58 protein-coding genes (2 of these 58 running past the window's edge) are annotated in these 55,139 nt (G+C 61.1%); 29 read left to right on the forward strand and 29 right to left on the reverse strand.

Annotated elements, in window-relative coordinates; translation table 11 throughout:
- The 14 genes from madL to pilG all read right to left on the reverse strand — a co-directional run.
- Window positions 1-41: the beginning of a malonate transporter subunit MadL gene (madL, locus tag ACA066_RS27155; RefSeq protein WP_497697320.1), read on the reverse strand. Its footprint begins 376 nt before the window's first position; only the first 41 of its 417 coding nucleotides appear in the window; its start codon is at window positions 39-41; the stop codon falls past the left edge of the window.
- Window positions 42-106: 65 nt separating this feature from the next.
- The gene (gene mdcH / locus ACA066_RS27160; RefSeq protein WP_497697321.1) at window positions 107-1,018 is read right to left on the reverse strand and encodes a malonate decarboxylase subunit epsilon; all 912 of its coding nucleotides are present in this window, start codon (window positions 1,016-1,018) and stop codon (window positions 107-109) included.
- Window positions 1,015-1,635, reverse strand: a complete 621-nt coding sequence (locus ACA066_RS27165) for a malonate decarboxylase holo-ACP synthase (RefSeq protein ID WP_497697322.1) — start codon at window positions 1,633-1,635, stop codon at window positions 1,015-1,017. The genes mdcH and ACA066_RS27165 overlap by 4 nt, the downstream gene beginning before the upstream one ends.
- Window positions 1,629-2,432: a biotin-independent malonate decarboxylase subunit gamma gene (gene mdcE, locus ACA066_RS27170; RefSeq protein WP_497697323.1), complete on the reverse strand. Its 804-nt coding sequence runs from the start codon at window positions 2,430-2,432 to the stop codon at window positions 1,629-1,631. The genes ACA066_RS27165 and mdcE overlap by 7 nt, the downstream gene beginning before the upstream one ends.
- Window positions 2,429-3,280, reverse strand: coding sequence for a biotin-independent malonate decarboxylase subunit beta (locus tag ACA066_RS27175; RefSeq protein WP_497697324.1), 852 nt, complete (start codon window positions 3,278-3,280; stop codon window positions 2,429-2,431). Before ACA066_RS27175 ends, mdcE begins: the two co-directional genes overlap by 4 nt.
- Window positions 3,273-3,572 carry a malonate decarboxylase subunit delta gene (locus ACA066_RS27180; RefSeq protein ID WP_154979540.1) on the reverse strand — a complete coding sequence of 100 codons (300 nt, stop codon included), beginning with the start codon at window positions 3,570-3,572 and terminating at the stop codon, window positions 3,273-3,275. The genes ACA066_RS27175 and ACA066_RS27180 overlap by 8 nt, the downstream gene beginning before the upstream one ends.
- Complete coding sequence (locus ACA066_RS27185) at window positions 3,572-4,447, reverse strand: triphosphoribosyl-dephospho-CoA synthase (protein WP_497697325.1); 876 nt, start codon at window positions 4,445-4,447, stop codon at window positions 3,572-3,574. Before ACA066_RS27185 ends, ACA066_RS27180 begins: the two co-directional genes overlap by 1 nt.
- Entirely contained in the window at window positions 4,447-6,117 is a 1,671-nt protein-coding gene (gene mdcA / locus ACA066_RS27190) for a malonate decarboxylase subunit alpha (protein WP_497697326.1), read from the reverse strand. The genes ACA066_RS27185 and mdcA overlap by 1 nt, the downstream gene beginning before the upstream one ends.
- Before the next feature lie 252 nt (window positions 6,118-6,369).
- Window positions 6,370-6,825 carry a chemotaxis protein CheW gene (locus ACA066_RS27195; protein WP_497697327.1) on the reverse strand — a complete coding sequence of 152 codons (456 nt, stop codon included), beginning with the start codon at window positions 6,823-6,825 and terminating at the stop codon, window positions 6,370-6,372.
- Window positions 6,818-12,823, reverse strand: a complete 6,006-nt coding sequence (locus ACA066_RS27200) for an Hpt domain-containing protein (protein WP_497697328.1) — start codon at window positions 12,821-12,823, stop codon at window positions 6,818-6,820. Before ACA066_RS27200 ends, ACA066_RS27195 begins: the two co-directional genes overlap by 8 nt.
- Window positions 12,824-12,860: 37 nt before the next feature.
- A complete protein-coding gene (locus ACA066_RS27205; protein ID WP_497697329.1) occupies window positions 12,861-14,918 on the reverse strand; it encodes a methyl-accepting chemotaxis protein in 2,058 nt (685 codons plus the stop codon).
- A 148-nt stretch (window positions 14,919-15,066) separates the two neighbouring features.
- Window positions 15,067-15,615, reverse strand: coding sequence for a chemotaxis protein CheW (locus ACA066_RS27210; RefSeq protein ID WP_497697330.1), 549 nt, complete (start codon window positions 15,613-15,615; stop codon window positions 15,067-15,069).
- A 10-nt stretch (window positions 15,616-15,625) separates the two neighbouring features.
- Window positions 15,626-15,991, reverse strand: coding sequence for a twitching motility response regulator PilH (gene pilH, locus ACA066_RS27215; protein WP_007987790.1), 366 nt, complete (start codon window positions 15,989-15,991; stop codon window positions 15,626-15,628).
- A 60-nt stretch (window positions 15,992-16,051) separates the two neighbouring features.
- Window positions 16,052-16,456 (reverse strand): twitching motility response regulator PilG, encoded by a 405-nt coding sequence (gene pilG / locus ACA066_RS27220; protein ID WP_027926573.1) that lies wholly within the window; start codon window positions 16,454-16,456, stop codon window positions 16,052-16,054.
- Between the two features lie 339 nt (window positions 16,457-16,795).
- Between pilG and gshB the strand changes: the two genes are divergently transcribed.
- From gshB to ACA066_RS27255, 7 genes are all read left to right on the forward strand, one after another.
- Window positions 16,796-17,767 (forward strand): glutathione synthase, encoded by a 972-nt coding sequence (gshB, locus tag ACA066_RS27225; RefSeq protein WP_497697331.1) that lies wholly within the window; start codon window positions 16,796-16,798, stop codon window positions 17,765-17,767.
- A 105-nt stretch (window positions 17,768-17,872) separates the two neighbouring features.
- A complete protein-coding gene (locus ACA066_RS27230; protein WP_497697332.1) occupies window positions 17,873-18,772 on the forward strand; it encodes an energy transducer TonB in 900 nt (299 codons plus the stop codon).
- A gap of 200 nt (window positions 18,773-18,972) precedes the next feature.
- On the forward strand, window positions 18,973-19,545 hold the full coding sequence (locus ACA066_RS27235; protein WP_497697333.1) for a YqgE/AlgH family protein: 573 nt from the start codon (window positions 18,973-18,975) through the stop codon (window positions 19,543-19,545).
- Entirely contained in the window at window positions 19,545-19,982 is a 438-nt protein-coding gene (gene ruvX, locus ACA066_RS27240) for a Holliday junction resolvase RuvX (protein ID WP_003195067.1), read from the forward strand. The genes ACA066_RS27235 and ruvX overlap by 1 nt, the downstream gene beginning before the upstream one ends.
- Before the next feature lie 82 nt (window positions 19,983-20,064).
- Window positions 20,065-20,568, forward strand: a complete 504-nt coding sequence (gene pyrR / locus ACA066_RS27245) for a bifunctional pyr operon transcriptional regulator/uracil phosphoribosyltransferase PyrR (protein WP_497697334.1) — start codon at window positions 20,065-20,067, stop codon at window positions 20,566-20,568.
- A gap of 27 nt (window positions 20,569-20,595) precedes the next feature.
- On the forward strand, window positions 20,596-21,600 hold the full coding sequence (locus tag ACA066_RS27250; RefSeq protein ID WP_007897943.1) for an aspartate carbamoyltransferase catalytic subunit: 1,005 nt from the start codon (window positions 20,596-20,598) through the stop codon (window positions 21,598-21,600).
- Window positions 21,597-22,868, forward strand: a complete 1,272-nt coding sequence (locus ACA066_RS27255; protein ID WP_497697335.1) for a dihydroorotase — start codon at window positions 21,597-21,599, stop codon at window positions 22,866-22,868. The genes ACA066_RS27250 and ACA066_RS27255 overlap by 4 nt, the downstream gene beginning before the upstream one ends.
- A gap of 93 nt (window positions 22,869-22,961) precedes the next feature.
- On the opposite strand, the gene ACA066_RS27260 is transcribed toward ACA066_RS27255, so the two are convergent.
- Window positions 22,962-23,393, reverse strand: a complete 432-nt coding sequence (locus tag ACA066_RS27260) for an NINE protein (protein WP_017341271.1) — start codon at window positions 23,391-23,393, stop codon at window positions 22,962-22,964.
- 249 nt (window positions 23,394-23,642) lie between these two features.
- Here ACA066_RS27260 and ACA066_RS27265 point away from each other — a divergent pair, with 249 nt between their 5' ends.
- Complete coding sequence (locus ACA066_RS27265) at window positions 23,643-24,260, forward strand: C40 family peptidase (protein WP_497697336.1); 618 nt, start codon at window positions 23,643-23,645, stop codon at window positions 24,258-24,260.
- A gap of 145 nt (window positions 24,261-24,405) precedes the next feature.
- On the opposite strand, the gene ACA066_RS27270 is transcribed toward ACA066_RS27265, so the two are convergent.
- Window positions 24,406-25,440: a type IV pilus twitching motility protein PilT gene (locus ACA066_RS27270; protein WP_497697337.1), complete on the reverse strand. Its 1,035-nt coding sequence runs from the start codon at window positions 25,438-25,440 to the stop codon at window positions 24,406-24,408.
- Window positions 25,441-25,496: 56 nt separating this feature from the next.
- Between ACA066_RS27270 and ACA066_RS27275 the strand changes: the two genes are divergently transcribed.
- The 9 genes from ACA066_RS27275 to ACA066_RS27315 all read left to right on the forward strand — a co-directional run bounded on the left by ACA066_RS27275 (window position 25,497) and on the right by ACA066_RS27315 (window position 32,203).
- Window positions 25,497-26,183: a YggS family pyridoxal phosphate-dependent enzyme gene (locus tag ACA066_RS27275; protein ID WP_497697338.1), complete on the forward strand. Its 687-nt coding sequence runs from the start codon at window positions 25,497-25,499 to the stop codon at window positions 26,181-26,183.
- Between the two features lie 35 nt (window positions 26,184-26,218).
- The gene (proC, locus tag ACA066_RS27280; RefSeq protein WP_497697339.1) at window positions 26,219-27,037 is read left to right on the forward strand and encodes a pyrroline-5-carboxylate reductase; all 819 of its coding nucleotides are present in this window, start codon (window positions 26,219-26,221) and stop codon (window positions 27,035-27,037) included.
- Window positions 27,038-27,047: 10 nt separating this feature from the next.
- On the forward strand, window positions 27,048-27,638 hold the full coding sequence (locus tag ACA066_RS27285) for a YggT family protein (protein WP_497697340.1): 591 nt from the start codon (window positions 27,048-27,050) through the stop codon (window positions 27,636-27,638).
- 195 nt (window positions 27,639-27,833) lie between these two features.
- Window positions 27,834-28,973, forward strand: coding sequence for a homoserine O-succinyltransferase MetX (metX, locus tag ACA066_RS27290; protein WP_497697341.1), 1,140 nt, complete (start codon window positions 27,834-27,836; stop codon window positions 28,971-28,973).
- 7 nt (window positions 28,974-28,980) lie between these two features.
- A complete protein-coding gene (gene metW, locus ACA066_RS27295) occupies window positions 28,981-29,601 on the forward strand; it encodes a methionine biosynthesis protein MetW (RefSeq protein WP_027926558.1) in 621 nt (206 codons plus the stop codon).
- A 26-nt stretch (window positions 29,602-29,627) separates the two neighbouring features.
- Window positions 29,628-30,062: a DUF4426 domain-containing protein gene (locus tag ACA066_RS27300; protein WP_497697342.1), complete on the forward strand. Its 435-nt coding sequence runs from the start codon at window positions 29,628-29,630 to the stop codon at window positions 30,060-30,062.
- Window positions 30,059-30,655, forward strand: a complete 597-nt coding sequence (gene rdgB / locus ACA066_RS27305; protein ID WP_497697343.1) for an RdgB/HAM1 family non-canonical purine NTP pyrophosphatase — start codon at window positions 30,059-30,061, stop codon at window positions 30,653-30,655. Before ACA066_RS27300 ends, rdgB begins: the two co-directional genes overlap by 4 nt.
- Window positions 30,652-31,857 (forward strand): radical SAM family heme chaperone HemW, encoded by a 1,206-nt coding sequence (hemW, locus tag ACA066_RS27310; protein ID WP_497697344.1) that lies wholly within the window; start codon window positions 30,652-30,654, stop codon window positions 31,855-31,857. Before rdgB ends, hemW begins: the two co-directional genes overlap by 4 nt.
- A 22-nt stretch (window positions 31,858-31,879) precedes the next feature.
- Window positions 31,880-32,203 carry a DUF3392 domain-containing protein gene (locus ACA066_RS27315; RefSeq protein WP_084322429.1) on the forward strand — a complete coding sequence of 108 codons (324 nt, stop codon included), beginning with the start codon at window positions 31,880-31,882 and terminating at the stop codon, window positions 32,201-32,203.
- Between the two features lie 130 nt (window positions 32,204-32,333).
- Here the strand turns inward: ACA066_RS27315 and trmB are convergent, their stop codons facing one another.
- From trmB to ACA066_RS27335, 4 genes are all read right to left on the reverse strand, one after another.
- The gene (gene trmB, locus ACA066_RS27320; RefSeq protein WP_497697345.1) at window positions 32,334-33,059 is read right to left on the reverse strand and encodes a tRNA (guanosine(46)-N7)-methyltransferase TrmB; all 726 of its coding nucleotides are present in this window, start codon (window positions 33,057-33,059) and stop codon (window positions 32,334-32,336) included.
- 9 nt (window positions 33,060-33,068) lie between these two features.
- On the reverse strand, window positions 33,069-33,863 hold the full coding sequence (locus ACA066_RS27325; protein ID WP_497697346.1) for a thiazole synthase: 795 nt from the start codon (window positions 33,861-33,863) through the stop codon (window positions 33,069-33,071).
- Window positions 33,864-33,923: 60 nt separating this feature from the next.
- A complete protein-coding gene (thiS, locus tag ACA066_RS27330) occupies window positions 33,924-34,124 on the reverse strand; it encodes a sulfur carrier protein ThiS (protein WP_178098568.1) in 201 nt (66 codons plus the stop codon).
- A gap of 201 nt (window positions 34,125-34,325) precedes the next feature.
- A complete protein-coding gene (locus ACA066_RS27335) occupies window positions 34,326-34,697 on the reverse strand; it encodes a DUF423 domain-containing protein (protein WP_497697347.1) in 372 nt (123 codons plus the stop codon).
- 74 nt (window positions 34,698-34,771) lie between these two features.
- On the opposite strand from ACA066_RS27335, the gene mtgA reads away from it, so the two are divergent.
- Complete coding sequence (gene mtgA / locus ACA066_RS27340) at window positions 34,772-35,494, forward strand: monofunctional biosynthetic peptidoglycan transglycosylase (RefSeq protein WP_497697348.1); 723 nt, start codon at window positions 34,772-34,774, stop codon at window positions 35,492-35,494.
- A gap of 204 nt (window positions 35,495-35,698) precedes the next feature.
- On the opposite strand, the gene rpoH is transcribed toward mtgA, so the two are convergent.
- From rpoH to ftsY, 4 genes are all read right to left on the reverse strand, one after another.
- Window positions 35,699-36,553, reverse strand: coding sequence for an RNA polymerase sigma factor RpoH (gene rpoH / locus ACA066_RS27345; RefSeq protein ID WP_007897890.1), 855 nt, complete (start codon window positions 36,551-36,553; stop codon window positions 35,699-35,701).
- 112 nt (window positions 36,554-36,665) lie between these two features.
- Window positions 36,666-37,688 (reverse strand): permease-like cell division protein FtsX, encoded by a 1,023-nt coding sequence (gene ftsX, locus ACA066_RS27350; protein ID WP_497697349.1) that lies wholly within the window; start codon window positions 37,686-37,688, stop codon window positions 36,666-36,668.
- The gene (gene ftsE, locus ACA066_RS27355) at window positions 37,685-38,356 is read right to left on the reverse strand and encodes a cell division ATP-binding protein FtsE (protein ID WP_401120340.1); all 672 of its coding nucleotides are present in this window, start codon (window positions 38,354-38,356) and stop codon (window positions 37,685-37,687) included. Before ftsE ends, ftsX begins: the two co-directional genes overlap by 4 nt.
- Entirely contained in the window at window positions 38,353-39,870 is a 1,518-nt protein-coding gene (gene ftsY, locus ACA066_RS27360; RefSeq protein WP_497697350.1) for a signal recognition particle-docking protein FtsY, read from the reverse strand. The genes ftsE and ftsY overlap by 4 nt, the downstream gene beginning before the upstream one ends.
- 344 nt (window positions 39,871-40,214) lie before the next feature.
- On the opposite strand from ftsY, the gene ACA066_RS27365 reads away from it, so the two are divergent.
- Genes ACA066_RS27365 through ACA066_RS27385 form a run of 5 tightly spaced genes read left to right on the forward strand, consistent with a single transcriptional unit; the run spans window position 40,215 to window position 45,550 of the window.
- A complete protein-coding gene (locus ACA066_RS27365; protein ID WP_497697351.1) occupies window positions 40,215-41,570 on the forward strand; it encodes a M16 family metallopeptidase in 1,356 nt (451 codons plus the stop codon).
- Window positions 41,563-43,053 carry a M16 family metallopeptidase gene (locus ACA066_RS27370; protein WP_497697352.1) on the forward strand — a complete coding sequence of 497 codons (1,491 nt, stop codon included), beginning with the start codon at window positions 41,563-41,565 and terminating at the stop codon, window positions 43,051-43,053. The genes ACA066_RS27365 and ACA066_RS27370 overlap by 8 nt, the downstream gene beginning before the upstream one ends.
- Window positions 43,053-43,664, forward strand: coding sequence for a 16S rRNA (guanine(966)-N(2))-methyltransferase RsmD (gene rsmD, locus ACA066_RS27375; RefSeq protein WP_497697353.1), 612 nt, complete (start codon window positions 43,053-43,055; stop codon window positions 43,662-43,664). Before ACA066_RS27370 ends, rsmD begins: the two co-directional genes overlap by 1 nt.
- 55 nt (window positions 43,665-43,719) lie before the next feature.
- Window positions 43,720-44,718 (forward strand): hydrolase, encoded by a 999-nt coding sequence (locus ACA066_RS27380; RefSeq protein ID WP_497697354.1) that lies wholly within the window; start codon window positions 43,720-43,722, stop codon window positions 44,716-44,718.
- A 4-nt stretch (window positions 44,719-44,722) separates the two neighbouring features.
- Window positions 44,723-45,550: an AraC family transcriptional regulator gene (locus ACA066_RS27385; protein ID WP_497697355.1), complete on the forward strand. Its 828-nt coding sequence runs from the start codon at window positions 44,723-44,725 to the stop codon at window positions 45,548-45,550.
- Window positions 45,551-45,644: 94 nt separating this feature from the next.
- Here the strand turns inward: ACA066_RS27385 and ACA066_RS27390 are convergent, their stop codons facing one another.
- Window positions 45,645-46,499, reverse strand: a complete 855-nt coding sequence (locus ACA066_RS27390) for a sulfurtransferase (RefSeq protein ID WP_497697356.1) — start codon at window positions 46,497-46,499, stop codon at window positions 45,645-45,647.
- 32 nt (window positions 46,500-46,531) lie between these two features.
- On the reverse strand, window positions 46,532-47,203 hold the full coding sequence (locus ACA066_RS27395) for a TetR/AcrR family transcriptional regulator (protein ID WP_497697357.1): 672 nt from the start codon (window positions 47,201-47,203) through the stop codon (window positions 46,532-46,534).
- A gap of 128 nt (window positions 47,204-47,331) precedes the next feature.
- Between ACA066_RS27395 and ACA066_RS27400 the strand changes: the two genes are divergently transcribed.
- The 5 genes from ACA066_RS27400 (at window position 47,332) to ACA066_RS27420 (ending at window position 52,155) form a co-directional block, all read left to right on the forward strand.
- The gene (locus ACA066_RS27400; RefSeq protein ID WP_497699969.1) at window positions 47,332-48,780 is read left to right on the forward strand and encodes a coniferyl aldehyde dehydrogenase; all 1,449 of its coding nucleotides are present in this window, start codon (window positions 47,332-47,334) and stop codon (window positions 48,778-48,780) included.
- A 28-nt stretch (window positions 48,781-48,808) separates the two neighbouring features.
- Entirely contained in the window at window positions 48,809-49,354 is a 546-nt protein-coding gene (locus ACA066_RS27405; protein WP_497697358.1) for a twin-arginine translocation pathway signal protein, read from the forward strand.
- Window positions 49,355-49,541: 187 nt separating this feature from the next.
- Window positions 49,542-51,137 (forward strand): GMC family oxidoreductase, encoded by a 1,596-nt coding sequence (locus ACA066_RS27410; protein ID WP_497697359.1) that lies wholly within the window; start codon window positions 49,542-49,544, stop codon window positions 51,135-51,137.
- 114 nt (window positions 51,138-51,251) lie between these two features.
- A complete protein-coding gene (gene coaD / locus ACA066_RS27415; RefSeq protein WP_007945531.1) occupies window positions 51,252-51,731 on the forward strand; it encodes a pantetheine-phosphate adenylyltransferase in 480 nt (159 codons plus the stop codon).
- Window positions 51,732-51,903: 172 nt separating this feature from the next.
- On the forward strand, window positions 51,904-52,155 hold the full coding sequence (locus tag ACA066_RS27420) for a YfhL family 4Fe-4S dicluster ferredoxin (RefSeq protein ID WP_008150569.1): 252 nt from the start codon (window positions 51,904-51,906) through the stop codon (window positions 52,153-52,155).
- 135 nt (window positions 52,156-52,290) lie between these two features.
- Here ACA066_RS27420 and ACA066_RS27425 read toward each other — a convergent pair whose 3' ends face one another.
- From ACA066_RS27425 to ACA066_RS27435, 3 genes are read right to left on the reverse strand one after another with little or no spacing between them, the layout of a single operon-like run.
- Complete coding sequence (locus tag ACA066_RS27425) at window positions 52,291-52,614, reverse strand: multidrug transporter (RefSeq protein WP_497697360.1); 324 nt, start codon at window positions 52,612-52,614, stop codon at window positions 52,291-52,293.
- A 49-nt stretch (window positions 52,615-52,663) separates the two neighbouring features.
- Entirely contained in the window at window positions 52,664-53,476 is an 813-nt protein-coding gene (gene mutM, locus ACA066_RS27430; protein WP_017341303.1) for a bifunctional DNA-formamidopyrimidine glycosylase/DNA-(apurinic or apyrimidinic site) lyase, read from the reverse strand.
- Window positions 53,477-53,505: 29 nt separating this feature from the next.
- Window positions 53,506-54,321: an HDOD domain-containing protein gene (locus tag ACA066_RS27435; protein WP_497699970.1), complete on the reverse strand. Its 816-nt coding sequence runs from the start codon at window positions 54,319-54,321 to the stop codon at window positions 53,506-53,508.
- A 339-nt stretch (window positions 54,322-54,660) separates the two neighbouring features.
- Between ACA066_RS27435 and ACA066_RS27440 the strand changes: the two genes are divergently transcribed.
- Window positions 54,661-55,139 carry the 5' end (the start) of a class I SAM-dependent rRNA methyltransferase gene (locus tag ACA066_RS27440; RefSeq protein WP_017341306.1) on the forward strand. 718 nt of this gene lie beyond the right edge of the window, so the window shows 479 of its 1,197 coding nt (coding positions 1-479); its start codon is at window positions 54,661-54,663; its stop codon lies beyond the right edge, outside the window.

Genomic DNA, 55,139 nt, shown 5'->3' on the forward strand with positions numbered 1-55,139 from the left:
AGCGTACAGATCGCCAACAGCGCCACACCGTAAATAATCATTGTTGTTGTCCTCAAAGTGCATCGTCGAATGTTGTTTTTGTTGTTCGAAGGCCTGAGTCGGCGGTCTAGGGTTGGCGGCTTCCCTCCTCACGCAACAGCGCCTGCAAGGTGTCGAGCCGCGCCCCGTCGAAGGCAATCACGGTGCCCTGCTCGAACACCCGGCGCGCCAGCCCGGTCAGCACCGCACCGGGCGGCAATTCGATCTGTAGACGTACGCCGCGCTCGTAGGCGCTTTGTACCGTGCCGCGCCAATCGACGACGCGGCACATGTTGAAGGCGAGGTCGTCGCGCAAGGCTTCGGTATTGATGATTGGCCGGGCGCGACTGCCGCTGAGGTAACCCAATGTCGGCGTTTTCAGCGGCACCTTGGCGAATGCATCGGCCAGCGTTTTAGCGGGCACATCCAGCAGCGGGCAATGCGACGGCACACTGACGGCAAGTCGTTTGGCCAGGCCTGCACCGCGACCTTTCGCCAACTCGGCGAAGGCTTTCATCGCGCTGTCGCTGCCGGCAATCACCACCTGGTTATCGGCATTGATGTTGGCCAGGTAAACCGGCGTGTCGACGCTGTGAACCTGCGCCAGCAAGCCTTCCACTGTGGACAAATCGAGACCGATGATCGCGGTCATGCCGTAGCCCTGTGGATAAGCCTGCTGCATTAGTTCACCGCGCAGGCTGACCAGATGCAGCGCATCGCTGAAACTCAAGGCACCGGCGACCACCGCCGCGGGATAGGCGCCGATGGACAATCCCGCCACGTAATCCGGCGCCATTGATAACTGTCGGGAAGCCGCGACACCGGCGATCAACAGGCAAAGCTGAACCGCCCGTGTCGACTTCAATGCTTCGGTGGAATCCAGCAACAACGCGTCTTCGCCCAGCACGTCACTCGCCTCGCTCACCGTCTCGCCAGGCAAACGATGGAGCATGCCCGGCTGCTGCGCGCCCTGGCCGGGGAACACCAGCAAACTGCTCACGCTGCTTGCTCCTGCGGGTTCCACGGATCAATCACCAGACAGGCTTCACTGGCATTTTTCAGCAACACGCGACGTGCAGGAGCGGCCCATTCACGCAGGGCGACGGCGCCGAAAGGCGTCTGTAACTGCATGTCCACTACACAAGCAGCGGCATCCAGAATCTTCACCAGTTCTTGCGCCTGAGTGCGTTCCAGCAGTTGCGGCGTGCGCAGGATCAAGTCGAGATCGCTGCTCTCGTGTAATGCCTGGAAACCGCTGGCCAATTCAAACCCGGCACTGCCGCTGACACCCCACACGTAACCGCAGCCATCGAGCATCGGCCGCAGTTGGCGGAGGGCACGCACTGCCGGCAGATCCCGTTCAATCGAGACGTGGCAAAGGTCTTCCGGTCTGACGTAACGCGAAATCCGATCGACCGACATCACCGTTGCAAAGCGCTGCTCACGCAACCGTCCACGCACCCCGACCGCGACGAGATCCGGCACACACAACGCACGCCGAACCACCACTGGCTGTCCCGCGTGGATCGACTCGATCACCCACGCAGGCGCATCCACAGGCAACTGCTCCGGGGTCATGCCCCAGAGCAGGTCGTGGGCCAGATACGTGTTCACCACTGCTCTCTCAGCAGTTGGCGAACCTTGCTCGAGGCCGCGCGATTGCTCGCACCCAAGCGGCTGCTCAAATCGCGACCGCTTGCGGCAACATCGCCAATCGCCAGGCTCAGGCATTCCGTCACCCGCGCCAGATCCGCTGATGTTGGCTGCTCAATCTGCTCCACCGGCAAGGTTTCCCAAAGCAAACCCAGGCTGGCATAGCTGTCGATGTCATACGCCATCGGCGGCACGCTGGCGGCCAGTGCTTCCAGCTCTTCGACACTGCGCAAGGTCACTCGCGCCGCCGAAGCCTTGCCCATCGCATGCACCATCACGCCCGGATCACGCAGGGCGATCAGCCGATTGGCCTGATACCCATGGGCCAGAAACGCCCCGGACATCGCCTTGCCCACCAGCAAACCGATCACCGCGTGGCCAGCCAATCGCGCACGGGCATAACTGTCTGCCGCAGCGGCCAGCGCCTGATGAATGCCGAGCGCTTCTTCGCGCCGACCGTAGGCCTGACTCGGCACATCGATGATCGCGATCAAGGCGCGCTTGTGCGGTTTATCAACGTCAGCCGTGATGACTTCATCCACTGCCTTGGCCAAACCCCAACCTTCCAGCAAACCCACCTCGCCGTTGCGAGCGCGGACAAAGCGGTTGTCGGGATCAGCCACCACCGCAATGAACCGAACAGGCTGATCACCCAACACACCGTCGGCGACCTTCAACGAAGCAGGCAAACCATCGACCGGTTCCGCGCCCGTACTCAAGGCGTTGAACCAGCTCAAACCTCTCAGGGAATACGAACTCATGAGCGCTCTCCTTGATACAGATCGCGAACCGTCGCCGGATCGATTTGCGGCTCGGCGTCCAGACGGGCCAGCCGTTGCAGGAACAGATCGGCCTGACGACTGCGTTGTTGCGTCGGCAAGCCCTGTTGCAGCAACCCGCTGACCTGCTGCTGAATCTGCGCCACGTCGTCAGCGACAAAGCGATCCACCAAACCGCTGGCAAAACGTTGCTCGCCACCGGTCAGGCTCCAGATGAAAGGACGGTCGCGAGAGTCGTACTCCTCAAGCCCGGCTTCCTGTTCGATCACTTGCGGGCCGTTCAGGCCAAGGCGCGCTTCCTGGGTCACCAGCAAATAACTGCATAACCCGGCGGCAATCGACATCCCGCCAAAACAGCCAACGCTTCCGGCGACGACACCAACAACCGGTTGGTACTGGCGCAGATCGACAATCGCCGCATGAATATCGGCAATCGCCGCCAGCCCGAGGTTGGCTTCCTGCAACCGCACGCCGCCGGTTTCCAGCAGCAACACGGCGCGGGTTGGAGTGCCGTTGCGGTTGTCTTCGGCGGCCAGTTCCAGTGCGCCAGCGATCTTCGCCCCGCCGACTTCACCGAGGCTGCCGCCCTGAAACGCGCCTTCGATGGCAGCGATGACCACCGGCAAACCGTCGATGCTGCCCTTGGCAATCACCACGCCGTCATCGGCTTGCGGCACCACGCCCTGGCGCGACAACCACGGCGACATGACCCGTTGAAACGGGTCGAGCAATTCGCGGAAGGTGCCGGCATCGAGCAAGGCTTTCGCCCGTTGTCGGGCACCCAGTTCCACGAAGCTGTGTTTGTGCAGGAGGTCTGTGCTGTCAGTCATGGCCGATCTCCTCAAAGCCTTGTTCCAGACGCAAGCGCACCACGCCGGGGGTCGCGCCGAAGTCGTGGATATCGATGGCCATCGCCGGTGGATTCTGGCCGTCGAACATCCGTGCGAACAGATGCTGCCAGCGTTGTTCGGCGCCATTGACCGAGGTCTGCACCTTGATGGTCAGCTTGCCGGCCTGACCCGGTTCGATCAGCACTTCCAGATCGCCCGAGCCGACACAACCCACCAGGGTGCGACCGCGTGGCGGCTGCCCGGCGGGGAATTCAAAGGATAAGGTTTCCATCAAAACGCTCCCTGGTTGATGCCGTCAGCCGACTCGATACGGTCGATGAACAGGCAGGCTGCGAGCAGGTCCGCAGCGCCGCCGGGCGAGGCATTCAACGCGATTAACTGTTCGTCCAGTTCATGCAAACGGCGGCGACCAGCGAGGCTGGCGCTGCCACCGGCGTCGAGTACCGCTTGGGCGCCAAGTTGCATGGTGTGCAGGCCGTGTTCGCCGGCGCGGTAGAGCACGCAGGTGTCGGCCAGTCGGGTCATGATCGCCAGCAAGGCATCGAGCCGGGCGTTCTGTTCGCCATGGCTGGCGGCGCGGCTTCGTTTGAGTTGCGGCAGTGCGCGTTGAATCACAGCAGGGAAACCAAGCTGTGCTTCTTCACGGGCACCGCGCGCGCCGTAACGCTGGGCGACTTGGGCACCGTGGCTTAAAGGACGTGGGGCGTAACGATCGTCGAGCAAGGCGAGGCGAGCGGCGCGCAACGTGACCGAGCTTGCTGCATTGGATTCAGGCTCCAGCGCGGCAGCAGCGACCAACAGACCCAAAGCCCAGATTGCCCCACGATGAGTATTCACCCCATTGGTGGTGGCAAGCATCGTTTGCTCCCCTTCCCGGCCAATTCGCCCGAGGGCCTCACGCAGCGGCAAACCCACTTCGCCAAATTCGATAGCGGCTTGCGCCATTTCCTTGAACGCCGGCCACAACGACAACGCCGAAGCGTGCATCAGCCCAAGGTGCAAATCGGTATGCGCGCCATTGCCGCGACGATCGACCAGCGCCGGTTTCGGCGACAAATCCGCTTCGTCGATCAGCGCGTCCACCGCCAGGTCCGCCAGCCGTTCGGCCAGGGTTAACGTTTTCGGTTGCAGGTTGAAGGCGTGCATTACCAGCTCCTGAATTTGGCGGGCGGGTTGTAGAGGCCGCCGGACCACTCGACCAGATCAGCCACGCTTTTGGCGGCGAGCAATTCGCGGGTGGCGTCGGTGCGACGGATGCCGAGGTCTTCGGGCAACGCGATCAACCCTTCGCGGCGCATGCGTGCGGTGTCTTTCGGGTTGTGGCGCAAGCCGATCACGGTCACGCCGGCGACGGCGGCGATCATCGCCTGGCGTTCTTCCAGCGAACGCGCCTTGTACAGATAGGCGATGCCTTCCTCGGTCAGCAGGTGAGTAACGTCGTCGCCGTAGATCATGATCGGCGCCAGCGGCATGCCGCTGTTCTTCGCCACTTCAATCGCGTCGAGGGTTTCGACGAAGGTCGGTTTGCCGCCCTCCTGGAAGGTCTCGACCATTTGCACTACGAGTTTTTTGCCGCGTTCAAGCAAGGGCTCCGGCGCGTCACCGTGGCGCATGTCGAGCCAGGCCGGGGTGCCGTGGCGACGACCGCGCGGGTCGTGACCCATGTTCGGCGCACCACCGAAACCGGCCAGGCGTCCGCGGGTCACGGTGGAGGAATGGCCGTCGCCATCGACTTGCAGGGTCGCACCGATGAACAGGTCTACCGCGTATTGCCCGGCCAGTTGGCTGAACATTCGGTTGGATCGCAGCGAGCCGTCGCGCCCGGTAAAAAACACGTCCGGCCGCGCGGCGATGTAGTTTTCCATGCCCAGTTCGGTGCCGAAGCAATGCACGCTTTCGACCCAGCCGCTTTCGATGGCCGGAATCAGGGTCGGGTGCGGATTGAGCGTCCAGTTGCGGCAGATCTTGCCTTTGAGGCCGAGGGATTCGCCGTAGGTCGGCAGGATCAGTTCGATGGCGGCGGTGTTGAAACCGATGCCGTGGTTCAGCGACTGGACGTTGTGTTTTTCGTAGATCCCTCGGATCGCCATCATCGCCATCAGCACATGCACAGGCTTGATGTGGCGTGGATCACGGGTGAACAGTGGTTCGATGTAGAACGGCTTGTCGGCCACCACCACGAAATCGACCCAGGAGGCGGGGATGTCGACGCGTGGCAGGTCAGTAACGTCGTCGACCAATTGATTGACCTGAACGATGACGATGCCGTCGCTGAAGGCCGCCGGTTCGATCAGCGCCGGCGTGTCTTCAGTGCTGGGGCCGGTGTAGATGTTGCCGGCGCGGTCGGCCATGAAACCGGCCGAGAGCACGACGTTGGGAATCAGGTCCACCACCAGCCGCGCATAGAGCTCGATGTAGGTGTGGATCGCGCCGATTTCCAGCAGGCCGTCTTCCAGCAACTGGCTGATGCGCAGGCTCTGGGTGCCGGCGAAGGAAAAGTCGAGCTTGCGGGCGATGCCGCGTTCGAACAGGTCCAGGTGCTCGGAGCGTCCGACGCTGGGCATGATCATGTGCAGGTCGTGGAGCTTGGCGGGATCAGCCTTGGCCAGGGAGCGGGAGAGGAAATCTGCCTGCTTCTGGTTGTTACCTTCCAGCACCACACGGTCGCCAGGAAGGATCAACGCCTCCAGCGCCGCAACGATGTTGTCGGTGGGTAAAACCACACCGTCGGCCAGGCCCTTGACCAACTCGAGACGCCGCTGCTTTTCGCTGCGTCGCCGCGTCCATCGCGAGTCGGGGGATATTGTTGTTGTCATGACCACTCCACGGGTTCGCTGTCGTGGGGGTCACCTTAGGAGTGTTGGACGGGGGCATCAATCAAGCAGAGAGACGGATCGTTACGGTCAGGGTAATGGTTGATTACCACCCTGTGGCGAGGGGGCTTGCCCCCGTTCGGCTGCGCAGCAGTCGTAAAACATTGCATGCGGTATACCTGATACACCTCGGTCGCAGGTCTTGGGGCTGCTTCGCAACCCAACGGGGGCAAGCCCCCTCGCCACAAGGGCCCGTCAGATCAACCCGGCATTCACTAGTAATTCCTCCAGTGCCAACAAATCCGGCACCTTCGCCACTTGATCGCCCACCTGCACCGCTGCCTTTTCCAGCGCACACAACGGCACATCCACATAACTCAACTGGCTGTCGAGCTTGTACGACCGCGGAATTCCCTGCACCAGCAACGCAATAAACTTCAGCTCCGGCCGCCCGCCCAACGCATTGAGAATGACAATCCGCGCCCGCTCGCCAATCACGATCTTGTTGCCACACGCCGACTCAAAACTCAGCAACGGAATCTGTCGCTCCCGCCACGTCACCCGCCCGAGATACCAGGGCGGCGTGTCGAGGTCGAACGCCCCCGGCTGATAGTCAATCAGCTCCGCAATCGCCACGTTCGGCAAAATCAGATTGCGGTCAGCCAGGGGCAACAGCAGCCCGGTGAGGTTGCTGGTGCGGTGTTCAAGCATGGGTTTTGCTCCACAGCGCGATGCTTTCAAGCAGCACCGATTCCTGGTACGGCTTGCCGAGGTAGTCGTTGACGCCGATGGCGATGGCGCGGTCGCGGTGTTTCTGGCCGGTGCGCGAGGTGATCATGATGATCGGCAAGTGCTGCAAACGTTCGTCCGCACGCACTTGGGTCGCCACTTCGAAACCGTCCATGCGCGGCATTTCGATGTCCAGCAGCATCAGGTCCGGCATGTGTTCTTCGAGCAACAACATGGCATCGACGCCATCCTTGGCCGTCAGTACGTTCATGCCGTGGCGTTCGAGCAAACGGCTGGTGACCTTGCGCACGGTGACCGAGTCGTCGACCACCATCACCAGCAAGGGTTTGTGCGGCTCGGGCTCGGCGTCTTGAACCAGTGGCCGTTGCGGCGCCTGCATCGCGCGGATCGGCGCCAGCAAATCGAGAATCAGCACCACCCGGCCATCGCCGAGAATCGTCGCCCCGGACAACCCCTGCACCGACGCAAACTGCGGGCCGAGGCTTTTCACCACGATCTCCCGGGTGCCGGCCATGGCATCGACCTGCACCGCGATATGCCGTTCGTTGCATTGAACCAGCAACACCGGAAGCGGCAGGCTCTGGCCCAGCAGTTTCGGGCGGGGGCTGGTTTTCAGCAGTTCGCCGAGGTAGCACAGCTCATAGTCCTGCCCGGCGTATTTGTAGGTCGGCGGATCGAGCCGGTAATGCCCTTCGAGTTCGTTGGGCAGCACCCGCACGATGCCGTCGATGGTGTTCAGCGGAATCGCATATTGATCATCAAAGCACTGCACCATCAACGCCCGGTTGACCGACACGGTGAACGGCAACCGAATGCGGAAATGCACGCCCTGCCCCGGCACAGAGTCAATGCTCATGCTGCCGCCCAGTTGCCGCACCTCTTCGTGGACCACATCCATGCCCACACCGCGCCCGGAAATCTGAGTGATTTTTTCGGCCGTGGAGAACCCCGGTTGCAGGATGAATTGCAGCACGTCGCGGTCGCTGATGTCGCTGTTCGGGGCCAGCAAGCCGCGCTTGATCGCCTTGCGCCGAACCGCGTCCAGCGGCACGCCGGCGCCGTCGTCGCGGATGTCGAAAATGATGTCGCCGCCCTCGCGCGACAGGTCGAGGGTGATCCGCCCTTGCGCCGGTTTACCCGCCGCAATGCGCACTTCTGCCGATTCCAGACCATGGTCGACGGCGTTTCGCAGCATGTGTTCCAGCGGTGCCGCCATGCGTTCAAGGACGTTGCGGTCCATCTCGCCTTCGGCGTTGCCGACGATGAATTCCACGTCCTTGCCCAACTCGCTGGAGACCTGGCGGACGATGCGTTTCAAACGCGGCAACATCCGCTCGAACGGCACCATGCGCGTGCGCATCAGGCCTTCCTGCAATTCGGTGTTGATGCGGCCTTGCTGTTGCAGCAGGTTCTCCGCGTCCTGGTTGCGCCGGTCGAGGGTTTCCTTGAGGTCGAGCAAGTCAGAGGCGGATTCGAACAGCGCCCGCGACAGTTGTTGCAACTGCGAGTGGCGATCCATCTCCAGCGGGTCGAAGTCTTCGTAGCCCGAGCGCTCGGCGTCGACTTGCTGACGGCTGAGAATCCGCCCCTGGGTTTCGGTATCGAGCCGGCGCAATTGATCACGCATGCGCTCGATGGTGGTTTCCATCTCGTTCAACGCCACGCGCGCATCGTTGACCTGCTGTTCGATGCGGCCACGGAAGATCGAGGTTTCCCCGGCCAGGTTGACCAGGTCGTCGAGCAGTTCTGCCGAGACCTTGACCATGTCGGCACCGGCATCGACTTGTGGCGCAAGCGGCTCGACCTTGGGTGCAACCGGTGCGGCAAGCGGCGCTTCCAGCACCTCCGGATGACTGAAATTGCGGATCGCGTCGATCAGTCGATCGGCCGGCGGCAACGGTTGGCCGGCGCGGGTGGCGTCGAGCATTTGCGCCAGTCGGTCATGGCTGCTTTGCAACAGCCCGAACAGCGCTGCCGTCGGTTTCAGCGTACCGGTGGACAAGCCTTCGTAGAGAAATTCCAGCTCATGGGCGAGGTCGCCGATCGGGCCGATTTCCACCATCCGCGCACCGCCCTTGAGGGTGTGCAGGTCGCGCAGCAGGGTTTCCATTTCCTGACGATTGGAAGGTTCTGCCTGCCAGCGCACCAGCGCCGCGCCGGAGTTTTCGATGATGTCGAAACCTTCCTCGAGGAAGATTTCCAGCAGCTCCGGATCATGCCCCGGCGAATCCTCGGCCCGTGCAGCCTCGACGGCTTCAGGCGCGTTGGCGTTGCCCAGGCGGAACTCGCGAATGGCCTCGATCAGCTCACCCGGATCACCCAGCGGTTTCTGGTTCTGTAATTGGTCAAGCAACTGAGCCAGTCGGTCATGGCTTTGTTGCAGCAGATGCGCCAACGTTTCGCTGTGGCTGTAACGGCGATCGACAAGGCCTTCGTAGAGGTTTTCCAATTCATGGGCGAGGTCACCGACCGGCTCGACCTCGGCCATCCGCGCACCGCCCTTGAGCGTGTGCAAATCCCGCTGCAACGACAACAGCGGCGCGGCGTTTTCCGGGTCATTCAGCCAGCGCTGCAAGGCCTGGCCGGCGCTTTCGAGGATGTCCACCGCCTCTTCGAGGAAGATCGATACGATTTCATCGTCCAGCTCAACAGCGCGGTCTTCTGTAGGAGCGAGCTCGCTCGCGATGGACTCACAGGCGCCGCGTTTATCCAATGACAACGCGTCATCGTTAACGTCCATCGCGAGCAAGCTCGCTCCTACAGGGGGTAGCGTGCGCTCAAGTTCTGCCGTGGCGCCGCTCAATTCCCGGATGCTCAGGGTACGGCTGCCATCACTGCGAATCAGGCCCATGGCCGCCGGGTCGAGGCTTTCGTCGAGCAAGCCGCGCAAGGCCCGGATGCGCTCCGGTTGCGGGCTGACTTCCTGACCGGCCGCCAGTTCGTCGAGCATGTTGATCAGCGCTTCGTGAGCACTTTGCGCCTCGTGGAAAAACCGGTCGCTGACGGCGAGGCTGCTTTCTTCCACGGCACCATAAAGATCCAGCAAGGCTTCGCACAACTCATCCACCGGATGCAGATCCGCCAGGTGTGCCCCTTCGCCAAGGGTGGTCAATTCATCCAGCAGCGCACTGAGTTCCTGACGTTCACCGGGGTGCTGCTGCCAGCGCTGCAACAGGCTTTCGGCATCCAGCAGGATGTCCATGCCCTGGGCCAGGAAGTTGTTGATCAACTGCGGATCGCGCTTGGTTCGAAGCGCCGTGCTCGGCGTGCGCAACAGCGCTTCAAGACGCTCGGCCAGCAGCGCCCGGGTTCTCTCGATCAATGAACGGGCGCCGGGAATCTCGGCCAGCGGATCGACCTTGAGCTGACGCAGCCCGAGGCGGAACACGCCTTCGGCTTCCAGCAGCAGTTCGACTTCGTCGAGGTCCAGGGCGATCAGGTGCGCCTTGTACTCACGGGCCAGGTGATCCAGCGGTGTCGCCAGCTCGGCGATCGGCAGGACGCCGGCCATCGAGGCGCTGCCCTTGAGGGTGTGCAGAGCCCGTTGCAACTCGTCGCTAGCCTGCAACGGCACGTGTTCGGCGGCCTGTTCGAGGAAGCGGTTGAGGCTGGCCAGATGGGTTTCGGCCTCGTTGCGGAAGATCTCCAGTAACAACGGATCGAGGGCCGCGACGTCCTGCACGTCTTCATCGGACAAAGGCTCGTCACCCTTGGCGAGGGCATGGGCGCGGGCGGCCAATTGATCGACATCGTTGCGCTGACGCTGGGCATTGTCGGCAAATTCAGCCACCAGTTCCGGCAGCAGGTTCAGCACGTCGCCGAGCAGTTGTTGCACGGCCTGGCCCGGCTCAACGCTGTGCTCCAGCACGCGGTTGAGCAGGTTTTCCACGGTCCACGCCAATTCACCCAGGACCAAGGCGCGAACCATGCGGCCACTGCCCTTGAGCGTGTGGAAGGCTCGGCGCAATTCGCTCAAGGCCGCCGTGTTGTCGGGATAGGCCAACCAGCGCGGCAGGTATTCGCGAAGAATGTCCAGGACTTCATCGGTTTCTTCAAGGAAGACTTCGCGCAGCTCGTCGTCCACCGGCGCCTCGTCCACCGGTGGCGGCAACAGGCTGCCCGGGGTGTACAGCGCGGGTGGGTTCACGGCAGATACCGGGTTGGCCAGCACATCGGCCAAGGTCTGGACGACTTCCGGATCGTCCAGTTCCTGCAGGCCCTGCATGACCTGCGCTTCACTTGGGGTGAGCACGTCTTCCAGCATCGGCACATTGTGTTCGCTGGGGAAAAAACCCAGTGACGCCAGGCTTTTTTCCGCGACGTCGAGCAGCTGTTCGCCGGCCGCTTCGGGGTCGTCGCTGAGGCGCTCAAGGTAATACTCGATGCTGGTGATGACGTCGGCCAGGCTGTCCAGTTCCTGCCAGCCAGGCTGATCCGGGTCCAGCAGCAAATGCTCGCGGATGAAATGGTTGCAGGCGTCGATCAGGCTCGCTGCCCGGCTCAGCGGAATCATCGCCAGCGCACCGCGCACCTGGGTCAGCAAGTCCGGCAACGGTTGCAAGTGCTGGCGGTCCCAATCGGCGTCGATGTAATCGACAATCATGTCCTTGGCCTGTTGCAGGCAGATGCGCGCTTCCTTGATCACGATCTGGTGGATCTGCGTCAGGTCGGTGGTCGGCAGGCGGCTGTCTTCCTGGCTTTCCGGCTCCACGGTGCCGACCATGCCGGCCAGCGTCGCCTCGACGTAGAGCAAGGCCCCGGCGACGTCCATGAGGATCGCGTCGTTGGGTTCGCGCTGGCCTTGAGCAAGGCTCAGCACCACCGCCAGTTGATCAATGATGACCTTGCGCGGCTGGCCGAAACCGAGCACCGCCAGGGTGTCGGCGATCTGTCGCAGCGGTGCGAGCAGGCTTTCGAGGTCCGAGGTGTGCTGACGGTCGCTGCGCACGAACAGGTCCAGGCGTTCCTTGACCCGCACCAGCTCTTCGCACAGCGCCGCCAGTACCGAGCGCATGGCATCGCGGTCAGGACCGGCCAGCCGCGCCCGTTCTTCGTCGACCATCGCGCTGTCAGGCAGCGCGTCGTCCAATCCGTAGCGATCTTTCATGGTCAGCATCTGCCCGGTGGGGTGTTCGGCCTTGGCAATGTAGAACAGCAAACTCTTGAGCAACTCCGGCGGCGCCGGCTGATTGATCGCGGACATGCCCTGTTCGAGCAGGCGTTTGAGCTCTTTGTCGGCGTCCTTGAACAGGCTGCGCAGGGCCGGGCTGTTGGCGATCGAACCGCCGCGCATGCCTTCGACCAGCGCCGAAGCGACTTGCCACAACGGGCTCAGGGGCGCGTTGCCACACAGCCCTTCAAGGCGTGAAAACACCTTGGCCAGGTAACCGAGGTGGGTGTCGTCGTCCTGCTCGCGCAGCAACCCGACCAGGGCCATCTGCAACATCTGGCGCAATTTGCGCAGCACGTTCGGCAGGTCCGCCGGTTCCAGCAGCGCCAGTGATTCTTCATTCAGCGGTGGCAAGTCCAGCAACTGCGGGGTGAACAGGCTGGTTTCCGACAGCAGGGTTTCGCCACGGGCGCTGCGCAGATCGTTGATCAACGGCAGCACGACCAGCGGCAGGTCGCGGCGCGCACCTTGCACGCGGTCGAGATAAATCGGTAACTGACCGATTGCTTGCAGCAACAGGTGAATGGCCTCGTCGCGATGGCTGACGCGGTTCTGCTGCAAGGCAGCGGTCAGTTGCTCCATTTCCTCGGCGAGCAGTGCCGCGCCGTAAAACTCGACCATCTGCAAACTGCCGTGAACCTGATGGATGCACGCCAGGCATTCACTGAGGGCGTGCGTCGCCTGGGGGTCATCAAGCAACGTTTCAATCGCCTGGTGAGCCACTTTCAGCGTTTCGGCAATCTCGCCTTTGACCCACTCCAGGGCCACATAGTCGTGCCGATCACCCATAACTGCTCCGTTCATCGTTCGAACGCCCGTGGGCACTTCACACTTTATCCACAGTTTGCGCCTTGGCGGCCGGCAAGGTGAAACCGGACACCGAGCGCCGCAACTGGCTGGCCATTTTCGCCAGGTTGCCGATGCTTTCCGCCGTGGCCGTGGAGCCGGACGACGTTTGCGTGGTGATCTGCTGGATCACGTTCATCGTCAGGGAAATCTGCCCGGCCGAAGACGTCTGCTGCTGGGCGGCGTTGGAGATGCTCTGGATCAGCGCCGCGAGGATTTTCGATACGCCTTCGATTTCTTCCAGGGCCACACCGGCATCCTGCGCCAGACGCGCGCCACGCACTACCTCGGTGGTGGTCTGCTCCATGGAAATGACCGCTTCGTTGGTGTCGGCCTGAATCGCCCGCACCAGGGTTTCGATCTGCCGGGTCGCGGCGGACGAGCGTTCGGCCAGCCGTTGGACTTCATCGGCCACCACCGCAAAACCGCGCCCGGCGTCACCGGCCATGGAGGCCTGGATTGCCGCGTTGAGCGCGAGGATGTTGGTCTGGTCGGCAATGTCATCAATGAGGCTGACAATGTCGCCGATTTCCTGCGAAGACTCACCCAGGCGCTTGATGCGTTTGGCCGTGTCCTGAATCTGCTCGCGAATATTGTCCATGCCGTGGATGGTGTTGTGCACCACTTCATTGCCTTTGTTGGCAATTTCCACGGAGCGCTCGGCGACTGCCGAAGATTCGGCGGCGTTGGCCGAGACCTGATCGATGGACTGCGCCATGTCGTTGATCGCGGTGGAGGCTTCGCTGATCTGTTGTGCCTGATGTTCCGAGGCCTGCGCCAGGTGCATGGCGGTGGCCTGGGTTTCCTGCACGGCGGCAGCGACCTGGCCGGCGGTGAGGTTGATCGTTGCCACCAGATCGCGTAGCTGATCCACGGAATAGTTGATCGAATCGGCAATGGTCCCGGTGAAATCTTCGGTCACCGACGCCGTCACGGTCAGGTCGCCGTCCGCCAGGTCTTCAATTTCGTCGAGCAGGCGCATGATCGCGTTCTGGTTGCGTTCGTTCTTTTCAGCGGTTTCGCGCAACTGGCGATTGGTTTCGCGGACCATCACCAGGCCAATGAGGATGATCGACATCAGCGCCGCCAGACCCAGCACGTAGCCGCCAATGGTGTCGGTGTTGCGCCCGCCCGCGAGGTTTTCGAACCCGGTGGCCAAGTGGGAAGCTTCGTCGAGCAGGGTTTGCGACAGAGTGAAAATATTGCTTGCCGATTCGCGAACCTTGAACAGTTCTGGCGACGTTTCGAGAATTTCATCCACCGAACCGGAGACGAATTCGAACAGCTCGGAAATCTCGACCAAGCGGGCGCGGGCATCGCGGTCTTCGACCTGGCTGACTTTCAGTGCCGGATTGCCCTGGAGCATGCCGGTGAGCACCTGGCCGAATCGCGCAGCGTCGCGACCGAATGCGTCAGCGGCCTGTTGCGAACTTTCGTCACCCGACAACACCGTGTTCACCGCGCCGAGGATACGTTCGGCCAGCAGCGACTGACGCTGGGCCATCGCGACCTGAGCGGCCGGCGCACCCCGTTGCAGAAGGATTTCGACGACTTTTTCGTACTCGATCTGCAATTGCGGCACGGTTTCGGCGAGGGTGGCGGCGACTTGATGCAGCGACAAAACCGTCTGTTCGCTGGATAGAATGGCGTCGGCGTTTTTCAGCAGGCGTTCCCAGTCCAGTTGCACGGCGCGCATTTCCGGGCGCACCGTGGACGGGGCTGGCGGCAGGCCGGTGGAAGGGTCGCCTTTCTTCAGATAACCCCAGCGCTGGGCGAAATCGTTGCGCGCATCGCTGAGCAACTTGAACGCGGCAGCCTTGCCGGCTGCGGCTTCGGTGGCGTTCTTGGCAATACGCTGGGACAGCACGCGCAGCTCGCCGGCGTGGCCGATGTACTGTTTATCGTACGTGGCTTGAGTATTGAGGTAAGCGAAGTTGGCGAACAGCAGCATGATGAAAACAATCAACGCGATGAACAGCGCGATGATCTGCGACCGGCTGCGCGACCCTTCTGGCTTGCCTGTTTTTGCTTTTATCATCGGTCCTCGCCTGTTAACCAACACCCTAAAGCCCACTGAAGGTCTCCTGTGGGAGCGAGCCTGCTCGCGATTCAGGCGCCGCGGTGCCTCAGGAACACCGCGTTATCGTTCAATCGCGAGCAGGCTCGCTCCCACAAGGGATCCGGGGTTACAGCGCTACGTGCATAAAGCTTTGTGACTGCGCCAACGCAAACGGGCTGAACACCTGCCAATTCTGCTCACGCCGAAACCGGCCTTTGATGAACGGTGCAATCGGGCCATTCAACGCCTCTACCGGCTCCAGGCTGTCCTGGGCAAAGTGCTGAAGGCCGAAAACCTCATCGACCATCAACCCGGCAAACACGTCGTTATGCTCCACCACCAGCACCCGCCGCTGTTTGCGTACCGCCGACAACTCGTGGCCGAGCTCTTTATCTGAAAAGAAGGCGCACAGATCCATCATCGGCAGCAAGCGCCCGCGCAGGTTGGCTACGCCCTTGACCCAGGGCTTGACCCCGGGCAGCTGCGTGAACCGCGGTTCGTGCAGGACCTCGCTGACCTCGCCCATGGGCGCGACGTACCAGTGCTCGCCCAGGCGAAAACCGATGCCGCTCCAGCTGTCCTGCCGGGTCGGCTGGGAGGGCAGATCCGCCGCCAGCAGACGACAGCGCTGGTCGATCTGCAGCAGCAGTTCGAAAGCCGTCAGCGACTCGGTCATGGCCCGACGATCAACCGGCCAGCACGTTGTTCAGGGTTTTGATCAGGGTGTCTTCGTCGACCGGCTTGGTCAGGTAATCCCTGGCGCCCTGGCGCGTGCCCCAGACCTTGTCGGTTTCCTGATCCTTGGTGGTGATGATGATCACCGGAATGTGCCCGGTTTCCGGGTCTTTGGTCAGTTGGCGGGTCGCCTGGAAACCGTTGAGGCCGGGCATGACGATGTCCATCAGCACGGCGTCGGGTTTTTCCTGACGGGCAAGCGCCACGCCGTCGGCGCCGTTTTCGGCTTTCAATACTTCATGACCGTGCTTTTCCAGCATGCCGGTCAGTTTGTACATTTCAGTCGGCGAATCATCGACGATCAGAATTCGTGCCATGGTTTTCCCCATTCTTCTTGTCGACGCCGGGCCCGCTGGCCGAGCGTCACTGTGCGTGTCCTACTGCGGCAAAACGGCGGCGAAGCCCGGAACATGGGCCTGGATCGCGTTCAGCAGTTCTTCCTTGCTGAAAGGTTTGGTCAAAAACTGGTCGGAACCGACGATGCGCCCCTTGGCCTTGTCGAACAGCCCGTCCTTGGACGACAGCATGATCACTGGCGTGGACTTGAACGCACTGTTGTTCTTGATCAAGGCGCAGGTCTGATAGCCATCCAGACGCGGCATCATGATGTCGACGAAAATGATGCCGGGATGATTGTCGGCAATCTTGGCCAGGGCATCGAAACCGTCGATGGCCGTGATGACCTCACACCCCACGTTCTTCAGCAGCGTTTCGGCGGTGCGGCGAATCGTCTTCGAATCGTCGATCACCATGACCTTCAAGGCGCTGGAATGCTGGTCCATAAATGCTCTACCGTCGCCTTTGCGAATCAATTTGTCCGTTTCCGATAACCGGAGGCTCGAAACCCTTGATGTTTAAGGGCCAGAACGATATGGCAGCCTTTTTAGCACAGTCTCCAAATGCAATCTATCGGGGGACTGGCGCGGTGGTTTTTCCTTGACCGGGAACACACTCGGCGCCACTCTGACGCCACTTTTACACGGTCCTTTGTAGGAGCGAGCTTGCTCGCGATGGTCGTCAACGATGACGCGTATTCGCTGGATAACCGCGGTGCTTTGAAGTCCATCGCGAGCAAGCTCGCTCCTACAGGTCGACATACCCCCAAATTTGAGGAATGACCCATGAGCGTTCGCGTCGGGATTGTCATGGACCCTATCGCCAGCATCTCCTATAAAAAGGATAGCTCGCTGGCCATGCTGCTGGCCGCACAGAAGCGCGACTGGGAACTGTTCTATATGGAACAGGGCGATTTGTATCAGGCCGAAGGTGAAGCTCGGGCGCGGATGCGGCCGCTGAAAGTCTTCGCCAACCCGGAAAAATGGTTCGAACTGGAAGCCGAGACCGACGCGCTGCTGAGCGATCTGGACGTGATCCTGATGCGCAAGGATCCGCCGTTCGACATGGAATTCGTCTACTCCACTTACCTGCTGGAGCAGGCCGAACGCGCCGGCGTGCTGGTGGTCAACAAACCACAGAGCCTGCGTGACTGCAACGAGAAACTGTTCGCCACGCTGTTCCCGCAGTGCACGCCGCCGACCATCGTCAGCCGTCGCCCGGATGTGCTGCGCGAGTTCGCCGATCATCACGGCGACGTGATCCTCAAGCCGCTGGACGGCATGGGCGGTTCTTCGATCTTCCGTCACACCGCCGGCCACCCGAACCTGTCGGTGATTCTCGAAACCCTGACCTTGCACGGCAAGCAGCAGATCATGATCCAGGGTTACCTGCCCGCCATCGTCGATGGTGACAAGCGCATCCTGATGATCGACGGCGAGCCTGTGGATTATTGCCTGGCGCGGATTCCGGCGGCCGGCGAAACCCGTGGCAACCTCGCGGCCGGTGGTCGTGGCGAAGCCCGTCCGCTGACCGAGAAAGACCGCTGGATCGCCGCGCAAGTCGGCCCGACCCTGCGCGAGAAAGGCCTGCTGTTCGTAGGCCTGGACGTGATTGGCGAGCACCTGACGGAAATCAACGTCACCAGCCCGACCTGCATTCGCGAGATTGATAATGCGTTTGGCACGGACATCGGCGGGATGCTGATGGAGGTCATAGAGAAGAAGCTGCAAGTTGCAAGCCTCAAGCCGCAAGTTTGAAGCGCGCACCGGCAGCTTGTCGCTTGCTGCTTGAAGCTTGAAGCTAAAAACCAACATTGCGTTATCATGCCGGGCCCGTAAAAACGCGATGTTGGTTTTCTTGTCATGACACTTCCGTCCGATCTGCCCGCAGAACTCGCCCACCGTGGCGTGCGCCCGGCCGATCGCCTCGGATTTACCCTGTTTCTCGCGGCGCTGATTCACCTGGCCTTGCTGTTGGGCGTCGGCTTCACGATGGTCGAACCCAAGCAAATCAGCAAAACCCTGGAAATCACCCTCGCCACCTTCAAAAGCGAAAAGAAGCCGACGAAGGCTGATTTCCTCGCCCAGGAAAATCAGGAAGGCAGCGGCACCCTGGATAAAAAGGCGATCCCCAAGACCACCGAGGTCGCGCCGTTCCAGGACAACAAGGTGCAGAAAGTCACGCCACCACCGGCCGCCAAGCCTGAAGTGCAGGAAGCGCCGCCCAAGGCTGCCGTGACCACCGTCGCACCAAAACCGAAAAAAGCCGCAGCCAAGACCGAAGAACCCAAGCCCGTGACCAAACCCGCTGTCGCGGCGCCGACGTTCGACAGTGAACAGCTGTCCAGCGACATCGCCAGCCTGGAAGCGGAACTGGCCAACGAACAACAGCTGTACGCCAAGCGGCCGCGCATCCACCGCCTGAGCGCCGCCTCGACCATGAAAGACAAGGGCGCCTGGTACAAGGACGAATGGCGCAAGAAGGTCGAGCGCATCGGCAACCTCAATTACCCCGACGAAGCGCGGCGCAAGCAGATCTACGGCAATTTGCGGTTGATGGTTTCGATCAATCGGGACGGTTCGCTGTATGAAGTGCTGGTGCTGGAATCGTCCGGGCAACCTCTGCTGGATCAGGCGGCACAGCGGATCGTAAGGCTGGCGGCGCCGTTTTCGCCGTTTACCGGGGATTTGTCGGATATTGATCGGCTGGAAATCATTCGTACGTGGAAGTTTGCGCGCGGGGACAAGCTCTCCAGTAACTGACACGCCGCAAATCCCCCTGTAGGAGCGAGCTTGCTCGCGATAAACGGGAGAACACCGCGGGCGCCAGACAACCAGCGTTATCGTTGACGACCATCGCGAGCAAGCTCGCTCCTACAGTAAGTCATGCCGCATTCAATTTGCGGCATTTCCTGTGCATCCCCAGCTTGTCAGTTCGCCCCTCCAACGCCACACTAGCGCTCATGAAGAACGTCAGCCCCAGCTACCTCAAGCATCACTTCCTGATCGCCATGCCTCACATGGCCGACCCGAACTTTGCGCACACCTTGACCTACATCGTCGAGCACACGGCCAATGGTGCCATGGGGCTGGTGGTCAACCGGCCGCAAGACCTGAACCTGGCCGATATCCTCGAGCAATTGCGCCCCGATATCGAACCGCCGATCCTCTGCCAGCATGTGCCGATTTTCATCGGCGGCCCGGTGCAGACTGATCGCGGTTTTGTCCTGCATCCGTCGGGCAAGAAGTTTCAGGCGACCGTTGATCTGGAAGGCGACCTGTCCCTGTCCACGTCCCAGGATGTGCTGTTCGCCATCGCCGATGGCGTCGGCCCGGCCAAGAGTGTGATCACCCTGGGTTATGCCGGCTGGGAAGCCGGGCAGCTTGAAGCCGAACTGGCGCAAAACGCCTGGCTCACCTGCCCGTTCGACGCCGACATTCTGTTCAACACCAGCAGCGAACTGCGCCTCGAAGCGGCGGCCAAACACCTCGGTGTCAACCTCAGCCTGCTCACCAGCCAGGCGGGGCACGCCTGATGGCCCTGCGCCTGATCCTGGGGTTCGACTACGGCACCAAACAGATCGGCGTGGCGGTCGGCCAGGTGATTACCGGCCAGGCCCGCGAACTGTGCACCTTGAAGGCACAAAATGGTGTGCCCGACTGGAACCAGGTCGAAGCCCTCATTAAAGAGTGGAAACCCGACGCCGTCGTCGTCGGCCTGCCGCTGAACATGGACGGCACGCCGAGCGACATGTGCCTGCGCGCCGAAAAGTTCGCCCGACGCCTCAACGGCCGCTACAACCTGCCCTTCTATACCCACGATGAACGCCTGACCACCTTCGAAGCCAAGGGCGAACGGCGTGATCGTGGCGGGCAAAAAGGCAGTTACCGCGACAACCCGGTCGACGCCATCGCCGCCGCCCTGCTGCTGCAAGGCTGGCTCGACGAAAACACTGCACTGTTCGAATCCTGAAGAGCCGTAACAAGCGACTCTCTATAGCGACAACCCGAGCCACCTCCAGCACCACCCGGCCCGGGCCCAAGAAGGAGCAACCATGAGCCTGCCCAATCCCGCCGAACTGATCAGCCAGATGGCGATCCGTCTCAAGGCACATCTGGAACACCGTGGCATCAGCGAACCGCGCTACATCGGTATTCGTACCGGTGGCGTCTGGGTCGCCCAGGCGTTGCTCGAGGAACTGGGCAGCGATGCGCCGCTCGGCACGCTGGACGTGTCCTTCTACCGCGACGATTTCAGCCAGAACGGCCTGCACCCGCAAGTGCGCCCCTCAGCGCTGCCGTTCGAGATCGAAGGCCAGGACCTGGTGCTGATCGACGACGTGCTGATGAGCGGCCGCACCATCCGCGCCGCCCTGAATGAACTGTTCGACTACGGCCGCCCGGCCAGCGTGACGCTGGTGTGCCTGCTGGACCTGGACGCCGGTGAACTGCCGATCCGCCCGAATGTGGTTGGCGCGACCCTGTCGCTGGCCGCCCACGAACGCGTGAAACTGTCCGGCCCGGAACTCAAGCTCGAACTGCAAGACCTCGCCCTTTAATTCGCCCTATTGAGAGTCCCCCTCGCGATGACGCCTCTAGAAACCAAGCGCCCGCTGCAGCTCAATGATCAGGGCCAGCTGCGCCACTTCCTCTCGCTCGACGGTTTGCGCCGCGAGCTGCTGACGGAAATCCTCGACACCGCCGACTCGTTCCTCGAAGTCGGCGCCCGGGCCGTGAAGAAAGTCCCGTTGCTGCGCGGCAAGACCGTGTGCAACGTGTTCTTCGAGAACTCCACCCGCACCCGCACCACCTTCGAACTGGCGGCCCAGCGGCTGTCGGCGGACGTGATCACTTTGAACGTCTCCACCTCGTCGGCGAGCAAGGGTGAAACCCTGCTCGACACCCTGCGCAACCTGGAAGCCATGGCCGCCGACATGTTCGTCGTGCGCCACGGTGATTCCGGCGCCGCGCACTTCATCGCCGAACACGTGTGCCCGCAAGTGGCGATCATCAACGGCGGCGACGGCCGTCACGCCCACCCGACCCAAGGCATGCTCGACATGCTGACGATACGTCGGCACAAGGGTGGCTTCGAAAACCTCTCGGTGGCCATCGTCGGCGACATCCTGCACTCGCGGGTCGCGCGCTCGAACATGCTGGCGCTGAAAACCCTCGGTTGCCCGGACATCCGCGTCATCGCACCGAAAACCCTGTTGCCGATCGGCATCGAGCAATACGGCGTGAAGGTCTACACCGACATGACCGAAGGCCTGAAAGACGTCGACGTGGTGATCATGCTGCGCCTGCAACGTGAACGCATGACCGGCGGCCTGCTGCCGAGCGAAGGCGAGTTCTACCGCCTGTTCGGCCTGACCACCGCGCGCCTGGCCGGCGCCAAACCGGACTGCATCGTCATGCACCCGGGCCCGATCAACCGCGGTGTGGAAATCGAGTCGGCGGTGGCCGACGGCCCGCACTCGGTGATTCTCAACCAGGTGACCTACGGCATCGCGATTCGTATGGCCGTGTTGTCCATGGCCATGAGCGGGCAGACTGCCCAGCGCCAATTCGAGCAGGAGAACGCCCAGTGAAGCTCAGCATTCTCGGCGCCCGCTTGATCGATCCAGTCAGCGGGCTGGATCAAGTGACAGATATCCACATCGAAGCCTGCAAGATCGTCGCCATTGGCGCCGCACCGGCCGGTTTCGTCGCCGTCGACACCATTGAAGCTCAAGGCCTGGTGGCCGCTCCTGGCCTGGTTGACCTGAACGTCGCCCTGCGCGAGCCGGGTTACAGCCGCAAAGGTTCGATCGTCAGCGAAACCCGCGCTGCCGCGGCCGGTGGTGTGACCAGCCTGTGTTGCCCGCCGAAAACCAAACCGGTGCTGGACACCTCGGCCGTAGCCGAATTGATCCTCGACCGCGCCCGCGAGGCCGGCAACACCAAGGTTTTCCCGATCGGCGCGCTGAGCAAGGGTCTGGACGGTGAGCAACTGGCAGAGCTGGTTGCGTTGCGCGATGCCGGATGCGTGGCGTTCGGCAACGGTCTGGAAAGCTTCCGCAACACCCGCACGCTGTGCCGCGCGCTGGAGTACGCGGCGACCTTCGACCTGACGGTAATTTTCAACTCCCAGGACCATGATCTGGCCGAAGGTGGCTTGGCGCATGAAGGCCCGACCGCCAGTTTCCTCGGTTTGCCGGGCATTCCGGAGACCGCCGAAACCGTGGCATTGGCCCGGGATCTGCTGCTGGTCGAGCAAAGTGGCGTACGCGCACACTTCAGCCAGCTGACCAGCGCTCGCGGCGTGGCCCTGATCGCTCAGGCTCAGGCCCGTGGGTTGCCGGTGACGGCCGATGTCGCGTTGTATCAGCTGATACTGACCGACGAAGCGCTGATCGATTTCAGCAGCCTCTATCACGTCCAGCCGCCGCTGCGCACCCGCGCTGACCGCGATGGCCTGCGTGAGGCGGTGAAATCCGGTGTGGTCTCGGCCATTTCCAGCCATCACCAACCCCACGAGCGAGATGCCAAACTGGCGCCGTTCGGGGCGACTGAGCCGGGGATCAGCAGTGTCGAACTGCTGCTGCCGTTGGCGATGACGTTGGTCGAAGATGGTTTGCTGGACCTGCCGACGCTGCTGGCACGCCTGAGTGCCGGACCTGCCGAAGCCTTGCGCTTGCCGGCGGGGAAATTGGCGGTGGGTGGCGCGGCGGATATCGTGCTGTTTGACCCGACGGCTTCGACCGTGGCCGGTGAAACGTGGCTGTCCAAGGGTGAGAATTGCCCGTTCATTGGGCATAGCCTGCCGGGTGTGGTGCGTTACACCTTGGTGGATGGGCGGATCAGTCACCAGGCTTGATACCGAGTTGTCCCAATCGCTAGCAGGCTAGCTCCCACACAGGATCTGTGAACAACACAAATCCCCTGTGGGAGCTAGCCTGCTAGCGATGGCTTACTGGAAAGTGCCGCGATTCTGCGCGTTACGCACCGACACCTGATCATTCAGCGTCCAGAAGTCATACAAAACCCCCAAAAAGAACAACCCGCCCGTCACCAGATACAGCAACCCGCTGATCCACTTCCCCTGATACATCCGGTGTACACCGAACACCCCGAGAAACGTCAGCAGAATCCACGCAACGTTGTATTCGATCGGCCCGGCGGTGAAACGCAGGTCCGCTTCACGGTCCATGGCCGGGATCAGGAAGATGTCGATCAGCCAGCCAATGCCCAGCAAACCGAAGGTGAAAAACCAGATCGTCCCGGTCACCGGCTTGCCGTAATAGAAGCGGTGCGCCCCGGTAAAACCGAAAATCCACAGCAGGTAACCGATCACTTTGCTGTGGGTGTCCTGATGCGGAACGGGGTGTTGATAGGTGTTCATGGATGACCTCAATTCACACGATAGATAAATATTCTTTAAATCTTTGTGACTTTTTTACGAGTAGCCGACGTATGGCAGGTGCTACCTTGTCTTCCGTCAAACCCTTGTAGCAACTGAGTTCTGTCCGACAATTGCGTCCATTTAACGCTTATTTGGTTCCGTTGCCCGCCGTTTGAATCGACCAACGGCCTCGGAAGGGTCAAAAAAGCTGTTATAAAGTTGCGCGCTAACCTATATGAGCCTTGCCTAATGCGTCCATTTTTCAAGACATGGCTAACCATTTGCCTTTTGATGCCACTGGCCGCCCACGCCACCAATCGTGAGCAACGTCTTCCTAACGTTAATGGTTACACCCCCAAATCCCATGTTTCTGCTCCTTCGAGCAAAAACAAACAAGCCGTAAAACGCGCCCCGCAGTTGGTCAGCAAAAGCAGCCTTGTCCCGCCAATGGCGAGCAAGGAAAGCAGCAACGTGCTGAGCCGCGCCGTGAACGTCCTCGGTACACCTTACCGTTGGGGCGGCAGTAGCCCAAGCAAAGGGTTCGATTGCAGCGGCCTGGTGAAATACGCGTTCAACGACGCCACGTTCGACCTGCCGCGAACCTCGAATGCCATGGCCAGCGGTCATGGCGAGAAAGTCGATCGCAAGGATCTGAAGCCGGGCGACCTGATTTTCTTCAACATCAAGAGCCGCCGGGTCAATCACGTTGCCATCTACCTGGGCAACGACCGCTTCATCCACGCACCACGCCGTGGCAAGTCGGTGACCATCGACACCTTGAAGAAACCGTACTGGGAAAGCCACTACGTGGTTGCCAAGCGGGTTCTGCCGAAAGAGAAGAACACTCTGCAGGTTGTTCAGCGCTAAATTTAAAAGCCCTCCTCATTCTGAAGGCGGGTGATTGTGGCGAGGGAGCTTGCTCCCGCTCGAGTGCGTAGCGCTCGCTTTTTTTGGGGCCGCTTCGCAGCCCAGCGGGAGCAAGCTCCCTCGCCACAGTCCAGCATTCCAACCCTCAGAAATTATCCGGCGACCGCGCCTTCTCCCGCGCGTGCTCGCGACTGATCAAGCCTTTGGTCACCAACTCCTTCAAGCACATATCCAGCGTCTGCATCCCCAGATTCCCGCCGGTCTGAATCGATGAGTACATCTGCGCGACCTTGTCTTCGCGGATCAGGTTACGGATCGCCGATGTCCCCAGCATGATCTCGTGCGCCGCGATGCGGCCACCGCCGATCTTCTTCACCAGCGTCTGCGACACCACTGCCAGCAATGATTCGGACAACATCGAACGCACCATCGACTTCTCATCCCCCGGAAACACATCCACCACCCGGTCGATGGTTTTCGCCGCCGACGTGGTGTGCAGCGTGCCGAACACCAGGTGACCGGTCTCGGCAGCGGTCAGCGCCAGACGAATGGTCTCCAGATCCCGCATCTCCCCCACCAGAATCACATCCGGGTCTTCCCGCAGGGCCGAACGCAAGGCAGTGGCGAAACTGCGGGTATCGCGATGGACTTCGCGCTGATTGATCAGGCATTTGCGTGATTCGTGGACGAATTCGATCGGGTCTTCGATGGTCAGAATGTGGTGATGGCGATTGTTGTTCAGGTGATCGATCATCGCCGCCAGGGTGGTGGACTTGCCGGAACCGGTCGGGCCGGTCACCAGCACCAGGCCGCGGGGCGCTTCGGTAATCTTGCGAAACACTTCCCCCATGCCCAGGTCGTCCATGCTCAGGACTTTGGATGGGATGGTCCGGAATACGGCGCCTGCACCACGGTTCTGGTTGAAGGCGTTAACCCGAAAACGCGCCACGCCGGGGACTTCGAAGGAAAAGTCGGTTTCCAGATGCTTCTCGAAGTCAACCCGCTGGAGGTCGTTCATGATGTCGTAGATCAGCTCATGCACCTCCTTGTGGTCCAGAGCCGGCAGGTTGATGCGCCGCACATCGCCGTCGACGCGAATCATCGGTGGCAAGCCTGCCGACAGGTGCAAGTCGGACGCGCCTTGTTTGGCGCTGAACGCCAGCAGTTCAGTGATATCCATAGCACTCCTCAATTCCAGTAGAATGCCGCCAACCTCAGACCGCTGGCGCCTCTTGAATGTCCACGATAGCAGACAACATTGCCCTGGTTAGTTCACGCATCCGGGCTGCCGCCCTTGCCGCCCACCGTGACGAAGACAGCGTCCAGCTATTGGCCGTGAGCAAGACCAAGCCCGCTGACGCCGTGCGTGAAGCCCACGCCGCCGGCCTGCGCGACTTTGGCGAGAACTACCTGCAGGAAGCCCTGGGCAAACAGCTCGAATTGACCGACCTGCCCTTGATCTGGCACTTCATCGGCCCCATTCAGTCGAACAAGACTCGCGCTATCGCCGAGCACTTCGCCTGGGTGCATTCCGTGGATCGTTTGAAAATTGCACAACGCCTGTCCGAACAACGTCCTGCCGATCTGCCGCCACTGAACATCTGCATCCAGGTCAACGTCAGCGGTGAAGCCAGCAAGTCCGGCTGTACCCCGGCCGACCTGCCCGCCCTGGCCCACGCCATCAGCGAACTGCCGCGCCTCAAGCTGCGCGGGTTGATGGCGATTCCCGAGCCGACTGAAGATCGCGCCGCCCAGGACGCTGCTTTTGCTGCCGTGCAAAGCCTGCAAGCCAGCCTGAACCTGCCGCTCGACACACTTTCCATGGGCATGAGCCACGACCTTGAGTCGGCCATCGCCCAAGGCGCCACTTGGGTCCGTATCGGAACGGCCCTGTTTGGTGCCCGCGACTACGGTCAGCCTTGAACAATGGCTGACACCACTCTTTATAAGGACCTTACATGAGCAAGACTCGTATTGCCTTTATCGGTGCCGGCAACATGGCCGCCAGCCTGATCGGCGGCCTGCGCGCCAAAGGTCTGGACGCCGCGCAGATCCGCGCCAGCGATCCGGGTGTTGAAACCCGCGCCAAAGTGAACGCCGAACACGGCATCGACGTATTTGCCGACAACGCCGAGGCCATTCAAGGCGCGGACGTGGTCGTACTGGCGGTCAAACCCCAGGCGATGAAAGCCGTGTGCGAAGCGATTCGCCCGAGCTTGAAACCGAATCAACTGGTGGTGTCGATCGCCGCCGGCATCACCTGCGCCAGCATGAACAACTGGCTCGGCGCCCAACCGATCGTGCGCTGCATGCCCAACACCCCGGCGCTGCTGCGTCAGGGCGTGAGCGGTTTGTTCGCCACTGCCGAAGTCACCGCAGAACAACGTCAGCAGGCGCAAGAGCTGCTGTCGGCCGTAGGCATCGCCTTGTGGTTGAACGAAGAACAGCAACTGGACGCCGTCACCGCCGTGTCCGGCTCGGGCCCTGCGTACTTCTTCCTTCTGATCGAAGCCATGACCGCCGCCGGCGTGAAGCTGGGTCTGCCGGCGGACATCGCCGCGCAACTGACCCTGCAAACCGCGCTGGGCGCCGCGCACATGGCGGTTGCCAGCGATGTCGACGCCGCAGAACTGCGTCGCCGCGTGACTTCGCCTGCGGGCACCACAGAAGCTGCAATCAAATCGTTCCAGGCTGGTGGCTTCGAAGCCCTGGTAGAAAAAGCACTTGGCGCCGCTGCGCACCGCTCGGCCGAGATGGCCGAACAATTGGGTCAATAAGGAGCCTTACATGATTGGATTGAACACTGCAGCGGTATACGTGCTGCAAACCCTCGGCAGCCTGTACCTGCTGATCGTGCTGCTGCGCTTTGTGCTGCAACTGGTGCGCGCGAATTTCTACAACCCGCTGTGCCAATTCGCCGTCAAGGCTACCCAGCCGCTGCTCAAGCCGCTGCGCCGGATCATCCCGAGCATGTTCGGCCTGGACATGTCCTCGCTGGTGCTGGCGATCCTCGTGCAGCTGGCGCTGATGGCCCTCACCCTGCTGCTGACCTACGGCACCATCGGCAACCCGCTGCAACTGCTGATCTGGTCGCTGATCGGGGTGACCGCGCTGTTCCTGAAGATTTTCTTCTTCGCGCTGATCATCAGCGTGATCCTGTCGTGGGTCGCCCCGGGTAGCCATAACCCGGGCGCCGAACTGGTGAACCAGATCTGCGAGCCGGCCCTGGCGCCGTTCCGCAAGATCGTGCCGAACCTCGGCGGCCTGGATATCTCGCCGATTCTGGCATTCCTGGTACTCAAGCTGATCGACATGCTGGTGATCAACAACCTCGCCGCGATGACGATGATGCCGGAAATCCTGCGCCTGCTGATCTGATCGGCAGGCTCACCGCGTCATCGTTTTTCGCGAGCAAGCCTCACTCCTACAGGATCTACGAAATCCCTGTAGGAGCGAGGCTTGCCCGCGAATGCCGCACCTCGGTCCAACTGAATAAAATCAGGCCCGACCTTTGCTTGCCGCTAACCCCACCGGTCTTTAGACTTACGCCTCATTTCAACGAGAGCAGGGTCGATGCCAACTGCCTTTCCCCCCGATTCTGTTGGTCTGGTGACGCCGCAAGTGGCGCACTTCAGCGAACCCCTGGCCCTGGCCTGCGGCCGCTCGCTCCCGGCCTATGACCTGATCTACGAAACCTACGGCACGCTGAACGCCACGGCGAGCAACGCCGTGCTGATTTGCCACGCCTTGTCCGGTCACCACCACGCTGCCGGTTTCCACAGCCCCGACGACCGCAAGCCTGGTTGGTGGGACAGCTGCATCGGCCCCGGCAAGCCGATCGACACCAACAAGTTCTTCGTGGTCAGCCTGAACAACCTCGGCGGTTGCAACGGCTCCACCGGCCCGAGCAGCGTCAACCCGGAGACCGACAAGCCGTTCGGCGCCGATTTCCCGGTGCTGACCGTGGAAGACTGGGTGCACAGCCAGGCACGTCTGGCCGACCGGATCGGCATCAGCCAATGGGCCGCCGTGATTGGCGGCAGCCTCGGCGGCATGCAAGCAATGCAGTGGAGCATCACGTACCCCGATCGCATTCGTCACTGCCTGGCCATCGCCTCGGCACCGAAACTGTCGGCGCAGAACATCGCGTTCAACGAAGTCGCACGCCAGGCGATCCTCACCGACCCCGAATTCCACGGCGGTTCGTTCCAGGAAGCGGGCGTGATCCCCAAGCGCGGCTTGATGCTGGCGCGAATGGTCGGCCACATCACTTACCTGTCCGACGATTCCATGGGCGAGAAATTCGGCCGTGGCCTCAAGAGCGAAAAGCTCAACTACGACTTCCACAGCGTCGAGTTCCAGGTTGAAAGCTACCTGCGTTACCAGGGTGAAGAGTTCTCCGGGCGTTTCGATGCCAACACCTACCTGCTGATGACCAAGGCACTGGACTACTTTGACCCGGCGGCGAACTTCGACGATGACCTGGCGAAAACCTTCGCCGGCGCCTCGGCCAAGTTCTGCGTGATGTCCTTCACCACCGACTGGCGCTTCTCCCCTGCCCGCTCGCGGGAACTGGTGGACGCATTGATGGCGGCCAAGAAAGACGTTTGCTACCTCGAGATCGACGCTCCGCAAGGCCACGACGCCTTCCTGATTCCGATCCCGCGCTACCTGCAGGCGTTCGGCAATTACATGAACCGCATTACGCTGTGAGAAAGCCATGAGAGCTGATCTGGAAATCATCCAGGAATGGATCCCCGCCGGCAGCCGCGTGCTCGACCTCGGTTGCGGGGACGGCGAGCTGCTGACGTGGCTGCGGGACAACAAACAAGTCACCGGTTACGGCCTGGAAAACGACCCGGACAACATCGCCGAGTGCGTGGCCAAGGGCATCAACGTGATCGAGCAGGACCTGGACAAGGGCCTGGGCAACTTTGCCAGCAACAGTTTCGACATCGTGGTCATGACCCAGGCGCTGCAAGCCGTGCACTACCCGGACAAGATCCTCGACGAAATGCTGCGCGTCGGTCGCCAGTGCATCATCACCTTCCCCAACTTCGGTCACTGGCGCTGCCGCTGGTACCTGGCGAGCAAGGGCCGGATGCCGGTGTCCGAGTTTCTGCCGTACACCTGGTACAACACGCCGAACATCCACTTCTGCACCTTCGAAGACTTTGAAGCGTTATGTCGTGAACGTGAAGCGAAGGTCATTGATCGGCTTGCCGTGGATCAACAGCATCGGCACGGGTGGGCCAGTAAGCTATGGCCTAATCTGTTAGGTGAGATCGGTATCTACCGCGTCAGCAGCCCCGGGCTGCAGGACCACAAGGTCGCGGTCTGAACCACGACATTCCAAGGAGAACGATCATGGGTCGACTAGCGCTGTTTTTACTCACTGCCTGCCTGAGCGTCACCGCCATGGCCGCCGATGCCATCAAAGGTGACCGTCAGGAAAAATTCGGCGATGTGACGGTGCATTACAACACCTTCAACTCCACCTTCCTGACGCCCGACATCGCCAAAGCCGCGGAACTCACCCGCAGCAAGAATCAAGGCGTGATCAACATTTCGGTGCTCAAGGACGGCAAGCCGCAGATGGCTCAAGTGAGCGGCTCGGTCAAAGACCTGACCAGCCAGACCGTGCCACTGAAATTCAAACAGATCACCGAACAAGGCGCGATCTACTACATCGCCCAGTTCCCGGTCGATCAGCAGGAAGTCCGCACCTTCGACATCAAGGTGCAGACCGGTGACAAAATCAACACCATCAATTTCAACCAAGAGCTCTTCCCTGGCCAATGATCAACTTCACGCAACTCGTACTGGCCAGCCACAACGCCGGCAAACTCAAGGAACTTCAGGCCATGCTCGGCGGTTCGGTGCAACTGCGCTCGATCGGCGAGTTCAGCAGCGTCGAGCCTGAAGAAACCGGTCTGTCGTTCGTCGAGAACGCCATCCTCAAGGCCCGCAATGCCGCGCGCATTTCCGGCCTGCCGGCACTGGCCGATGATTCCGGGCTGGCAGTGGATTTCCTCGGTGGTGCGCCGGGGATCTACTCGGCTCGTTATGCCGATGGCCAGGGCGATGCGGCGAACAACGCCAAACTGCTCGACGCCTTGAAAGACGTGCCGGAAGCGGAGCGCGGTGCGCAGTTCGTCTGTGTACTGGCGCTGGTGCGTCACGCCGACGATCCATTGCCGATCCTCTGCGAAGGTCTGTGGCACGGGCGCATCCTGACCCACGCCAGCGGTGAACATGGGTTTGGTTACGACCCGCTGTTCTGGGTGCCGTCGCGCGATTGCTCCAGCGCCGAGCTGAGCCCGAGCGAAAAGAACCTCATCAGCCACCGCGCCCGTGCAATGGATCTGCTGCGCCAGCGTCTAGGCCTGATATGACCCATGAATCATCCGCGTCACCGCTGATCTTCGGCGGTGCCGCACAATCGCCTCGGGCCGCGCTGCCAACGCTGCCGCCCCTGGCGCTGTACATCCACATCCCGTGGTGTGTGCGCAAATGCCCTTATTGCGACTTCAACTCCCACACGGCCAGCCCGGTGCTGCCGGAGCAGGAATACGTCGACGCCTTGCTGGCCGATCTCGATCAGGACCTGCACGCGGTCTACGGTCGCGAGTTGAGCTCGATCTTCTTCGGTGGCGGCACGCCGAGCCTGTTCAGCGCCGAGGCCTTGGGCCGCTTGCTCAAAGGTGTCGAGCAGCGCATTCCGTTTGCCAGTGACATCGAAATCACCCTCGAGGCCAATCCGGGGACGTTCGAGCAAGAGAAGTTCGTCGCTTACCGCGCATTGGGCATCAATCGGCTGTCGATCGGTATCCAGAGCTTTCAGGAAGAAAAACTCAAGGCGCTGGGGCGGATTCACAACGGTGACGAAGCGGTACGTGCCGCCGGCATGGCCCGGCAGGCCGGGTTCGATAACTTCAACCTGGACCTGATGCACGGTTTGCCGGATCAGTCGCTGGACGATGCCCTGAGCGATTTGCGTCAGGCCATCGCCCTGAAACCGACCCACTTGTCCTGGTATCAACTGACGCTGGAGCCGAACACGGTGTTCTGGAACCAGCCGCCGACGCTGCCGGAAGACGACATGCTGTGGGACATTCAGGAAGCCGGTCAGGCGCTGCTCGCCGAGCACGGTTACGCGCAATACGAAGTCTCCGCCTATGCCCAGCCCGGTCGTCCGGCTCGGCACAACCTCAACTACTGGAGTTTTGGCGACTTCATCGGCATCGGCGCCGGCGCTCACGGCAAGCTCAGTCACCCGGATGGGCGCATCGTGCGCACCTGGAAGACGCGCCTGCCGAAGGACTACCTGAACCCGGCGAAAAGCTTCAAGGCTGGCGAGAAGGCACTGACCAATGATGAACTGCCGTTCGAGTTCCTGATGAACGCCTTGCGCCTGACCGAGGGCGTCGAATCGCGGCTGTACCCGGAGCGTACCGGGCTGAGTCTGGAAAGCCTTGCCGAACGCCGCCTCGAGGCCGAACAAAGCGGCCTGTTGCAGGTCGAACCGTCACGCCTGGCGGCCACCGAGCGCGGGCAACTGTTCCTCAACGACTTGCTGCAAAAATTTCTGAGCTGATTTCAGCCTTAAGGGAAAACGAATGGATTTGATACTCGACCTGCTCGCCACTGTCTCCCGCTGGAGCCGCAGCAACCTGTCGGAAATCTCGCTGGCGCTGGTGGGCTGTTTGCTGGTGCTGTTCGGCGCGGACATCAAAGGCTGGGTCGATCAGCGTCTGGGCAGCATCGCCGGCGCCTTGCGCGTCCCGCTGATGGCCCTGTTGTGCATGGTCGGCAGCGGCGTCGCGCTGATCTACGCCACGCCGTGGATCATCAAAGGCCTGAGCCAGTTCAACAACTACAGCCTGGCGCCGGTGTTGTTGGTGGTGTTGGTGCTCATCGGCGTCGTCGCCGACCGCCGCTGATTTCCGGACACCACAAAAAACTGTAGGAGCCGAGCTTGCTCGCGATGAGGCCATAACATTCAACATCTATGTTGACTGTCAGGCCGCCATCGCGAGCAAGCTCGGCTCCTACAGTTTTACAGCGTAAGGCTCAGGACTGCTTTTCGAACTTCAGGTCCCACACCCCATGCCCAAGACGTTCGCCACGGCGTTCGAACTTGGTGATCGGACGTTCAGCCGGGCGCGGCACGCACTTGCCGTCTTCAGCCAGGTTGCGATAACCCGGTGCGACATTCATCACTTCCAGCATGTACTCGGCGTACGGTTCCCAGTCGGTGGCCATGTGCAGAATGCCGCCGACCTTCAACTTGCTGCGCACCAGTTCAGCGAACGACGCCTGAACGATACGGCGCTTGTGGTGACGGCTCTTGTGCCACGGGTCCGGGAAAAACAGCATCAGGCGATCGAGACTGTTGTCGGCGATGCAACGGTTGAGCACTTCGATCGCGTCGCAATCGTAGACGCGCAGGTTGGTCAGGCCCTGAGTCAGCACGCCATTGAGCAGCGCGCCGACACCCGGGCGATGCACTTCCACGCCAATGAAATCCTGTTCCGGCGAAGCCGCGGCCATTTCCAGCAGCGAATGGCCCATGCCGAAACCGATTTCCAGCGAGCGCGGCGCCGAGCGGCCGAACACCTGGTCGTAATCCACCGGCGCGTCGGCCAATGGCAGCACGAACAGCGACGTGCCTTGATCCAGGCCTTTTTGCTGGCCTTCGGTCATGCGCCCGGCGCGCATCACGAAACTCTTGATGCGGCGGTGTTGGCGCTCGTCGCCTTCTTCCGTCTGGATTGGCGTGTCGTTTGATTCAGTCATCAATGGCTCTTACTTGATCAGACCATCCAGCGGCGAAGAGGCGCTGGCATAGAGTTTTTTCGGCATGCGGCCGGCGAGGTAGGCCAGGCGGCCCGCGACGATCGCATGTTTCATGGCTTCAGCCATCATGATCGGCTGCTGGGCATGGGCGATGGCCGAGTTCATCAGCACCGCTTCACAACCCAGTTCCATGGCGATGGTGGCGTCGGAAGCGGTGCCGACACCGGCATCCACCAACACGGGAATCTTGGCTTCTTCGAGGATGATCTGCAGGTTGTACGGGTTGCAGATTCCCAGGCCCGTGCCGATCAGACCGGCCAGAGGCATGACCGCGATGCAGCCGATTTCCGCCAGTTGACGGGCAATGATCGGGTCATCGCTGGTGTAAACCATCACGTCGAAGCCTTCCTTGACCAGCACTTCGGCGGCCTTGAGGGTTTCGATGACGTTGGGGAACAGGGTTTTCTGGTCCGCCAGCACTTCCAGCTTCACCAGGTTGTGGCCGCCGAGCAGCTCACGGGCCAGGCGGCAGGTGCGCACAGCCTCGGTAGCATCAAAGCAACCGGCGGTGTTAGGCAGGAAGGTATAGCGATCCGGCGACAGGACTTCGAGCAGGTTCGGTTCGCCCGCATTCTGGCCGAGGTTGGTACGGCGCACGGCAAAGGTGACGATCTCGGCACCCGAGGCTTCGATGGCCAGGCGGGTTTCTTCCATGTCGCGGTACTTGCCGGTGCCTACCAGCAAACGCGACTGGTAAGTACGACCGGCCAGGACGAAGGGCTTGTCGCTACGAACGATGCTCATGGGAAATCCTCTGTAGGGGTGAGGTTCTTGCAGAATTCTGTGCCCTTATGGGCCGGGCGACTAGCCGCCGCCGATGGCGTGTACCACTTCGACCGAATCACCGTCGTTCAGCATGGTTTCGGCGTGCTGGCTGCGCGGGACGATATCCAGATTGAGCTCGACCGCCACCCGGCGTCCGGTCAGTTCCAGACGGGTCAGCAGGGCCGCAACGGTTTCACCGTCGGGCAGTTCAAGGGATTCGCCGTTCAACTGAATGCGCATGCCGAATGCCGCCATCATTTTTAGGGGCTGGCATTCTAGCCCGATCAGTCTTGGCGACCCAAGCCATTCGTCATGTCGTGGACCTTGTAGGAGCAGCCGGTCGACGCTCGATTGCTCGCGATGGACGTCAACGATAACGCGTGAATACTGATGAAACGCGTTGCCCTTGAGTTTATCGCGAGCAAGCTCGGCTCCTACAGGTCAGCTCAACCGCCAGGCGGCAAGGCCCAGGCAGAGCCAACCCACCAGAAACGCCAGGCCGCCGAAGGGTGTGATGATCCCGAGCTTGCTGACGCCGGTCAGGGTCAACACGTACAGACTGCCGGAAAACAGCAGGATGCCGATGGCAAACGAGGCGCCGGCCCAAGTGATCAGCCGACCCGGAATCTGTGTGGCCAGCAGCGCTAGACCCAGCAATGCCAAGGTGTGCACCAATTGGTAGGTGACGCCGGTGTGGAAGATCGCCAGGTATTCAGGCGTCAGCCGGTTTTTCAGGCCATGGGCGGCGAACGCGCCAAGGGCAACGCCGGTGAAGCCGAAGAAAGCGGCCAGCATCAGAAAGCCACGCAGCATGAAGAACTCCAGTCAGATTCGATCAACAGGGTCTGTATAATGGCCCGCTCAACGGGTTCGGCCAAGCCATCTCTATGCTGCGTTTATTTTTGCGACGATTCACGAAGGCCCTGCTCTGGTTCGCGGGTGGCAGCGTATTGCTGGTTCTGATTTTTCGCGTGGTACCGCCACCGGGCACGGCTTTGATGGTCGAGCGCAAGATCGAATCCTGGTTCGACGGCGAGCCGATTGACCTGCAACGCACCTGGAAACCCTGGGATGAAATCTCTGACGACCTTAAAGTCGCAGTGATTGCCGGCGAAGATCAGAAATTCCCGGAGCATTGGGGTTTTGACCTGGGTGCGATCCGGGCCGCACTGGCCCACAACGAGCTGGGCGGTTCGGTGCGCGGCGCCAGTACTTTGAGCCAGCAAGTGTCGAAGAACCTGTTTTTGTGGTCGGGGCGCAGCTGGTTGCGCAAAGGGCTGGAAGCCTGGTTTACCGGGTTGATCGAGGTGCTCTGGCCCAAGCAGCGGATTCTTGAGGTTTACTTGAACAGCGTCGAGTGGGATGACGGCGTGTTTGGCGCAGAAGCGGCGGCTCGGCATCACTTCGGGGTAAGCGCTAAAGGCCTTAGTCGTCAGCAATCGAGCCTGCTGGCGGCGGTGTTGCCAAACCCGCGAGTGTGGAGTGCGAGCCATCCGACCAACTATGTCGCGCGGCGGGCCGGGTGGATTCGGCAGCAGATGAGTCAGCTAGGGGGTGATAGCTATCTGCTGGGGCTCAATGACTCACGTCGGGCGCCTTGGGCACAGTAGCTGATCTCCTGAACACTGAAGATCCACTGTGGGAGCGAGCCTGCTCGCGATAGCGGTAGATCATCCAACATTTTTATCTACTGACCTGACGCCATCGCGAGCAGGCTCGCTCCCACAGTGGTTTTGGGGTGTGGCGGGAATATTGGGCACAAACAAAAACGCCCCGATCAATGATCGGGGCGTTTTTTATTGCCTTCACGCAGCTTAGGCGGCGATCGACAACTTGAGCTTGTTCATCGCGCTCTTCTCAAGCTGACGAATACGCTCGGCCGACACGTTGTACTTCTGCGCCAGGTCGTGCAGCGTGGCTTTCTCTTCAGCCAACCAGCGCTGATAAAGGATGTCACGGCTGCGGTCATCCAGCACTTCCAGCGCTTCGTGCAGGTTGTGATTGGAGTTGTCGCTCCAGTCGGCGTCTTCCAGTTGACGGGCCGGGTCGTACCGGTGGTCTTCCAGATAGTTGGCCGGCGACTGGAAAGCGCTGTCGTCGTCCGCTTCTGCGGCCGGGTCGAAAGCCATGTCATGGCCGGTCAGGCGACTTTCCATCTCGCGCACTTCCCGCGGCTCTACGCCGAGGCTTTCCGCCACACGGTGGACTTCCTCGTTGTTCAGCCACGCCAGACGTTTCTTCTGGCTGCGCAGGTTGAAGAACAGCTTGCGCTGGGCCTTGGTGGTCGCGACTTTCACGATGCGCCAGTTGCGCAGGATGAACTCGTGGATTTCCGCCTTGATCCAGTGCACGGCGAACGAAACCAGACGCACGCCCATTTCCGGGTTGAAGCGTTTCACAGCCTTCATCAGGCCGACGTTGCCTTCCTGGATCAGGTCAGCCTGAGCCAGACCGTAGCCGGAATAGCTACGGGCGATATGTACGACAAAACGCAGGTGGGCGAGCACCATCTGCCGAGCCGCCCCCAAATCCTGCTCATAATAGAGACTCTCGGCCAGTTCACGCTCCTGCTCCGGCGTCAGCAAAGGAATGCTGTTGACGGTGTGCACATAGGCCTCCAGGTTCGCACCCGGGACCAGAGCATATGCAGGTTGCAAAGAATTGGTCATACGAAAAAACCTCCGACTTACAAACTCGTGCAGTTCAGCACTGCGAAAATTGACCGGAAACCAAAAGACAAGTTCCCATAAACGCTGAAAGGTCAATACGAGCAAAATGATACTACTTAGGCGCAAGCTCCCTCAGGTGGCGTGCGACTGCTATCCATGCACCGATATACCCCAACAGCACCGCGCCAAGCAAGAGCGACAGACCGTCGGCAACCGGCACGCCGGCCAGTGCGAAATCACTGCCGTACAAACCGGCCAGCCCGACCACCGCGTCGTTCAGCCAGTTCAGGCCGAACGCCAATACGCCCCAGGAAAGTATCCCCGCACCGAAACCATACAGCGCGCCCATATACAGAAAGGGCCTGCGCACATAGCTGTCAGTGCCGCCCACGAGTTTAATCACTTCTATCTCTGTGCGGCGGTTTTCAATATGAAGACGAATGGTATTGCCTATCACCAAAAGTAATGCAGAAACCAGAAGCACGGTCAGACCGAAGACAAAACGGTCACCCAGCTTGAGGATGGCTGCCAGACGCTCGACCCAGACTAGATCAAGTTGTGCCTGTTGTACCTTCGGCAGCTCGGAAAGTTTTTGTCGTAATGCTTCAAGCGCGGACTTGTCGACTTCGTTCGGCGTCACCAGCACCACGCCTGGCAACGGGTTTTCCGGCAATTCTTTCAGCGCCTCGCCCAGGCCGGACTGCTGCTGAAACTCTTCCAGTGCTTGATCCCGGCCGACATATTCAGCGTCAGCGACGCCTGGAATGCCTTTGATCTGATCGCGCAACGACTCGCCTTCAGCCGGACTGGCCTCAAGTTGCAGATACAGGGAAATCTGCGCCGCACGCTGCCAGGAGCCGCCGAGACGCTCGACGTTACTTAGCAAAAGTGACAGGCCCATCGGCAAGCTCAGCGCAACGGCCATCACCATGCAGGTGAAGAAACTGCCGATGGGCTGCTTGCCCAGGCGACGCAAACTGTCCAGCAGACTGGCGCGATGGCTTTCGACCCAGGCGCGGAACAGCGTAGCGAAGTCCGGGCCGTCGTCATCATCGCGTTTTTTCTTCTGTGGCTGCGGATCGGCGGCTTTCGGCGCCACGCGCTCGGAAACCTTGGGGCTGCGTGTCGCACTCATACGCCGGCCTCCCCATCGCCGATCAGTCGGCCGCGTTGCAGGGTCAGCATGCGATGACGCATGCGAGCGATAAGGGCCAGGTCGTGGCTGGCGATCAGCACGCTGGTGCCCAGACGATTGATGTCTTCGAACACGCCCATGATCTCGGCGGCAAGACGCGGATCGAGGTTACCGGTCGGCTCATCCGCCAGCAGCAACGCCGGACGGTGAACGATGGCGCGGGCAATGCCGACCCGCTGTTGCTGACCGGTGGACAGGTCGCCGGGGTATAAATCGGTTTTATCCGACAGCGCCACGCGTTCCAGGGCCGAATCCACACGCTTGGCGATCTCGGCTTTGGACAAACCAAGAATCTGCAACGGCAGCGCGATGTTATTGAACACCGTGCGATCGAACAGCAACTGGTGGTTCTGGAACACCACGCCGATCTGCCGGCGCAGGTAGGGAATCTGCGCGTTGCTGATGGTGGCGAGGTCCTGGCCGGCCAGCAGCAATTTGCCGGTAGTCGGACGCTCCATTGCCAGCAGCAGCCGCAACAAAGTGCTTTTACCGGCGCCGGAATGGCCGGTCACAAACAAGAATTCGCCCCGACGGACCCGAAAGCTCAGCTCATGCAAGCCGACGTGACCGTTCGGATAGCGTTTACCGACCTGTTCGAAACGAATCATGAACGCTCCCGCTCGGCAAAAAGTGCCTGGACAAAGGGTTCTGCTTCAAAAGTACGCAAGTCATCGATGCCTTCACCGACGCCGATGTAGCGAATCGGCAGGCCAAACTGCTTGGCCAGGGCGAAAATCACCCCGCCCTTGGCGGTGCCGTCGAGCTTGGTCAGCGCCAGGCCCGTCAGTTCGACGGTCTGGTTGAATTGCTTGGCCTGGTTGATCGCGTTCTGACCGGTGCCGGCATCGAGCACCAGCAGCACTTCGTGCGGCGCGTCGGCGTCGAGCTTGCCGATGACCCGGCGAACCTTCTTCAACTCTTCCATCAGGTTGTCTTTGGTGTGCAGACGACCGGCGGTGTCGGCGATCAACACATCGATGCCACGGGCCTTGGCGGCCTGCACGGCGTCGAAGATAACCGAAGCCGAGTCAGCGCCGGTGTGCTGGGCGATGACCGGGATCTTGTTGCGCTCACCCCAGACCTGCAATTGCTCAACCGCTGCCGCACGGAAGGTGTCACCGGCCGCGAGCATGACTTTCTTGCCTTCGAGTTGCAGTTTTTTCGCCAGTTTACCGATGGTGGTGGTCTTGCCGGCGCCGTTGACGCCGACGACCAGAATCACGAACGGCTTGTTCTGCGAGGTGATTTTCAGCGGTTGCTCGACGGGTTTGAGCATCGCTGCAAGTTCAGACTGCAGGGATTTGTAGAGAGCGTCGACATCCGCCAGCTCTTTACGCGCAACCTTTTGGGTCAGGCGCTGGATGATCACCGAAGTCGCTTCGACGCCGACGTCAGCCGTCAGCAAACGGGTTTCGATGTCTTCGAGCAGCTCGTCATCGATGATCTTCTTGCCGAGAAACAGGCTGGCCATGCCTTCGCCGATGCTGGCGCTGGTCTTGGACAGGCCTTGCTTGAGGCGGGCGAAGAAACCGGCCTTGGTTTCTTCGGTACGCGCAGGCTCTGCGGGTGTTTCGACTGGCACGACGGGTGCGGCGGCAACGGGAGCGACGACCGGCGCAGGCTCTGGCGCTTGAACAACAGGAGCAACCGGAACGGCCGGAGCAACGAATGCAGGAACCACCGGCTCTGGAACAACCGGCGCAGGCTCGGGCACAGTAACCGGCACAACAATCGGTTCAACCACCGGTGCCTGAATCGGCTCAGGCGCGAACGCAGTAGGCGCTGGAATCGGCGGGGTAATGTGCGGCGCCAATTCGTCTTCGACCAAAGCCACCGGTTCTTCCGCCACCGGCAATGTCAGCCACGGCTCGGCGGCTGGTGTCAGCGGCTGTTCGGCCACGACTTCAGCTTGCGCCTCAACCACCGGTTGCAGCACCGGCTCGGCATTTGGCAGGACAATCGGCGCCAGCTCTTCTTCTATGACAGGCGCCGGGGCTGGCTCAGGGAGTGGCTGTGGCTGTTCGACGACGGTTTCCTGCGGCTTTTTGCGCAGCCATCCGAACAGGCTTTTCTTCTCGCCAGCCGCAGCTGGGGCTTTCTTGTCGTCGTTGGAACCAAACATGGAGGACGGCTATCTCACGGTAGCGACGCGCCAAAGGGCGCCTCGGCAAGTAAATATTCGATGCAGAACAGACTGCGATTGACCCAGCTTGTTCACGCGCAACATTTTGTAGAGGTGCAAATGGCGCCTTACAAAAACGATTTCACGAAGGACTGATGCGGCAAAATCGGCGAAAAGGTGGAGTTTAGCTGATAAAACGTAGCCTTCTGCCGCAAACCCATACAACCTGATCAAACGCAATGGCCTGATAGGCGTGGCCGCCAGTAAAACGGATCAGTATCCTAGCACCCTCTCGCCCGCCGACGCTAAGACCAAGCGGGCAGCTCAACAGGTTTAAAAAACGAATGAATGCTCTAGCCCGCCGCGCTGCAGGCCTGCTGCTCAGCACAGTTTGTCTGCCACTTTCAGCCCTCGCTGCCGACCCGCAACCCACCCACGAATTCACCCTCGACAATGGCCTGAAGGTCGTCGTGCGTGAAGACCATCGTGCGCCGGTGGTGGTTTCCCAGGTCTGGTACAAGGTCGGCTCCAGCTACGAGACACCGGGGCAGACCGGTTTGTCCCACGCGCTGGAACACATGATGTTCAAGGGCAGCGAGAAAGTCGGCCCCGGCGAAGCCTCGCTGATCCTGCGCGACCTCGGCGCAGAAGAGAACGCCTTCACCAGCGACGACTTCACTGCCTACTATCAAGTGCTGGCCCGCGACCGTCTGGGCGTAGCCTTCGAGCTCGAAGCGGACCGCATGGCCAGCCTGCGCCTGCCGGCCGACGAATTTGCCCGCGAGATCGAGGTTATTAAAGAAGAACGTCGATTGCGCACCGACGACAAGCCGATGTCCAAGGCCTACGAACGCTTCAAGGCCATGGCTTACCCGGCCAGCGGCTATCACACGCCGACCATCGGCTGGATGGCGGACCTGGACCGCATGAAAGTCGAAGAGCTGCGCCACTGGTACCAATCCTGGTACGTGCCGAACAACGCCACGCTGGTGGTAGTCGGCGACGTGACCCCGGACGAGGTCAAAACCCTGGCCCAGCGCTACTTCGGTCCGATCGCCAAGCGTGAAGTGCCGCCGGCGAAAATCCCGATGGAACTGGCCGAACCCGGCGAACGGCAAATCACCCTGCATGTGCAGACGCAATTGCCGAGCCTGATGCTGGCCTTCAACGTGCCGAGCATCGCCACCGCCGAAGACAAACGTTCGGTCAACGCCTTGCGCCTGATCTCGGCCCTGCTCGACGGCGGCTACAGCGGACGCATCCCGACGCAACTGGAGCGCGGCGAAGAGCTGGTGTCCGGCGGTTCGTCGAGCTACGACGCCTACACCCGCGGCGACAGCCTGTTCACGCTTTCGGCAACGCCGAACATCCAGAAAAACAAAACCATGGCTCAGGTCGAAGCTGGTCTGTGGAAGCTGCTCGAACAGCTGAAAACCACCGCGCCATCGGCTGAAGAGCTGGAGCGCGTGCGGGCCCAGGTGATTGCCGGCCTGGTTTACGAGCGTGATTCGATCACCAGCCAGGCGACCGCCATCGGCCAACTGGAAACCGTCGGCCTGTCGTGGAAACTGATGGACACCGAATTGGCCGAACTGGAAAGCGTCACGCCAGAAGACATCCAGAAAGCCGCCAAGCTGTATTTCACCCGCGAACGTCTCAGCGTCGCCCATGTCCTGCCACTGGAGACGACTCATGAGTGAGCGTAAAAAACCACGCCTGGCCTTGATCGGTCTGATCGCTGTCGCGCTGATCGGATCTGCTGCGTTCTATTTCCTGAAGACCGACGAGTCCAACGCCAGCGAAGCCCTCGACAAGGCCAAGTCCAGCCAGAAGCTGCAATCGCTGGCCGAACTCGACGGCAAGGCGCCGAGTCGCCGCACGCTGGACGTGCAGACCTGGAACACGCCCGAAGGCGCCAAGGTACTGTTCGTCGAGGCCCGCGAGTTGCCGATGTTTGATATGCGCCTGATCTTCGCCGCGGGCAGCAGCCAGGACGGCGATGCGCCGGGACTGGCCGTGCTGACCAACGCGATGCTCAACGAAGGTGTGGCCGGCAAAGATGTCGGCGCCATTGCCCAGGGCTTCGAAGGCCTGGGTGCCGACTTCGGCAACGGCGCGTTCAAGGACATGGCATTGGCCTCGTTGCGCAGTCTCAGCGCCGCGGACAAACGCGAGCCCGCGCTGAAACTGTTCTCTGAAGTCGTCGGCAAACCGACCTTCCCCGCCGATTCGTTTGCGCGCATCAAGAACCAGATGCTCGCGGGCTTCGAATACCAGAAACAGAACCCCGGCAAACTGGCCAGCATCGAGCTGATGAACCGCTTGTACGGCGACCACCCGTATGCGCATTCCAGCGATGGCACGGCGAAAACCGTTCCAGCGATTACCCTGGCCCAGTTGAAGGCTTTCCATGAGAAAGCCTACGCCGCGGGCAACGTGGTGATTGCTCTGGTGGGCGACCTTTCTCGTGCCGAGGCCGAGGCGATTGCTGCGCAAGTCTCCAGCGCGCTGCCAAAAGGCCCTGCGCTGGCAAAACTGCCGCAACCGGTCGAGCCGAAAGCCAGCATCGGCCACATCGAGTTCCCCTCCAAGCAGACCAACCTGATGCTCGCTCAACTGGGCATCGACCGTGACGATCCGGATTACGCCGCCCTGTCCATGGGCAACCAGATCCTCGGCGGCGGTGGCTTCGGCACCCGTTTGATGAGCGAAGTGCGCGAGAAGCGCGGCCTGACGTACGGCGTGTATTCGGGCTTTACCCCGATGCAGGCGCGCGGCCCGTTCATGATCAACCTGCAAACCCGTGCCGAGATGAGTGAAGGCACGCTGAAACTGGTGCAGGACGTACTCGCCGACTACCTTAAAACCGGACCGACCGAGAAAGAACTCGATGATGCCAAGCGCGAACTGGCCGGCAGCTTCCCGCTGTCCACCGCCAGCAACGCGGACATCGTCGGCCAGCTCGGCGCGATGGGTTTCTACAACCTGCCGTTGAGCTATCTGGAGGACTTCATGCAGCAGTCCCAGAGCCTGACCGTCGAGCAAGTCAAAACCGCACTGAACAAACACCTGAGCACGGACAAAATGGTCATCGTCAGCGCTGGCCCGACCGTGCCGCAAAAGCCGTTACCGGCCCCTACTGATAAACCTGCCGAGCAGCCGCTCGGGGTTCCGGAGCATTAATGGCCACTCGTCCTAAAAAACCTGTTCACAACGTGCACAACGGCGTGAACCAACTTCGTATCATCGGCGGTGAATGGGGCAGCCGAAAGCTGAGCTTCCCCGATGCACCGGGCCTGCGCCCCACGCCAGACCGAGTGCGTGAAACCTTGTTCAACTGGCTCGCACCGTATGTGGCCGGGGCCAAGGTCTTTGACCCGTTCGCCGGCAGCGGCGCGTTGTTCCTCGAGGCGCTGTCCCGTGGCGCGGCGATGGGCCAGGCGCTGGACGCCAGCAACATCGCGGTCTCAAGCATCAAGGAACATCTGGGCACCCTGCGTTGCACCACCGGCCAGATTCAGACGGCCGATGCCCTGCGCTACCTGGAAACCCAGCCAGCGGTCGCCTACGACCTGGTGTTCCTCGATCCGCCGTTCAACCAGAACCTGTTGCCAGCCGTCTGCACCCTGCTCGAAGAGCGCCAGTGGCTGGCGAACGACGCCTGGGTGTACACCGAAAGCGAAACCGCACCCTCGACACTCGGTTTGCCGGCCAACTGGCGCCTGCACCGCGAGCAGAAATCCGGGCGCGTCTACTACTCGTTGTGGCAACGTATGGCAGAGATCGCCGGTTAACCGACCGGCCTGAAAAGGTGCGCACAGGTTGCGCACCGCTGCATCGAGAGCCATCGTGTCTTTTCCGCCAGAACGCTTCACCCCTGCCTTCGGCCTTGGCAACCCGCACTTGCAAACCTTGTGGGGACCGCTGTGGCGCAAAACCAAGCACATCGAACGCGAGCGCGAACGCGTGTGGCTCGAGGATGGCGACTTTCTTGACCTGGACTGGCACGGTCCGCACAGCGCCGATACGCCGCTGGTGCTGGTGTTGCACGGCCTGACCGGTTCTTCCAATTCACCTTACGTGGCCGGCGTGCAGAAGGCGCTGGGCGCCCAGGGCTGGGCCAGCGTTGCACTGAACTGGCGCGGCTGTTCGGGCGAACCGAATCTGTTGCCGCGCAGCTACCATTCTGGTGCCAGTGAAGACCTCGCCGAAGCCATCAAACACCTGCGGGCCAAACGACCGCTCGCGCCGCTGTACGCGGTCGGTTATTCCCTCGGCGGCAACGTTTTGCTCAAACACTTGGGCGAGACCGGCAGTGACAGTGGCGTGCTCGGCGCCGTGGCGGTGTCGGTGCCGTTTCGGCTCGATCAGTGCGCCGACCGTATCGGCCAGGGTTTCTCGAAGGTATATCAGGCGCACTTCATGCGTGAGATGGTCGCCTACATCAAGAACAAGCAACGGCAGTTCCAGCATGACGGGCGCGAGGATGGCCTGGCGAAGCTGGCCGCCCTGGGCTCGCTGGAAAACATGCGCACCTTCTGGGATTTCGATGGCCGGATCACCGCGCCGCTGCATGGTTTCACCGATGCACAGGATTACTATCGCCGTGCCTCAAGCCGCTATTTCCTTGGGGAAATTCGTACGCCGACGCTGATCATCCAGGCTGCCGACGACCCGTTTGTGTTTCCTCACAGCCTGCCGCAAGCCGAGGAATTGTCCGCCAGCATCCAGTTCGAGCTGCAAGCCAAGGGCGGGCATGTCGGCTTCGTCGATGGCACGTTCCGGCAACCGGGTTACTACCTGGAACGGCGCATCCCGCAGTGGCTGGCCGCCGTGGGTCGCGGGTAAACCGATGGATACCGATCAGGGCGAGTCGATCCGTTTCTGGCAAACGGCGCCGTTGGCCGGGGTCGAGTTGTTGTCCGCGCGCTACATCGAACACCGTTTTGCCCCCCATGTGCATGACGGTTACGTGATCGGCATGATCATGGCCGGCGCTCAGCGTTATCGCTATCGCGGCGCCGAACACTTGGCGGGCAGCGGCACGCTGGTGTTGATCAACCCGAATGAATTGCACACCGGCCACAAGGGCACGGAAGACGGTTGGCTGTACCGGGCGTTTTATCCCGACAGTGGGCAGATTCTCTCGCTGCTGACCGAGCTGGAACTGCCGACCCACACCTTGCCCGCGTTTGGCGCCACGCTGTATCGCGACCCCGATCTCGTGAAGGGTTTCTGCCAACTGCATCGGCTGCTCGAAACACCGTCAACCGCCCTGCAACAGCAGACCGCCTGGCGGGAAATGATGCTGTCGTTGCTGCAACGTCACGCCGCCGTCCCGGACGCCGGTAAACCCGGCAAGGAACACCGGGCGGTGACCCTGGCCAAGGAACTGCTGCAGGCGCAATTGACGGCGCCGCCGTCGCTGGAAGAACTCGCGGCAGCGGTGAACCTGTCCCCGTTCCACTTCGCCCGGGTATTCCGCCGCGCCACGGGCATGCCACCGCACACCTGGCTGATACAGCAACGCATCGCCCGGGCACGAGGGTTATTGCAGAGTGGATGTTTGCCGCTGGAAGTGGCCACGCAATTGGGGTTTGCCGACCAGAGCCACCTGAATCGGCAGTTCAAGCAGGTTTACGGGGTTGGGCCGGGGGCGTATCGCAGAGCACTATTGTAGGAGCCGGCTTGCTGGCGATAGGAACAATGCGGTCTGCCTGACTGACCGCGTTGCTCCTATCGCCAGCAAGCCGGCTCCTACAGGGACTTTGTGTTTACTCGCCTTTGGCGACGCCGCGCGCGGGGTCGTTGATCCACTCGCTCCAGGAGCCGGCATACAACGCCCCCAACGGATAACCCGCGAGGCACAAGGCGAACAGGTTATGGCACGCCGTCACGCCGGAGCCGCAGTACGCCACCAGATCAGTCGGCGAACGATTGCCCAGTTTCGCGGCAAACCGCTGCTTGAGCTGATCGGCCGGCAGGAAATGCCCGTCGCTTCCCAGGTTGTCGGTGAACGCCGCGCATTGCGCGCCGGGAATGTGTCCGGCAATCGGGTCGATGGGTTCCACTTCGCCCTTGAAACGCGGCAAGGCCCGGGCATCGAGCAGGGTCAGCGCGAGTTGGCCGAGACGTTGCTGAAGCTGTTCGGCGCTCAGGATCAGCGCATTGTCCGGCTTCCCGGTAAAGGTGCCACGTTCAACACCGGGAGCATCGAGACTCAGGGGCAAACCCGCCGCGTGCCAGGCTTTGAGTCCGCCATCGAGAATGAACACGCCGTCACGCTTGCCCAGCCAGGCCAGCAACCACCAGGCCCGCGCCGCGTAGGCGCCCGGACCGTCGTCATACAAAACCACTTCGCTGTCGGCGTTGATGCCCCAGGCCTGCAAACGCTCGATCAACGCTTCAGGCTCGGGCAACGGATGACGCCCGGTCACCCCTTTGACCACTGCCCCGCTCAAGTCGCGCTCAAGATCGGCAAAACTCGACCCGGCGATATGCCCTTCGGCATAGCTGCGCTGGCCGTAATCCGGGTCTTCGAGGGCAAAACGACAATCCAGAATCACCAGCCCCGGCTGCTCCTTTTTCAGGTCCAGTGCTTGCGGGCTGATCAATTGCGCAATGGGCATAACGGGCTCCAGTGATTAGGCGATGTCTGATCCTACTGTACTTCTTCCAGGGCTTGCGCCAACGGCACGTAAAACTCCTCGAACAAGGCGTTGACCTCATCGCGGGATTGATCCGTGACAAACCCGGCTTCCAGCACCAGCACCTGGTACACCCCACGCTTGATCGCCTGTTCGCTCAGGTGATTGGAGTTCTCCCGCGTGGTGCACAGGAAACGCACCCAGGAGGTCAGGATGATCCAGGCATTGAGGGTCAGGGATTCGATCTGCACCCGATCCATCTCCAGGATGCCGGCCTCGACGAACCCTTTGTAGATCGCCGTGCCCTGGATCACGCAGCGCTGGGAAAAACGCCGGTAACGGGCGGCCAGTTCCGGATCGCTGTCGAGCAAGTGTTCGAGGTCGCGGTGCAAAAACCGGTAGCGCCACATGGCTGCCAGCAACTCCTGGAGGTAGTAACGCTTGTCCTCCACCGTCGCGGCGCGCCCCTGGGGCGGGCGCAGGAAGCTGTCCACCAGGCTTTCGTACTCACTGAACAACACGGCGATGATCGCCTGCTTGTTAGGGAAGTGGTAGTACAGGTTGCCCGGGGAAATTTCCATGTGGGCAGCGATGTGGTTGGTGCTGATGCTGCGCTCGCCCTGCTGATTGAACAGCTCCAGGCTGTTCTGCACGATGCGCTCGCTGGTTTTGATCCGTGGGGCCATGGCTTGAGCTTTAATTCAGAGGGCGTTGACGGGCATCTTACGACCTATCCGCCCGAGGATAAAACAACGCGGCGCCAGGGTGGCATTTGACTTTATAGAGCATAGACTCTAAAAAGCTCTTCACAATAATAAATCCGGAGATGACCATGACTGCTGAAATTGCCTACCTTCAGAATCTGCAGCAGCCACTGGAAGAACTCCAAACCCTGTTCGACGCCCAGCGCGCAGCCTATGCCGCCAACCCGATGCCCCCCGCGGCGCAGCGCCAGCAATGGCTCAAAGCCTTGCGGGATGTGTTGAGCACTGAACGCCAGGCGCTGATCGACGCCATCAGCCAGGACTTCAGCCACCGCAGTGCCGATGAAACCCTGCTCGCCGAACTGATGCCGAGCCTGCACGGTATTCACTACGCCAGTCAGCACCTAAAAGGCTGGATGAAGCCTTCACGGCGTAAAGTCGGCGTTGCCTTTCAGCCCGCCTCGGCCAAAGTCGTTTATCAGCCGCTGGGCGTGGTCGGGGTGATCGTGCCCTGGAACTACCCGCTGTACCTGGCCATCGGACCTTTGGTGGGCGCCTTGTCGGCGGGCAACCGGGTGATGCTCAAACTCAGCGAATCGACCCCCGCCACCGGCTTGCTGCTCAAGGAATTGCTGGGCCGGATCTTTCCCGAAGACCTGGTGTGCGTAGTGCTCGGCGAGGCCGATATCGGCGTGGCGTTTTCCCGCCTGCGTTTCGATCACTTGCTGTTCACCGGCGCCACCAGCATCGGCAAACATGTGATGCGCGCAGCGGCCGAGAACCTGACTCCGGTGACGCTGGAACTGGGCGGAAAATCCCCGGCTATCGTTTCCCGCGATGTGCCATTGAAAGATGCCGCCGAACGCATCGCCTTCGGCAAGACGCTCAACGCCGGACAAACCTGCGTGGCCCCGGACTACGTGCTGGTGCCGGAAGACCGCGTAGGCTCTTTCATCGAAGCCTATCGTCAGGCGGTTCGTGGATTTTATCCGACCCTGGCTGACAACCCGGACTACACCGCGATCATCAATGACCGACAACTGGCCCGGCTCAATGGCTACATCAGCGATGCCACCAGCAAAGGCGCGCTGCTGATCCCGTTGTTCGACCTGGGTCAGGGGCGCCGCATGAGCCATAGCCTGCTGCTCAACGTGACTGACGACATGATGGTGATGCAGGACGAAATCTTCGGCCCTTTGCTGCCGATCGTTCCGTACAAGGATCTGGATGAAGCGTTTGCCTACATCAACCAGCGACCTCGTCCGTTGGCGCTGTATTACTTCGGCTACGACAAGCGCGAACAAAACCGCGTCCTGCACGAGACCCATTCCGGGGGCGTGTGCCTGAACGACACGTTGCTGCATGTTGCCCAGGACGACATGCCGTTCGGCGGCATCGGCGCCTCGGGCATGGGTCATTACCACGGCCACGAAGGCTTCCTGACCTTCAGCAAAGCCAAAGGTGTGCTGATCAAACAGCGTTTCAACGCGGCGAAGCTGATCTACCCGCCGTACGGTAAATCCATCCAGAAATTGATCCAGAAACTGTTTATCCGCTAACGATCAAATCCATCGGGTAATAACAATAATGAGCCCAGGCCTGTCCGATACACCCGCGCTGTCACGGCGCGGCCTGCTTAAATTCAGCCTCGGCGCGAGTGCTTTTCTGGCCACGGCTGGACTGGGTGCGAGCCTCAGCGGTTGTTCGTCGAGCATCCCGGCCAACGGTTTCGCGATGTTGCGCAGCGAAGATCTGCTGTTTTTGCGGGCGCTGATTCCGGTGATGCTCGATGGCGCGGTGGTCGCCGGGAAGATGCCGATGGCGGTCGACCAGACCTTGCACTGCCTGGATAACGGCCTGAATCACCTGTCGCCGGAAATGCTCAAGCTGACCCGGCAATTATTCGATGTGCTGGGGATGGCCGTGACTCGTGGGCCGCTGACCGGGATCTGGGGCAGTTGGGAAAACGCCAGCGCCGAAGAAATCCGGCATTTTCTTGATCGCTGGGAAAACAGCTCGTTGAGCCTGTTGCGCATGGGGCACAGCTCGTTGCTGCAACTGGTGATGATGGCGTGGTACAGCCGGGCTGAATCGTGGGCGCATTGCGGGTATCCCGGGCCGCCTGCCGTTTGAAACCGTGGCGCACGTAGCAATGCTAAACCTGTAGGAGCGAGCTTGCTCGCGATGGACGTTAACGATGACGCGTACTTTCTGGATGAACCGCGCCGCCCTCAGGTTCTTCGCGAGCAAGCTCGCTCCAGGGTTAGCGCTCCGACGAAACGCCAGCCACCTCACCAAAAAACAATAAGAGAACCCGAACATGCCCGTACCCGATCCGTTCCGCGAAGGCATCGCCCGCGGCTGGAAAACCTACAACGGCTCGCAACTGACCGGGGACCTGACCCTGGAAGCGGACGTGGCGATCATCGGCAGCGGCGCCGGTGGCGGGACGACGGCCGAAATCCTCAGCGCCGCCGGCTACAAGGTGTTGCTGATCGAAGAAGGCCCGCTCAAGACCAGCAACGACTTCAAGATGCTCGAAGACCAGGCCTACACCAGCCTCTATCAGGAAGGCATCGGCCGCATGAGCAAGGACGGCGCGATTACCATCCTTCAAGGCCGGGCGGTGGGCGGCACCACGCTGATCAACTGGACGTCGAGCTTTCGTACCCCGGACCCGACACTCGAACACTGGGCCTGGGAGCACGACGTCAAAGGCCACAGCCCGGCGGAGATGGCGCCATGGTTCGAGAAAATGGAACAGCGTCTCGGCGTCGCGCCGTGGATGGTTCCGCCCAACGCCAACAACGACGTGATCCGCAAGGGCTGCGAGAAGCTCGGTTACACCTGGCACGTCATCCCGCGCAACGTACGTGGCTGCTGGAACCTCGGTTATTGCGGCATGGGCTGCCCGACCAACGCCAAGCAATCGATGATGGTCACGACGATTCCGGCGACCCTGGAAAAGGGTGGCGAACTGATTTACCTGGCCCGCGCGGAAAAACTGGTGATCAAGGACGGCAAGGTCACAGGCCTGCAGTGCGTGGCGATGGACGACCGTTGCGTCGCCCCCACGGGCAAGACGATCACGGTCAAGGCGCGGCATTACGTGCTGGCCGGCGGTGGAATCAACAGCCCCGCGCTGCTGTTGCGCTCGGACGCGCCAGACCCGCACAAGCGGCTGGGCAAACGGACCTTCCTGCATCTGGTCAACATGTCCGCCGGGCTGTTCGACGAGGTGATCAACCCGTTCTATGGCGCGCCGCAGTCGATCTACTCCGACCACTTCCAATGGCAGGACGGCACGACCGGCAAGATGGCTTACAAACTCGAAGTGCCACCGCTGCACCCGGCGCTGGCGGCCACCCTGCTCGGCGGTTTCGGCAAGGAAAACGCGCAGCACATGGAAAACCTGCCCCACACCCACGCCATGCTGGCGTTACTGCGCGATGGTTTTCACCCGGACAGCCCCGGTGGCAGCGTCGAGTTGCGCGCTGACAACACGCCGGTGCTCGACTACCAGGTTTCAGCCTACGCCTGGGACGGTTTGCGCCGCGCGTTCCACAGCATGGCCGAGATCCAGTTCGCCGGTGGCGCCAACGCCGTCATGCCGATGCACGCCGACGCGCGCTACGTGAAAACCCTGGCCGAAGCACGCACGCTGATCGACGGGTTGAGCCTTGAGCTGTATCGCACTCGCTTGGGCAGTGCCCATGTGATGGGCGGTTGTGCCATGGGTGAAGACCCGAAAAACGCCGTGACCGACAGCCTTGGCCGGCATCATCAACTCAGCAACCTGTCGATCCACGACGGCTCGCTGTTCCCCACCAGCATTGGCGCAAACCCGCAACTGTCGGTCTACGGGCTGACCGCGCAACTGGCGACTTCGCTCGCCGAACGTTTGAAAAACCCGTGAAAGAGCGAATATTCCCATCGTCTATAGTGTTTTCTTACCCAACAGGCGACTTGGCCGACCGGGAAGGCTGCGATACCATCCGACTCCCCAACGGACTCCCGCCAGGACGACGCGATGAACCGAGTGTTGTACCCAGGTACCTTCGACCCTATTACCAAGGGCCATGGCGACTTGGTCGAACGCGCCGCGCGCCTGTTCGATCATGTGATCATCGCCGTCGCTGCCAGCCCGAAGAAAAACCCGTTGTTTCCCCTGGAACAGCGTGTGGAGCTGGCCCGCGAGGTCACTAAACATCTGCCGAACGTTGAAGTCGTCGGCTTCTCGACGCTATTGGCGCATTTCGCCAAAGAGAAGAATGCCAACGTGTTCCTGCGTGGTTTGCGCGCAGTGTCGGACTTTGAATACGAATTTCAGCTGGCCAACATGAACCGCCAGCTGGCGCCGGACGTGGAAAGCCTGTTTCTTACGCCGTCCGAGCGTTATTCGTTCATCTCCTCGACGCTGGTCCGTGAAATCGCGGCCCTGGGTGGCGATATCACCAAGTTCGTTCACCCTGCAGTGGCGGACGCCCTCACCGAACGCTTCAAGAAGTAAACTTGTAGGAGCCAGCTTGCTGGCGATGGACGTTAACGGTGACGAGGGCTGCCTGGATGAACGCGGCGCTCTCCCGTCCATCGCCAGCAAGCTGGCTCCTACAGCGCCAATGCGGCACAATTGCGCGCATTGGTTTATTGCGCCCGGGCCTTGCGCCCCGGCTGGAGTTAGCATGTCCCTGATCATCACCGACGATTGCATCAATTGCGACGTCTGCGAACCCGAGTGCCCGAACGCCGCCATTTCCCAGGGCGAAGAGATCTACGTGATCGACCCGAACCTGTGCACCCAGTGTGTCGGCCACTACGACGAACCTCAGTGCCAGCAGGTCTGCCCGGTGGATTGCATTCCGCTGGACGAGGCGCACCCGGAGACTGAAGAGCAGTTGATGGAGAAGTACCGGAAGCTTACCGGTAAGGCTTGAGTCATTCGGCGTCTGTGAAGGCGCCTTCGCGAGCAGGCTCGCTCCCACAGGGGTTTTATGATCGACGCAAATCCCCCTGTGGGAGCGAGCCTGCTCGCGATGAGGCCATCAAATACACCGAAGATGTAACTGGTTTCACTCCCGCTGCTCAAACCCCTCCCCGATACACCCCAGACACCGCACAAACGCCGCTTTCGCCGGATCAACCACCAGCGCCTGCCCCGCATCGCCGACATTGCCGCCCAGCGCGGTAAACGGCAACGACACCACAAACGCCCCCGCGCCGATCACCGTTGCCACGACCAGCAAGGGTCGGGCAATCAGCAAATCGCCGAGCATGGCGTAGGCCGGGGGGTTCTGGATGGTGTAGCGCGGATCACCGCTGCCGGCGTTTGCCGCCAGCACTGGCGTACCGACGCTCAGCAGCACAACGACGGCAGCGGTTCGAAGCAGGTTCATGGCTCGGTCCTGTAACAGTGAGAACACTGACTATAGACCGTAGGAGATATCAGCTCTGGCAGCGAGGGCAAAAGACGCTGGCGCGCTGCCCGAGTTTGACTTCCCGCAGCTCTGTTCCGCACACCTTGCACGGCTGACTGCCACGGCCGTACACGAACAGTTCCTGCTGGAAATAACCTGGCTGACCGTCGCCGCCGATAAAGTCGCGCAATGTGGTGCCGCCGCGCTCGATGGCGGCGGCCAGAATGCGTTTGATCTCGATGGCCAGCTTCAGATAGCGCGCCCGGGAAATGCTCTTGGCCTCACGGCGCGGGTCGATACCGGCCGCAAACAACGCTTCAGTCGCGTAGATATTGCCGACGCCGACCACCACCGCGTTGTCCATGATGAACGGCTTGACCGCCATCGAACGCCCGCGGGACTGCTGGAACAAGCGCTCGCCGTCGAACAGGTCGGTCAACGGCTCTGGCCCCAGGCGAATCAACAGTTCGTGGTTGAGCGGATCGAGGCTCCAGAGCATCGCACCGAACCGTCGCGGGTCGGTATAACGCAGCGCCAGGCCCGACTCCAGTTCGATATCCACATGCTCATGCTTGGCGGCCGGCATGCCGACTTCCACCAGACGCAGATTGCCCGACATCCCCAAATGACTGATCAACGTGCCCACTTCGGCATTGATCAGCAGGTACTTGGCGCGCCGTTCCACCAGCACGATACGCTGGCCGGAGAGGCGCACATCGAGGTCTTCAGGAATCGGCCAGCGCAGGCGACGATCACGTACGATCACCCGGCTGACGCGTTGGCCTTCCAGGTGCGGCGCAATACCGCGACGGGTGGTTTCGACTTCCGGCAGTTCAGGCATGATGCTCTCGAATCAGGCTCTCACCACACTCAGCGGTGAGTGCCGAGGTCGCGAATCGTTTGTTTGAGGGTTTCGAAGTCGTAGTCCGAAAGGCCCACGTAATCGAGTACCAGCGGCGCGATGGTGTTCCATTCATGGTCCTCGTTCTGGTTGCCCAGTACCCGGTAGGACGCACAAATGTGTTCGGCCATCTTCAGGATCGCCAGCAGGTTTTTCAGCTGGCTGTTGCGCAAAGACTCATCGCTGAAAATCGCCAGCGCATTGTGGTGATTGGCGATCGCGGTGCTCACGTGCTCCGGCAGACGCCAGGATTTGGCCGTGTAATAACCGACCACCGCGTGGTTGGTATTAAACACCCGATTTTCGGTGTCCACTATGCGGCATTCAGCACTGGCACTGGCGTAGGCTTCTTCCAGAACAGTCATATAGTTGGGGAAGCGTTGCAGCATCAACGGCACGCCGCAATCGTGGAACAGGCCCAAGGCATACGCTTCATCGCCCGCCTGGACGCCGATGCGCTTCGCCAGGCTCAGGCACGTCATCGCCACGTCCTGAGCGGTGTCCCAGAAACGGTTCAGGGTGACGATGGTGTCATCGTTCATTTCACCCTTGATCGACTGCGCGTTGATCAGGTTGATGATCGAACGGCTGCCCAGCAGATTCACCGCACGCTGGATCGAGGCGATCTTGTTGCTCAAGCCGTAATACGGCGAGTTGACGATCTTCAGCAATGCGCCAGAGAGACCCGGGTCCTGGGAGATCAGCTTGGCGATCACTTCCAGGTCCGGATCGGGCATGTACTGTTCCATCTGCAGATCCACCATGATCTGCGGCTGGGCCGGCACGCTGATGCCTTGCAGGGACTGTTGGATCTGTTCGGTGGTCAGCTCTTGGGACATAAGTACACACTCTGGGACAGGTGGCGATTCTAACCTTTATAAAGTTGGATCCGACACACCGGCCAGCATATAGGCCAAAGTTTCATTGTCGGCGTAGCATTTGAAATCGCCTTCGCGGGCAAGCCTTGCTCCTACGGGATATGTGTCGTGCGCAATTTCCGCGACCGACACAAATCCCATAGGAGCAGGCTTGCCCGCGAAGAGGCCATCAGCGTTTCATCGCCCACCCAGCCCGCCGCAAGCCTCAACACGCTATACTCCCGCTCTTTTTTCCGGAGCGACGTCATGTCCCTGCCTAGCCTGCGCCTCAAAGCCAACGCCGACCGTCGCCTGCGAAACGGCCACTTGTGGGTCTACAGCAACGAAATCGATGTGGCCGCCACCCCGTTGCACGGCTTCAAGGCCGGCGACCAGGCGATCCTCGAAGCTGCCGGCGGCAAACCGCTGGGCATCGTCGCCATGAGCCCGAACAACCTGATCTGCGCCCGCCTGCTGTCGCGCGACATCAAGTTGCCGCTGGACAAGTCGCTGCTGGTGCATCGCCTGAACGTCGCCCTGTCCCTGCGCGATCGACTGTTCGACAAGCCGTTCTATCGCCTGGTCTACGGCGACTCCGACCTGCTGCCAGGCCTGGTGGTCGACCGTTTCGGCGACATTTTGGTGGTGCAGATCGCTTCGGCCACCATGGAAGCGCATAAAGACGACGTGATCGCGGCCCTGACCCAAGTGCTCAAGCCAAGCGGCATTCTGTTCAAGAACGACTC

The organism is Pseudomonas sp. LBUM1651 (assembly GCF_059716135.1).

What these genes read in the sequence shown, in the direction of transcription:
- pilG (WP_027926573.1), bottom strand. Translation starts at nt 16,456, where the DNA reads ATGGACCAGCATTCCAGCGCCTTGAAGGTCATGGTGATCGACGATTCG.
- ACA066_RS27405 (WP_497697358.1), top strand. Translation starts at nt 48,809, where the DNA reads ATGAGCCCAGGCCTGTCCGATACACCCGCGCTGTCACGGCGCGGCCTG.
- rpoH (WP_007897890.1), bottom strand. Translation starts at nt 36,553, where the DNA reads ATGACCAATTCTTTGCAACCTGCATATGCTCTGGTCCCGGGTGCGAAC.
- mtgA (WP_497697348.1), top strand. Translation starts at nt 34,772, where the DNA reads ATGCTGCGTTTATTTTTGCGACGATTCACGAAGGCCCTGCTCTGGTTC.
- ACA066_RS27425 (WP_497697360.1), bottom strand. Translation starts at nt 52,614, where the DNA reads ATGAACCTGCTTCGAACCGCTGCCGTCGTTGTGCTGCTGAGCGTCGGT.
- ACA066_RS27385 (WP_497697355.1), top strand. Translation starts at nt 44,723, where the DNA reads ATGGATACCGATCAGGGCGAGTCGATCCGTTTCTGGCAAACGGCGCCG.
- pilH (WP_007987790.1), bottom strand. Translation starts at nt 15,991, where the DNA reads ATGGCACGAATTCTGATCGTCGATGATTCGCCGACTGAAATGTACAAA.
- mdcE (WP_497697323.1), bottom strand. Translation starts at nt 2,432, where the DNA reads ATGAGTTCGTATTCCCTGAGAGGTTTGAGCTGGTTCAACGCCTTGAGT.
- ACA066_RS27210 (WP_497697330.1), bottom strand. Translation starts at nt 15,615, where the DNA reads ATGACCGAGTCGCTGACGGCTTTCGAACTGCTGCTGCAGATCGACCAG.
- trmB (WP_497697345.1), bottom strand. Translation starts at nt 33,059, where the DNA reads ATGACTGAATCAAACGACACGCCAATCCAGACGGAAGAAGGCGACGAG.
- gshB (WP_497697331.1), top strand. Translation starts at nt 16,796, where the DNA reads ATGAGCGTTCGCGTCGGGATTGTCATGGACCCTATCGCCAGCATCTCC.
- ACA066_RS27395 (WP_497697357.1), bottom strand. Translation starts at nt 47,203, where the DNA reads ATGGCCCCACGGATCAAAACCAGCGAGCGCATCGTGCAGAACAGCCTG.
- ACA066_RS27230 (WP_497697332.1), top strand. Translation starts at nt 17,873, where the DNA reads ATGACACTTCCGTCCGATCTGCCCGCAGAACTCGCCCACCGTGGCGTG.
- ACA066_RS27365 (WP_497697351.1), top strand. Translation starts at nt 40,215, where the DNA reads ATGAATGCTCTAGCCCGCCGCGCTGCAGGCCTGCTGCTCAGCACAGTT.
- ACA066_RS27275 (WP_497697338.1), top strand. Translation starts at nt 25,497, where the DNA reads ATGTCCACGATAGCAGACAACATTGCCCTGGTTAGTTCACGCATCCGG.
- ACA066_RS27175 (WP_497697324.1), bottom strand. Translation starts at nt 3,280, where the DNA reads ATGACTGACAGCACAGACCTCCTGCACAAACACAGCTTCGTGGAACTG.
- ACA066_RS27285 (WP_497697340.1), top strand. Translation starts at nt 27,048, where the DNA reads ATGATTGGATTGAACACTGCAGCGGTATACGTGCTGCAAACCCTCGGC.
- coaD (WP_007945531.1), top strand. Translation starts at nt 51,252, where the DNA reads ATGAACCGAGTGTTGTACCCAGGTACCTTCGACCCTATTACCAAGGGC.
- ruvX (WP_003195067.1), top strand. Translation starts at nt 19,545, where the DNA reads ATGGCCCTGCGCCTGATCCTGGGGTTCGACTACGGCACCAAACAGATC.
- metW (WP_027926558.1), top strand. Translation starts at nt 28,981, where the DNA reads ATGAGAGCTGATCTGGAAATCATCCAGGAATGGATCCCCGCCGGCAGC.
- ftsE (WP_401120340.1), bottom strand. Translation starts at nt 38,356, where the DNA reads ATGATTCGTTTCGAACAGGTCGGTAAACGCTATCCGAACGGTCACGTC.
- mdcA (WP_497697326.1), bottom strand. Translation starts at nt 6,117, where the DNA reads ATGACAACAACAATATCCCCCGACTCGCGATGGACGCGGCGACGCAGC.
- thiS (WP_178098568.1), bottom strand. Translation starts at nt 34,124, where the DNA reads ATGCGCATTCAGTTGAACGGCGAATCCCTTGAACTGCCCGACGGTGAA.
- ACA066_RS27390 (WP_497697356.1), bottom strand. Translation starts at nt 46,499, where the DNA reads ATGCCCATTGCGCAATTGATCAGCCCGCAAGCACTGGACCTGAAAAAG.
- mutM (WP_017341303.1), bottom strand. Translation starts at nt 53,476, where the DNA reads ATGCCTGAACTGCCGGAAGTCGAAACCACCCGTCGCGGTATTGCGCCG.
- ACA066_RS27335 (WP_497697347.1), bottom strand. Translation starts at nt 34,697, where the DNA reads ATGCTGCGTGGCTTTCTGATGCTGGCCGCTTTCTTCGGCTTCACCGGC.
- rsmD (WP_497697353.1), top strand. Translation starts at nt 43,053, where the DNA reads ATGGCCACTCGTCCTAAAAAACCTGTTCACAACGTGCACAACGGCGTG.
- ACA066_RS27410 (WP_497697359.1), top strand. Translation starts at nt 49,542, where the DNA reads ATGCCCGTACCCGATCCGTTCCGCGAAGGCATCGCCCGCGGCTGGAAA.
- ACA066_RS27250 (WP_007897943.1), top strand. Translation starts at nt 20,596, where the DNA reads ATGACGCCTCTAGAAACCAAGCGCCCGCTGCAGCTCAATGATCAGGGC.
- ACA066_RS27300 (WP_497697342.1), top strand. Translation starts at nt 29,628, where the DNA reads ATGGGTCGACTAGCGCTGTTTTTACTCACTGCCTGCCTGAGCGTCACC.
- pyrR (WP_497697334.1), top strand. Translation starts at nt 20,065, where the DNA reads ATGAGCCTGCCCAATCCCGCCGAACTGATCAGCCAGATGGCGATCCGT.
- ACA066_RS27315 (WP_084322429.1), top strand. Translation starts at nt 31,880, where the DNA reads ATGGATTTGATACTCGACCTGCTCGCCACTGTCTCCCGCTGGAGCCGC.
- ACA066_RS27325 (WP_497697346.1), bottom strand. Translation starts at nt 33,863, where the DNA reads ATGAGCATCGTTCGTAGCGACAAGCCCTTCGTCCTGGCCGGTCGTACT.
- ACA066_RS27180 (WP_154979540.1), bottom strand. Translation starts at nt 3,572, where the DNA reads ATGGAAACCTTATCCTTTGAATTCCCCGCCGGGCAGCCGCCACGCGGT.
- ACA066_RS27185 (WP_497697325.1), bottom strand. Translation starts at nt 4,447, where the DNA reads ATGCACGCCTTCAACCTGCAACCGAAAACGTTAACCCTGGCCGAACGG.
- ACA066_RS27195 (WP_497697327.1), bottom strand. Translation starts at nt 6,825, where the DNA reads ATGCTTGAACACCGCACCAGCAACCTCACCGGGCTGCTGTTGCCCCTG.
- hemW (WP_497697344.1), top strand. Translation starts at nt 30,652, where the DNA reads ATGACCCATGAATCATCCGCGTCACCGCTGATCTTCGGCGGTGCCGCA.
- ACA066_RS27235 (WP_497697333.1), top strand. Translation starts at nt 18,973, where the DNA reads ATGAAGAACGTCAGCCCCAGCTACCTCAAGCATCACTTCCTGATCGCC.
- rdgB (WP_497697343.1), top strand. Translation starts at nt 30,059, where the DNA reads ATGATCAACTTCACGCAACTCGTACTGGCCAGCCACAACGCCGGCAAA.
- ftsY (WP_497697350.1), bottom strand. Translation starts at nt 39,870, where the DNA reads ATGTTTGGTTCCAACGACGACAAGAAAGCCCCAGCTGCGGCTGGCGAG.
- ACA066_RS27270 (WP_497697337.1), bottom strand. Translation starts at nt 25,440, where the DNA reads ATGGATATCACTGAACTGCTGGCGTTCAGCGCCAAACAAGGCGCGTCC.
- ACA066_RS27260 (WP_017341271.1), bottom strand. Translation starts at nt 23,393, where the DNA reads ATGAACACCTATCAACACCCCGTTCCGCATCAGGACACCCACAGCAAA.
- ACA066_RS27205 (WP_497697329.1), bottom strand. Translation starts at nt 14,918, where the DNA reads ATGATAAAAGCAAAAACAGGCAAGCCAGAAGGGTCGCGCAGCCGGTCG.
- ACA066_RS27420 (WP_008150569.1), top strand. Translation starts at nt 51,904, where the DNA reads ATGTCCCTGATCATCACCGACGATTGCATCAATTGCGACGTCTGCGAA.
- ftsX (WP_497697349.1), bottom strand. Translation starts at nt 37,688, where the DNA reads ATGAGTGCGACACGCAGCCCCAAGGTTTCCGAGCGCGTGGCGCCGAAA.
- ACA066_RS27200 (WP_497697328.1), bottom strand. Translation starts at nt 12,823, where the DNA reads ATGGGTGATCGGCACGACTATGTGGCCCTGGAGTGGGTCAAAGGCGAG.
- proC (WP_497697339.1), top strand. Translation starts at nt 26,219, where the DNA reads ATGAGCAAGACTCGTATTGCCTTTATCGGTGCCGGCAACATGGCCGCC.
- ACA066_RS27370 (WP_497697352.1), top strand. Translation starts at nt 41,563, where the DNA reads ATGAGTGAGCGTAAAAAACCACGCCTGGCCTTGATCGGTCTGATCGCT.
- ACA066_RS27265 (WP_497697336.1), top strand. Translation starts at nt 23,643, where the DNA reads ATGCGTCCATTTTTCAAGACATGGCTAACCATTTGCCTTTTGATGCCA.
- metX (WP_497697341.1), top strand. Translation starts at nt 27,834, where the DNA reads ATGCCAACTGCCTTTCCCCCCGATTCTGTTGGTCTGGTGACGCCGCAA.